The sequence below is a fragment of the Dactylosporangium sp. NPDC049742 genome, from assembly GCF_040674675.1.
Taxonomy (GTDB): Bacteria; Actinomycetota; Actinomycetes; order Mycobacteriales; family Micromonosporaceae; genus Dactylosporangium; species Dactylosporangium maewongense.
Genome location: NZ_JBFANF010000005.1, coordinates 1 through 57671, shown reverse-complemented (window position 1 = coordinate 57671; position 57671 = coordinate 1). Strand labels below are relative to the sequence as shown.

47 protein-coding genes, 2 tRNA genes and 2 pseudogenes (1 of these 51 running past the window's edge) are annotated in these 57671 nt (G+C 71.4%); 21 read left to right on the top strand and 30 right to left on the bottom strand.

Annotation, left to right across the window (positions count from 1 at the left end; all coding sequences use genetic code 11):
* Both AB0J72_RS08875 and AB0J72_RS08870 read right to left on the bottom strand, forming a co-directional pair.
* A protein-coding gene (locus tag AB0J72_RS08875) for an ATP-dependent DNA helicase (RefSeq protein ID WP_363396434.1) crosses the window boundary here: on the bottom strand, positions 1-23 show its 5' end (the start). 2140 nt of this gene lie to the left of the window's left edge; the window shows 23 of its 2163 coding nt (coding positions 1-23); its start codon is at positions 21-23; the stop codon falls past the left edge of the window.
* A gap of 90 nt (positions 24-113) precedes the next feature.
* Positions 114-764, bottom strand: coding sequence for a DedA family protein (locus tag AB0J72_RS08870; protein ID WP_363396431.1), 651 nt, complete (start codon positions 762-764; stop codon positions 114-116).
* Positions 765-882: 118 nt separating this feature from the next.
* Here AB0J72_RS08870 and AB0J72_RS08865 point away from each other — a divergent pair, with 118 nt between their 5' ends.
* Positions 883-1881, top strand: a complete 999-nt coding sequence (locus AB0J72_RS08865) for a saccharopine dehydrogenase NADP-binding domain-containing protein (protein ID WP_363397107.1) — start codon at positions 883-885, stop codon at positions 1879-1881.
* 493 nt (positions 1882-2374) lie between these two features.
* On the opposite strand, the gene AB0J72_RS08860 is transcribed toward AB0J72_RS08865, so the two are convergent.
* Positions 2375-4006 carry an alpha/beta fold hydrolase gene (locus AB0J72_RS08860; RefSeq protein WP_363396428.1) on the bottom strand — a complete coding sequence of 544 codons (1632 nt, stop codon included), beginning with the start codon at positions 4004-4006 and terminating at the stop codon, positions 2375-2377.
* Between the two features lie 138 nt (positions 4007-4144).
* Positions 4145-4474, bottom strand: a complete 330-nt coding sequence (locus tag AB0J72_RS08855) for a hypothetical protein (protein ID WP_363396425.1) — start codon at positions 4472-4474, stop codon at positions 4145-4147.
* Positions 4475-4793: 319 nt separating this feature from the next.
* On the opposite strand from AB0J72_RS08855, the gene AB0J72_RS08850 reads away from it, so the two are divergent.
* The 3 genes and pseudogenes from AB0J72_RS08850 to AB0J72_RS08840 form a co-directional block, all read left to right on the top strand.
* The gene (locus tag AB0J72_RS08850; protein WP_344506148.1) at positions 4794-5285 is read left to right on the top strand and encodes a DUF3145 domain-containing protein; all 492 of its coding nucleotides are present in this window, start codon (positions 4794-4796) and stop codon (positions 5283-5285) included.
* A gap of 231 nt (positions 5286-5516) precedes the next feature.
* Entirely contained in the window at positions 5517-7202 is a 1686-nt protein-coding gene (locus AB0J72_RS08845) for a glycoside hydrolase family 3 N-terminal domain-containing protein (protein WP_363397104.1), read from the top strand.
* A 136-nt stretch (positions 7203-7338) separates the two neighbouring features.
* Positions 7339-7805: pseudogene (locus AB0J72_RS08840) on the top strand (transposase); the annotation flags it as partial.
* 65 nt (positions 7806-7870) lie between these two features.
* Here the strand turns inward: AB0J72_RS08840 and fabF are convergent.
* From fabF to AB0J72_RS08810, 6 genes are all read right to left on the bottom strand, one after another.
* Entirely contained in the window at positions 7871-9088 is a 1218-nt protein-coding gene (fabF, locus tag AB0J72_RS08835) for a beta-ketoacyl-ACP synthase II (RefSeq protein WP_360558724.1), read from the bottom strand.
* 106 nt (positions 9089-9194) lie between these two features.
* The gene (locus AB0J72_RS08830) at positions 9195-9440 is read right to left on the bottom strand and encodes an acyl carrier protein (RefSeq protein ID WP_033362432.1); all 246 of its coding nucleotides are present in this window, start codon (positions 9438-9440) and stop codon (positions 9195-9197) included.
* A gap of 73 nt (positions 9441-9513) precedes the next feature.
* On the bottom strand, positions 9514-10467 hold the full coding sequence (locus tag AB0J72_RS08825; protein WP_363396420.1) for a beta-ketoacyl-ACP synthase III: 954 nt from the start codon (positions 10465-10467) through the stop codon (positions 9514-9516).
* Positions 10464-11624, bottom strand: coding sequence for an acyltransferase domain-containing protein (locus tag AB0J72_RS08820; RefSeq protein WP_363396417.1), 1161 nt, complete (start codon positions 11622-11624; stop codon positions 10464-10466). Before AB0J72_RS08820 ends, AB0J72_RS08825 begins: the two co-directional genes overlap by 4 nt.
* A gap of 215 nt (positions 11625-11839) precedes the next feature.
* Positions 11840-13066, bottom strand: coding sequence for a helix-turn-helix domain-containing protein (locus AB0J72_RS08815; RefSeq protein ID WP_363396415.1), 1227 nt, complete (start codon positions 13064-13066; stop codon positions 11840-11842).
* Between the two features lie 12 nt (positions 13067-13078).
* Positions 13079-14086 carry a cellulase family glycosylhydrolase gene (locus AB0J72_RS08810; RefSeq protein ID WP_363396412.1) on the bottom strand — a complete coding sequence of 336 codons (1008 nt, stop codon included), beginning with the start codon at positions 14084-14086 and terminating at the stop codon, positions 13079-13081.
* 112 nt (positions 14087-14198) lie between these two features.
* On the opposite strand from AB0J72_RS08810, the gene AB0J72_RS08805 reads away from it, so the two are divergent.
* On the top strand, positions 14199-16445 hold the full coding sequence (locus tag AB0J72_RS08805; RefSeq protein WP_363396409.1) for a UvrD-helicase domain-containing protein: 2247 nt from the start codon (positions 14199-14201) through the stop codon (positions 16443-16445).
* 40 nt (positions 16446-16485) lie between these two features.
* Here the strand turns inward: AB0J72_RS08805 and AB0J72_RS08800 are convergent, their stop codons facing one another.
* Both AB0J72_RS08800 and AB0J72_RS08795 read right to left on the bottom strand, forming a co-directional pair.
* Positions 16486-16881, bottom strand: coding sequence for a hypothetical protein (locus AB0J72_RS08800; protein ID WP_363396406.1), 396 nt, complete (start codon positions 16879-16881; stop codon positions 16486-16488).
* A 13-nt stretch (positions 16882-16894) separates the two neighbouring features.
* Positions 16895-17791: a ParA family protein gene (locus AB0J72_RS08795; RefSeq protein WP_363396403.1), complete on the bottom strand. Its 897-nt coding sequence runs from the start codon at positions 17789-17791 to the stop codon at positions 16895-16897.
* Between the two features lie 93 nt (positions 17792-17884).
* Between AB0J72_RS08795 and AB0J72_RS08790 the strand changes: the two genes are divergently transcribed.
* Both AB0J72_RS08790 and AB0J72_RS08785 read left to right on the top strand, forming a co-directional pair.
* On the top strand, positions 17885-18817 hold the full coding sequence (locus tag AB0J72_RS08790; protein ID WP_363396400.1) for a sulfotransferase: 933 nt from the start codon (positions 17885-17887) through the stop codon (positions 18815-18817).
* Between the two features lie 9 nt (positions 18818-18826).
* Positions 18827-19711: a hypothetical protein gene (locus tag AB0J72_RS08785; protein WP_363396397.1), complete on the top strand. Its 885-nt coding sequence runs from the start codon at positions 18827-18829 to the stop codon at positions 19709-19711.
* Here AB0J72_RS08785 and AB0J72_RS08780 read toward each other — a convergent pair.
* From AB0J72_RS08780 to AB0J72_RS08760, 5 genes are read right to left on the bottom strand one after another with little or no spacing between them, the layout of a single operon-like run.
* Positions 19704-22883 carry a DUF87 domain-containing protein gene (locus AB0J72_RS08780; protein WP_363396394.1) on the bottom strand — a complete coding sequence of 1060 codons (3180 nt, stop codon included), beginning with the start codon at positions 22881-22883 and terminating at the stop codon, positions 19704-19706. The genes AB0J72_RS08785 and AB0J72_RS08780 overlap by 8 nt on opposite strands.
* Positions 22880-23503, bottom strand: a complete 624-nt coding sequence (locus AB0J72_RS08775; protein ID WP_363396392.1) for a hypothetical protein — start codon at positions 23501-23503, stop codon at positions 22880-22882. Before AB0J72_RS08775 ends, AB0J72_RS08780 begins: the two co-directional genes overlap by 4 nt.
* Positions 23496-24518: a DUF559 domain-containing protein gene (locus tag AB0J72_RS08770; protein ID WP_363396389.1), complete on the bottom strand. Its 1023-nt coding sequence runs from the start codon at positions 24516-24518 to the stop codon at positions 23496-23498. The genes AB0J72_RS08775 and AB0J72_RS08770 overlap by 8 nt, the downstream gene beginning before the upstream one ends.
* A 2-nt stretch (positions 24519-24520) precedes the next feature.
* On the bottom strand, positions 24521-25249 hold the full coding sequence (locus AB0J72_RS08765; protein ID WP_363396386.1) for a hypothetical protein: 729 nt from the start codon (positions 25247-25249) through the stop codon (positions 24521-24523).
* Positions 25141-26685, bottom strand: coding sequence for a hypothetical protein (locus tag AB0J72_RS08760; protein WP_363396383.1), 1545 nt, complete (start codon positions 26683-26685; stop codon positions 25141-25143). Before AB0J72_RS08760 ends, AB0J72_RS08765 begins: the two co-directional genes overlap by 109 nt.
* A gap of 333 nt (positions 26686-27018) precedes the next feature.
* Between AB0J72_RS08760 and AB0J72_RS08755 the strand changes: the two genes are divergently transcribed.
* From AB0J72_RS08755 to AB0J72_RS08725, 7 genes are all read left to right on the top strand, one after another.
* Positions 27019-27150 carry a hypothetical protein gene (locus tag AB0J72_RS08755; protein WP_363396380.1) on the top strand — a complete coding sequence of 44 codons (132 nt, stop codon included), beginning with the start codon at positions 27019-27021 and terminating at the stop codon, positions 27148-27150.
* 269 nt (positions 27151-27419) lie between these two features.
* Entirely contained in the window at positions 27420-28670 is a 1251-nt protein-coding gene (locus AB0J72_RS08750) for a hypothetical protein (protein WP_363396377.1), read from the top strand.
* Positions 28671-28752: 82 nt separating this feature from the next.
* On the top strand, positions 28753-30093 hold the full coding sequence (locus AB0J72_RS08745) for a protein phosphatase 2C domain-containing protein (protein ID WP_363396374.1): 1341 nt from the start codon (positions 28753-28755) through the stop codon (positions 30091-30093).
* Positions 30090-31400: a hypothetical protein gene (locus AB0J72_RS08740; protein WP_363396371.1), complete on the top strand. Its 1311-nt coding sequence runs from the start codon at positions 30090-30092 to the stop codon at positions 31398-31400. Before AB0J72_RS08745 ends, AB0J72_RS08740 begins: the two co-directional genes overlap by 4 nt.
* Positions 31401-31483: 83 nt before the next feature.
* Positions 31484-32152, top strand: a complete 669-nt coding sequence (locus tag AB0J72_RS08735; protein ID WP_363396368.1) for a VWA domain-containing protein — start codon at positions 31484-31486, stop codon at positions 32150-32152.
* 64 nt (positions 32153-32216) lie between these two features.
* The gene (locus AB0J72_RS08730; protein WP_363396365.1) at positions 32217-33518 is read left to right on the top strand and encodes a TIGR04013 family B12-binding domain/radical SAM domain-containing protein; all 1302 of its coding nucleotides are present in this window, start codon (positions 32217-32219) and stop codon (positions 33516-33518) included.
* Positions 33515-34165, top strand: a complete 651-nt coding sequence (locus tag AB0J72_RS08725) for a hypothetical protein (RefSeq protein WP_363396362.1) — start codon at positions 33515-33517, stop codon at positions 34163-34165. Before AB0J72_RS08730 ends, AB0J72_RS08725 begins: the two co-directional genes overlap by 4 nt.
* Here AB0J72_RS08725 and AB0J72_RS08720 read toward each other — a convergent pair.
* The 4 genes from AB0J72_RS08720 to AB0J72_RS08705 all read right to left on the bottom strand — a co-directional run bounded on the left by AB0J72_RS08720 (position 34162) and on the right by AB0J72_RS08705 (position 39786).
* On the bottom strand, positions 34162-36132 hold the full coding sequence (locus AB0J72_RS08720) for a cutinase family protein (RefSeq protein ID WP_363396359.1): 1971 nt from the start codon (positions 36130-36132) through the stop codon (positions 34162-34164). The genes AB0J72_RS08725 and AB0J72_RS08720 overlap by 4 nt on opposite strands.
* A gap of 309 nt (positions 36133-36441) precedes the next feature.
* Positions 36442-37719 (bottom strand): cellulase family glycosylhydrolase, encoded by a 1278-nt coding sequence (locus AB0J72_RS08715; RefSeq protein ID WP_363396356.1) that lies wholly within the window; start codon positions 37717-37719, stop codon positions 36442-36444.
* A gap of 144 nt (positions 37720-37863) precedes the next feature.
* Positions 37864-39285, bottom strand: a complete 1422-nt coding sequence (gene gltX / locus AB0J72_RS08710) for a glutamate--tRNA ligase (protein ID WP_363396353.1) — start codon at positions 39283-39285, stop codon at positions 37864-37866.
* A 9-nt stretch (positions 39286-39294) separates the two neighbouring features.
* Positions 39295-39786, bottom strand: coding sequence for a MarR family transcriptional regulator (locus AB0J72_RS08705; protein ID WP_344506167.1), 492 nt, complete (start codon positions 39784-39786; stop codon positions 39295-39297).
* A gap of 98 nt (positions 39787-39884) precedes the next feature.
* Between AB0J72_RS08705 and AB0J72_RS08700 the strand changes: the two genes are divergently transcribed.
* Positions 39885-43076 carry an efflux RND transporter permease subunit gene (locus tag AB0J72_RS08700; RefSeq protein WP_363396349.1) on the top strand — a complete coding sequence of 1064 codons (3192 nt, stop codon included), beginning with the start codon at positions 39885-39887 and terminating at the stop codon, positions 43074-43076.
* A 148-nt stretch (positions 43077-43224) separates the two neighbouring features.
* Positions 43225-44193 (top strand): hypothetical protein, encoded by a 969-nt coding sequence (locus tag AB0J72_RS08695; RefSeq protein WP_363396346.1) that lies wholly within the window; start codon positions 43225-43227, stop codon positions 44191-44193.
* A gap of 14 nt (positions 44194-44207) precedes the next feature.
* Here AB0J72_RS08695 and AB0J72_RS08690 read toward each other — a convergent pair whose 3' ends face one another.
* Positions 44208-45803: a methyl-accepting chemotaxis protein gene (locus AB0J72_RS08690; protein ID WP_363396343.1), complete on the bottom strand. Its 1596-nt coding sequence runs from the start codon at positions 45801-45803 to the stop codon at positions 44208-44210.
* Positions 45804-46360: 557 nt separating this feature from the next.
* A complete protein-coding gene (locus tag AB0J72_RS08685; RefSeq protein WP_363396340.1) occupies positions 46361-47923 on the bottom strand; it encodes a methyl-accepting chemotaxis protein in 1563 nt (520 codons plus the stop codon).
* Positions 47924-48007: 84 nt separating this feature from the next.
* Between AB0J72_RS08685 and AB0J72_RS08680 the strand changes: the two genes are divergently transcribed.
* The gene (locus AB0J72_RS08680; RefSeq protein ID WP_363396337.1) at positions 48008-48463 is read left to right on the top strand and encodes a hypothetical protein; all 456 of its coding nucleotides are present in this window, start codon (positions 48008-48010) and stop codon (positions 48461-48463) included.
* A 15-nt stretch (positions 48464-48478) separates the two neighbouring features.
* Here the strand turns inward: AB0J72_RS08680 and AB0J72_RS08675 are convergent, their stop codons facing one another.
* Positions 48479-49252: an aldo/keto reductase gene (locus AB0J72_RS08675; protein WP_363396334.1), complete on the bottom strand. Its 774-nt coding sequence runs from the start codon at positions 49250-49252 to the stop codon at positions 48479-48481.
* 34 nt (positions 49253-49286) lie between these two features.
* Between AB0J72_RS08675 and AB0J72_RS08670 the strand changes: the two genes are divergently transcribed.
* Positions 49287-50645, top strand: a complete 1359-nt coding sequence (locus AB0J72_RS08670; RefSeq protein WP_363396331.1) for a GH1 family beta-glucosidase — start codon at positions 49287-49289, stop codon at positions 50643-50645.
* A 68-nt stretch (positions 50646-50713) separates the two neighbouring features.
* On the top strand, positions 50714-51109 hold the full coding sequence (locus tag AB0J72_RS08665) for a hypothetical protein (protein WP_363396328.1): 396 nt from the start codon (positions 50714-50716) through the stop codon (positions 51107-51109).
* Between the two features lie 3 nt (positions 51110-51112).
* Here the strand turns inward: AB0J72_RS08665 and AB0J72_RS08660 are convergent, their stop codons facing one another.
* The 4 genes and pseudogenes from AB0J72_RS08660 to AB0J72_RS08645 form a co-directional block, all read right to left on the bottom strand.
* Positions 51113-51604 (bottom strand): hypothetical protein, encoded by a 492-nt coding sequence (locus tag AB0J72_RS08660; protein WP_363396325.1) that lies wholly within the window; start codon positions 51602-51604, stop codon positions 51113-51115.
* A gap of 20 nt (positions 51605-51624) precedes the next feature.
* Positions 51625-51774 (bottom strand): annotated as a pseudogene (locus AB0J72_RS08655) (leucine-rich repeat domain-containing protein); the annotation flags it as partial.
* On the bottom strand, positions 51738-52370 hold the full coding sequence (locus tag AB0J72_RS08650; protein WP_363397101.1) for a hypothetical protein: 633 nt from the start codon (positions 52368-52370) through the stop codon (positions 51738-51740). The pseudogene AB0J72_RS08655 and the gene AB0J72_RS08650, both read right to left, overlap by 37 nt.
* A 40-nt stretch (positions 52371-52410) precedes the next feature.
* Positions 52411-52505: transfer RNA gene (locus AB0J72_RS08645), tRNA-OTHER, on the bottom strand.
* A gap of 217 nt (positions 52506-52722) precedes the next feature.
* On the opposite strand from AB0J72_RS08645, the gene AB0J72_RS08640 reads away from it, so the two are divergent.
* A complete protein-coding gene (locus tag AB0J72_RS08640) occupies positions 52723-55065 on the top strand; it encodes a hypothetical protein (protein WP_363396323.1) in 2343 nt (780 codons plus the stop codon).
* Positions 55066-55830: 765 nt separating this feature from the next.
* On the opposite strand, the gene AB0J72_RS08635 is transcribed toward AB0J72_RS08640, so the two are convergent.
* Together AB0J72_RS08635 and AB0J72_RS08630 are read right to left on the bottom strand one after the other, a co-directional pair.
* Positions 55831-55902 (bottom strand) — tRNA-Val (locus tag AB0J72_RS08635).
* A gap of 87 nt (positions 55903-55989) precedes the next feature.
* Positions 55990-56454: a peroxiredoxin gene (locus tag AB0J72_RS08630; RefSeq protein ID WP_363396320.1), complete on the bottom strand. Its 465-nt coding sequence runs from the start codon at positions 56452-56454 to the stop codon at positions 55990-55992.
* Positions 56455-56501: 47 nt separating this feature from the next.
* Here AB0J72_RS08630 and AB0J72_RS08625 point away from each other — a divergent pair.
* Positions 56502-57671: Hsp70 family protein (locus AB0J72_RS08625; protein ID WP_363396317.1), on the top strand; the 1170-nt coding region annotated here is incomplete at its 3' end.

Here is a 57671-nt window from a genome sequence, read left to right as displayed (position 1 = left end):
GACTCGCGAACCGCGTCGTTCAACGCCCCACCCCTATGCACCGGGTTAAAAACAACCCTACGAGCCTACTGCGCCGCTGCTCCTGCGACGTGGTTGCGGGGTCTTCCCGGGGCTTACGGGGTGGTGGCGGGGGTCTTCTCGGCTTCCGCGCGCAGGGCCCGGGCCTCCGCGGCTGCCTTGCGGCGCAGGTACCACGTCGTGGCGAGACCGGCGACGACCGCGACCGCGAGCGCGATCCAGGAGAAGTCCTTCAGCCACTTCTCCGCCACCCGGCCCACCGAGTAGATCGCGAACACCGTGCCGAACGACCAGGTCAGACCGCCCAGCGCATTGGCGACGAGAAACTTGCCATACGGCACCCGCAGCGCACCGGCCAGCGGACCGGCGAGGATGCGCAGCAGCGCGATGAACCGGCCGAAGAACACCGCCCACACGCCCCACCGCTGGAACGCCCGCTCAGCCTTCGCCAGGTGCGTGGGCCCGAAGTGCTTCGGGAACCGCCGGCCGACCCGCTCGAGCAGGTGCCGCCCGCCCCGCCGGCCGATGAAGTAGCCGATCGAGTCACCGATGATCGCCCCCGCCGACGCCGACGCGGCCACCATCCACGGGTCGATCTTCGTCGTGACGGACAGCAACGACGCCGTGACGAGCGTGATCTCGCCCGGCACCGGGATCCCCATGCTCTCGATCCCGATCACGCCGCCGACCAGCAGGTAGACCCAGATCGGCGACAGCGTCGCCATCCATGTCTCGATGTGATGCACAGTCGCCTCCCCGCGGTTCGCCCCGCTGGCTATTTTCGTGCCTTCGTGCTGTGCGTTCGCTGTGGCTCCACCTTTGCCGCGGCCTCCACCTTCTCATACCGTGGCGACCGTGACATGGATGGTGTACGGCGCCAACGGTTACAGTGGGTCACTTCTTGCCCGGCTCGCGGCCGCCCGCGGTGAGCGCCCCGTGCTCGCCGGCCGCTCCGCCGCCGTGGCCGGCATCGCGGACCCGCTCGGCCTGCCGCACCGGTCGTTCCCGCTCACCGCACCCGACCTGTCCGGCGTCAGCGCGGTCGTCAACTGCGCCGGCCCGTTCGCCGCCACCGCCCGCCCCCTCGTCGAGGCCTGCCTCGCCGCCGGTGTGCACTACCTCGACATCACCGGCGAGCTCGACGTCTTCGACTGGATGCTCGCCCAGTCACCCCGCGCCTCGGCCGCCGGCGTGGTCCTTCTCACCGGCGCCGGCTTCGACGTCGTCCCCACCGACTGCCTCGCCGCGATGCTCGCCGCCGCCATGCCCGGCGCCGTGCGGCTGGAGCTCGCCTTCGACGCCCCGGGCGGCCTCAGCCGCGGCACCGCCCGCACCAGCCTCGCCGAGGCCGCGTCCGGCGCCCGCCGCCGGGTGGCCGGCCGCCTCGTCGAGACCCCGTTCGGCACCCCCTCCCGCACCGTCCCCTTCCCGTCGGGCCCACGCCCCGTCGGCGCCACCCGCTGGGGCGACCTCGTGACCGCGTACCACTCGACCGGCGTGCCCGACATCACCGTGTACATGCGGCTGCCCCGCAACGCCGCGTCGCCGCTCGTGCGGCTGCTCCGGCTCGCTCCGCTGCGCGCGGTGGCCCGAGCCCTGATCCCCGCCGGCGGCCCCTCCGAGACCCGCCGCGCGGAAACCGGCTGCGAGGTCTGGGGCGAAGTGACGGACGCCTCCGGCGCCACCCTCACCGCGACCTTGACCGGCCCCAACGCCTACGCCCTGACCGCCGACGCCTCCCTCCGCGCCGTCCAGGCGGTCCTCGCCGGCGGCATCCCCCCAGGCACCCACACCCCGGCGACCGCACTGGGCCCCGCCTTCGTGCAAACCCTGGACGGCGTGACCGTCACCCCACCCCACTGACCGGCCCTGTGACGGCGTTGGTACTGTGGGTGCCACACCGACAAGAAATTTGTTCGGTTGTGCTACGGTCGGATGAGCCGGTCGCGCCGCCGGGGTCGAACTCTAGGCACTACTCGGAGCGGACCTCGCGTCAACGCCGGTCGCCGTCGACGTGGCCTTTGCCGCAGCGCGGCTCGCCCCCGCGCACGGACCCGCGGCACCGTGGCTTCGACGGACCCGCGGCGCCGCCGTTTCGGACGCGGCTTCGCGCGGGCCTGCGGCACTGCGGGCTTCGCACGGGCCTGCCTGCGTCGCCGTCGCGGTGTGCGAGTCGGCTGCGGCGGTGCATGGGGTCCGCGTCGCTTGCGACGGTGCATGGGGTCCGCGTCGCTTGCGGCGGTGGACGGGTCAGCGTCGCTGCGGCGGTGCGCGCGTTCGCGTAGCTGCTGCCGCGCCGTCGTTGTGCTCTGCCCGCGCCGTCGGGGCGTCGTCGCGCTGATCTCGGGGTCGGCCGTCAGGCCGCCGTCGCGCTGATCTCGGGGTCGTCGGTGCCGGTCTCGGTGGCCTCGGGAGGGGACGGCGGGAGTTCGGCGGCCGCGGAAGTGGATCGTGGAGGGCCGGCGGCCGTCTTCGCGGCGGGTGTGGTTGTGGTCGGCGCGGGGGTGGCCGACTCGGCGGTCGTGGGCTCGGTGGTCGTCGTCTCGGCGGTTGTGGTCGCGCCGCTCGTGACGTCGGCGGTTGCGGTAGGCGTGACCTTGACGGCCGTCAACGTTGGGAGTGTGGTAGCCGTCACCTCGACCGTCTTGCGGGCTGCGGGTGCAGTGGGCGTGACCTCGACGGTCTTGCGGGCTGTGGGTGCGGTGGGCGTGACCTCGACGGTCTTGCGGGCTGCGGGTGCAGTGGGTGGGACCTTGACGGGTCTGCGGGCTGAGGGTGCGGTGGGTGTGGTCGCGGCGGTCTTGCGGGCTGAGGGTGCGGTGGGCGTGACCTTGACGGTCTTGGGGGCAGGGGTTGGGGTGGGTGTGACGTTGACGGTCGTGCGGGCTGGGTTTGCGGTGGGTGTGACCTTGACGGATTTGCGGGCGGAAGTTGCGGTCGGCGTGACCTTGACGGTCGTGCGGGTGGGGTTTGCGGTGGGTGGGACCTTGACGGCCTTGGGGGGTGGGGTTGCGGCACGGGGGCGGTGGCGGGCCATGCGGATGGTGTTCGCGGCGCGGCGGATCACGCCGGCGATGGCGTCGGTGACGGCGTCGGGGCGTTCGATGGGCAGCATGTGGCCGGCATCGTCGCAGGTGATCAGCTCGGCGTCGGGGAGCTCGCCCGTGATCGTCGCGGCGCAGGCGGGGGGTGTCAGCCGGTCCAGGGTGCCGACCAGGACCGCGACCGGCAGGCCGCGCATCGCGGCCAGGGTCTCCACGCGGTGGTGGAGGTCGACCGAGGGGCGGAAGCCGCCGATCGCGCACAAGGGGGCGTTGCCGACCATCGAGGCGGTCAGGGCCACCCACGACGTGTCGACGCGGTCGCCGAAGACGAGCCAACGCACGCCGGGGGACAGCAGGGGCATCAGGCGGCGGTGGGGGCGCCAGGCGCCGGAGCGGGCGAGCAGGCCGGCGCCCTGGATCTCGAGGATCCGCATGACGCGGGCGAGGCGGGGGCTCAGGCCGTAGCTGGTGCGGGACGAGCCCTCCGCGGACGTCGAGATGAGGGCCACGCCGACGACGCGGGCGGCGAAGGCCGTGGCGTGGCGTTGGGCGTACTCCATGATCGCCATGCCGCCGAGGGAGTGGCCGACGAGGACGACGGGGCCTTCGGGCACCAGTTGGGTCACGACCTCGGCCAGGTCGTCGCCGAGCTGTTCGAGGGTCGCGTCGGTGCCGGAGGTCGCGGAGGAGCGGCCGTGGCCGCGCAGGTCGAAGGCGAGCAGCTGGACGGGCCTCGTCGTGAACGTGGCGAGCCGGGCCGGGAGATCGGCGATCTGCTGCCGCCAGAGGCGGTTGTCGAGCGTCCAGCCGTGCAGGAGGACCACCGTGATCGGGGTCCGTGCCGCACCGTGCGCCGCCGGGGCGGGGTCAGGCGTGTGCAGCACGCTGTACAGGCGGGCGCCGTCCGGGAGCCTCACACTGGGGGAGGAGACGACGGTACCCATGAACCATTGTTACCCGGAAGTACGTCGAACTACCCCGGCGATCTTCGGGAGCATTTCGGGAGTGACACGGCCGCCGCCCGGGACCCGGGCGGCGGCCGTGTGGAAGAGCTGTGCAGAAGAGCTGTGCGGAGGCGCCGGTCAGGCGGCTTCGAACACGCCCGCGTCGACGAGGCGCTGCTCGGTCGCGTCCCAGCCGTGGCCGGGGTGGGCCACGTTGAGGGCCTGCAGCTCGACGCGCACCTTGGTCGCGTGGCCGGCGCCGGCCAGCACGCGGATCTCCTCGACGAACGCGTCGGACGAGGTCGCCAGGCGGTTGGTCTTGCCGTTGGTCAGGTTGCGCACGTAGACGTGCTTGCCGCCGTTGAGCGGGATGAGGTACTTGAACTCACCCAGCACGCTCAGGGCGCCGGCTGCGGCCTGGCCTGCGCGGACTGAGGCCCGCGCGGTCTTTGAGGTGTTGGTCGCCACGGCGGGAACTCCTTGTCGAGGCTTTAACTACGGAAGGTCGTGCTGTACTGACGCAAGGGTCGCCAACCGCGAAGATCGCAGACTGCTGCCCCAGGAAAGACAGCAAAACTGTAACACCCGACGGGTTCGGCCCAAAAAAGTGAGTTACCTGGTGGAGCCTCCACCCGTTGGACATTTCGTAGGACCCGAGTTGCCGATTCTCTGGCGCACCGAGAGCATCATCGTCATCATGAGTCCCACAAGCACATAGCTACAGGGCAGACCGTGCCGGGTTCGAGGTCGTAGGGGAAGACGCACCTCGGTCTCCGGGAGGTTGTACGTGCCCACGCGTGGCGTCATATATGTCCACTCGTCACCGCTCGCCGTGTCATCGCACGTCGAGTGGGCGATCGCACGCGTCCTCGGAGCGCCGGTCAGACTCGAGTGGACGCCGCAGCCTGTCGAGCCGTCGGCTCGCCGGGCGCAGTGCTCTTGGTCCGGCATGTCCGGCACCGGGGGCGAGCTGGCGGCTGCCCTGCGGCAGTGGCCCATGATCCGTTTCGAGGTGACCGAGGAGCCGAGCAACGGCGTCGACGGCGAGCGGTTCATGCACGTGCCGGGGCGCGGCCTGTTCCACGGCTCCACGAGTGCCAACGGCGACATCGTCCTGTCCGAGGACCGCCTCCGCAGCCTGATCGCGACGTCTCGGGGGTACGAGACGCTCGCCCACGCCATGGAGAAGGCCCTCGGCGGCCCGTGGGACGCGGAGCTGGAGCCCTACCGGCACGCGGCCGACGGCGTCCCCATGACGCTGCTCACCCGCGTCGGCTGAGCGAGACCCGGCGACCCGAGCGAACCACGGCAAGCTGAGCGAACCACGGCAAGCTGAGCGGAATACGGCAAGCTGAGCGAACCACGGCGAGCTGAGCGACGCGGCGAGCTGAGAGCGGCACCGGCGAGACGAGACCCGGGTGATCTGAAGAACGACCCGGGTCGGGTGAAGATGCAGACAGCGTGAGTTGCACGTGCATGGTTGAGTGGCACGGTGCCGCGTCTGGAATCCATGTCCCGCCTGCTCGTGCCCATGACGGCGGTCGCCGTCCTCGTGAGCGGGTGCTCCGACGGGAAACCGGGCTCGCCGGCGCCGTCCGCCACGGCGCAGGACTCGGCGGTCAAGCCGGGCGGCGACCCGGCGAAGCAGGCCGCTGACCTGGTGGCCAAGCTGTCCGACGAGGAGCTGGTCGGGCAGCTGCTGATGCCGTACGCCTACGGCAACAACGCCGACAAGGTGTCGTCCGGCTCGGTGTCGGCCAACAAGGCGTACGCGGGCGCCGCGACCCCGGCTGAGATCGTCAAGAAGTACCACCTCGGCGGGATCATCCTGGTGTCCAGCAGCGCCGACGACCCGACCGCCGGCACCAACAAGACCACCAACGTCGAGTCGCCGGCGCAGGTCACGAAGCTCACCGCCGGCCTGCAGACCGCCGCGCTCAGCCTGCCCGCGAAGATCCCGCTGCTCATCGGCACGGATCAGGAGTACGGCCAGGTCACCCGCATCCGTGAGGGCATGGTGCAGCTGCCCAGCGCCCTCGCCCTCGGCGCGGGCGGCGACCCGGCGCTGACGGAGGCGGCGTGGAAGGCCGCGGGCACCGAGCTCGCCGCCATCGGGATCAACCTCGACTTCGCCCCCGACGCCGACGTGCTCGGCACGCAGCCGGGCGGGGTGATCGGGTCCAGGTCGTTCGGCAGCGACCCGAAGCTCGTCGCCGCCCACGTGTCCGCCGCGGTCAAGGGCCTGCAGGCGGCGGGTGTCGCCGCGACGGTGAAGCACTTCCCGGGGCACGGCCACACCACCGTCGACAGCCACAGCAGCCTGCCCGTCCTCGGCCAGAGCGCCGGGGCGCTGGAGTCCGGTGACCTGCCGCCGTTCGTGGCCGCGGCGCAGGCCGATGTCGGGCTCGTCATGTCGGGACACCTGGACGTCAAGTCGGTGGATCCGGGTGTACCGGCGTCCTTCTCCAGCAAGGTGCTCATCGACCTGCTGCGGACGAAGCTCGGCTACACCGGGGTCGTGGTCACCGATGCGCTGAACATGGAGCCCGCTGAGCAGTGGGGGCCGGGTGAGGCCGCGGTCCGGGCCTTCCTGGCCGGCAACGACATCCTGTTGATGCCGCCGAAGCTGACGGAGGCGTACAAGGGCCTCCTCGACGCGGTGCGCTCCGGCCGGATCACGAAGCAGCGCCTCACCGAGGCCGCGACCCGCATCCTGACGCTCAAGTTCCGGCTCGCCGCGGTGCCGCGCCCCGAGGCGTCCGTCGTCGACGGCGACGCCGGCAAGGCGGCCGCCCGGGCGAGCGCCGCCGCGGCCGTCACGGTCCTGCGCGGCCCCTGCACGGGTGCGCTCGTCACCGGCCCGGTCCGGGTCACCAGCGCCGGCAGCGAGACGGCCCGCGGCTGGCTGGAGGCGGCGCTGACCGCGGCGGGCGCGACGGTGGTGAAGCAGGGCGGCTCGGAGGTCCGGCTGCTCGGGTACGGCAAAGGCACCTCCGACCTGTCCTCGTCAGCGGCGGTGACGGTGGCGGTGGACACCCCGTACGTGCTGCGCTCGGCGAAGGGGACCCTGGTCGCGACCTACTCCTCGACGCAGGCGTCCATGCTGGCCCTCGCCGACGTCCTGGTCGGCAAGGCGAAGGCCCCGGGCCGCTCACCGGTGCCGGTGCAGGGCCTGCCGGCGAGCGCCTGCAGCTGACGCGGTGCCCGCTGCGCCGTGCCCGATCGGGCGCTCCCGACATACCCGAAATTTCGGATATATTCGCGCAGCGGACATATCCGGGGAGAGCCGTTGGTGCGCGTGATGCGGCACCTGTACGGGCGAAGCTGGCGAATTCGTTGCTCGGACCGGTGTGTCGTGGAACGAGTTGCCGACGGCGGCGTTCGGCGCGTCGGGTGCCACGTACTGGCGGCGGTTGAAGGAGTGGCACGAGGCCGGGGTCTGGCAAAGTCGCACGACCGAATCCTGGCCGAGCTGCGCGCTGCCGGCCGCCTGGATCTTTCCGCGGCGATCGTCGACTCGTCGCATCTGCGGGCACTCGAAGGGGGGACCTCGCCGGTCCCAGCCCGGTCGACCGGGGCAAGCTGGGCAGCAGACACCACCTGATCACCGACGCCGCCGGTATCCCCTTGGCGGTGATCCGGCCTCGGTACACACCGCTGGCCCGTCGAATGCACCACCGCCTGGCTGCGCGCGTTCAAGAAGCTCAGGCTGCGAACCGAACGCCGAGCTGACATCCACCAAGCATTCGTCAGCCTGGCCTGCTCAGTCATCTGCCTCCGCCGGCTCATTCCGAACTGACCCCTGAGCCGGGAGACGAGAAAGGACCGGAGGCCCGCAGGCCCCCGGTCCGATCAGGCGAAACCTCAGGCGCGGGCGAAGACCAGCGCCGCGTTGTGGCCGCCGAAGCCGAACGAGTTGTTCAGCGCCGCCGGGATGTCCAGGTGGCGGGCCTTGTGCGCGGCCACCTCCAGGTCGAGGCCCTCGTCGGGGTCGTCGAGGTTGATGGTCGGCGGGACCACCCCGTGGTAGATCGCGAGGATCGTCGCGATCGACTCGACCGCGCCGGCCGCGCCGAGCAGGTGCCCGGTCATCGACTTGGTGGACGTGAGCAGCGGGTGGTCGCCGAGCGCCCGGTGCAGCGCCTTGATCTCCGCCAGGTCGCCGACGGGCGTCGAGGTGGCGTGCGCGTTGACGTGGACGACGTCGGACTTGGCGATGCCGGCGTCGCGGAGCGCGAAGTCGATGGCGCGGACGGCGCCGTCGCCCTCCGGGTGCGGCTGGACGATGTCGTAGCCGTCGGAGGTGAGCCCCGAGCCGGCGAGCCGGGCGTAGATGCGGGCGCCGCGGGCGCGGGCGTGGTCGGCGCGCTCCAGGACGATGACGCCGGCGCCCTCGCCGAGCACGAACCCGTCGCGGCCCTTGTCCCACGGGCGGGACGCGCGCTCGGGCTCGTCGTTGCGGATCGACATGGCGCGCATCGAGGCGAACCCGGCCATCGGCAGCGGGTGGATCACTGCCTCGGTGCCGCCGGCGACCACGACGTCGGCGCGGCCGAGGCGGATCAGGTCCAGGCCGTGCGCGATGGCCTCGGCGCCGGTGGCGCAGGCGCTGGCGACGCAGTGCACGCCGGCCTGCGCGCCGAGCTCCAGGCCGACCCAGGCGGCGGGGCCGTTGGGCATGAGCATCGGGACGGTGTGCGGCGACACCTTGCGCGGCCCGCTGGCCTCCAGGATGTCGTCCTGGGCGAGCAGGGTCTGCGCGCCGCCGATGCCGGAGCCGACGCTGACGGCGAGCCGCAGCTTGTCGACCTCGGGGGCGCCGGCGTCGGCCCATGCCTCGCGGGCGGCGATGATCGCGGTCATCTCGGACCGGTCCAGGCGGCGGGCCTGCACCCGGTCGATGACCGTGCTGGGCTCCACGGCCAGCTGCGCGGCGATCCGCACGGTCAGCTGCGCGGCCCAGTCCTCGGTCAGCGCCGACACGCCCGACTTCCCGGCGAGCATGGCGTCCCAGGTGGATGCGACATCCCCGCCCAGGGGCGTGGTGGCCCCGAGTCCGGTGACGACGACCTCAACACTCACAGCACTACACCTCTCTGGCTGACCCACATGAGGGCTGACCTTCTTGACGCGGTCTCGGGCAGGTCCGGGGTGACCGTCCACGACCCGAGACCGCGGCAAACGGCTCTCAGGCCTGCGACTTCACGATGTACGACACGGCGTCACCGACGGTCTTGAGGTTCGGCACCTCGTCATCCGGGATCTTCACGCCGAACTTCTCCTCCGCCGCCACCACGACCTCGACCATCGACAGCGAGTCGACGTCCAGGTCGTCGGTGAACGACTTGTCCTCGGCGACGTCGTCGGGGTTGACCCCGGCGACCTCTTCGAGGATTTCGGCGAGACCGCCGGCGATCTCTTCACGGGTGGACATAGAGCTTTCCTTCCTTGGGTTGACGCAGCACCGACCTGAAGTCGAACGCTGGCGAAACAAAAGCTGGCGTGCCTCAGGGGCAGCGGACGACCTGGCCCGCGTACGTCAGGCCGCCGCCGAAGCCGAACAGCAGCACCGGCGCGCCGGAGGGTACCTCACGCCGCTCGATGGCTTTCGACAGCGCGAGGGGGATGCTCGCCGCCGACGTGTTGCCGGACTCGACGAGGTCCTTGATGATGATCGCGTTGGGCAGGTCGAGCCGCTTGACGATGCCGTCGATGATCCGGGTGTTGGCCTGGTGCGCGACGAACGCGGCGATGTCCTTGCCCTGCACGCCCGCCCGGTCGAGGGCGGCCTGCGCATACGGGGCGATGGCCGTGGTCGCCCACCGGAAGACCGACTGGCCCTCCTGCTTGATGTAGGGGCGCCAGCCCTCGATCTTCAGCACGTCGCCCTTCTCGGGCGCGGAGCCCCACACGACCGGTCCGACGCCCGTCGGCTCGTCGCCGTAGGTGGCGGTGACGACCGCGGCGCCGGCGCCGTCGCCGAAGAGCACGGCGGTCGTGCGGTCAGTCCAGTCGACGACGTCGGAGAGCTTCTCCGCGCCGATGACGAGGGTGTTGCGGCTGGCCCCGGCGCGGATCGCGTGGTCGGCGCCGGCGAGGCCGTAGCAGAAGCCCGAGCAGGCGGTGTTCAGGTCGTACGCGGCGGGCGCCAGGATGCCGAGCTTCGCCGCGACCCGGGTCGCCACGTTGGGGCAGCGGTCGACCGAGCTACAGGTCGCGACGATCACCTGGTCGATGTCGGCGGCGGTGAGCCCGGACGCGGCGAGGGCCTTCCCGGCGGCGGCGGTCGCCATGTCGGCGACGGTCTCCGCGCCGGCGACGCGGCGCTCGGCGATGCCGACCCGGTCGCGGATCCACGCGTCGTTGGTCTCGATCACCTTGGACAGGTCGTCGTTGGTGACCACCTGCGACGGCTGGTAGTGCCCGAACGCGAGGATCTTCGACCCGGTCGGCTGGTTCATAGCTGGTCTCCAATGCGAGCGAGCGGCTGGCCGGGCGCGACCGGGTCGTCGAGGGTGACGAGCCATTCGGCGAGCACACCGGCGCCGTGGGTGGTGACGTCGACCGGGCCCTGCGGGGTCTGCACCGTGCCGATGCGCTGCCCGTCGCCGACCTCGGCGCCCTCGGTCAGGTCCTCGGCGGGGGTGAACGTGCCTGCCGCCGTCGCCAGGACCACGTTGCCCTGCGGGTGCGGCTCGAGGACCGGCGCGCTGCCGTGGCGGGTGATCACGTCACGGGCGGCGGTCAGGTCGTCGGGCGTGTGGACGGTGACGATCTCGATGCCCTTGATGGTCCGTTTGACGAGCCCGGCGAGGGTGCCGGCGGGGGCCAGCTCGATCACGGCGGTGACGCCGAGGTCGGCGAGGGCGGTCATGCACAGGTCCCAGCGCACCGGCGCGGTCACCTGCTTGACGAGGCGCTGCAGCATGCTCGGGCCGTGCTCGACGACGGCACCGTCCCGGTTGGACAGCAGCAGCTTCGCCGGGGCGGCGGTGGGGACGCCGGCCGCGATCGCGGCGAGTGCCTCCTCGGCCGGTGCCATGTAGGGGGTGTGGAACGCGCCGGCGACCTGCAGCGTGATGATCCGCGTGCGGGCGGGTGGCGCGGCGGCGAGCTTCTCCAGGCCGGCGAGGGAACCGGCGGCGACGACCTGGCCGGCGCCGTTGCGGTTGGCCGGGTACAGGCCGGCGGCATCGATGGCGGCGATGACCTCGTCGGGGTCGCCGCCGAGGACCGCGCTCATGCCAGTCGGCTCCAGCGCGCACGCGGCGGCCATCTCCCGGCCGCGGACGGCGGCGAGGGTGACGGCGGTCTCGGGGCTGAGCACCCCGGCCAGTGCCGCGGCGGCGAGCTCGCCGACGCTGTGCCCGGCGACGATCGTGGTGTCGTACATCGGCAGCTGCTCCGCGGCGAGCAGTGCCGCGGCGACGAGCAGGGGCTGGGTCTTCGCGGTGTCCTTGATCTCGTCCGCGTCGGCCTCCGTGCCGAGGTGGACCAGGTCGACGCCCGCGAGGACGGACCACCAGCGCAGGCGGGCCTCGGCGCCGGGCAGCGCGAGCCACGGTGTCAGGAAGCCGGGTTTCTGGGAGCCTTGCCCTGGGGCGAGTACGGCGAGCACGTCTATGACTTTTCCGGATTTCCGTCAATCGCGCGGGTAGCGCGACACACCAAAGTGAACCAGGTCGTTTGTAGGAACCCTACAAGAGTTTGCGTGGTGTTGCCCCAACAGATCCACGCCGTCACCCACCGCAACGCTCTGTTCACCTGCCCTGCGACGTGCGTCACGTGGGGCTGCGACGTGCGTCACGCGACTGGGTCACAGCTGCCCGTGCATCACTGGGACGGCGGACTCGAGGGTGCGGGTGCGAACGGATCCAGTCTGCCGATCGTCAGCGCGATCCGCAGGGCGAACGCGTCACGTGGCACGAGCGGGACGAACCCGGTGACCTCGCCGATGCGGCGCAGCCGGTACCGGACCGTGTTCGGGTGCACGAACAGCCCGCGCGCGGCGCTTTCGAGGACGCCGCCGCCGGCGTAGAACGCGTCCAGGGTCTCCAGGAGCTCGCCGCCGGCCCGCACGAGCGCGCCGTAGATGTCCTGCCGCAGGATCCGCCGCGCCTCCGCGTCGCCGGCGAGGGCCCGCTCCGGCAGCAGGTCCGCGGCGGCGACGGGGCGGGGCGCGGCCGGCCACGCGGGCGCGGCCCGGAACCCCGCCAGGGCGGCCCTGGCCGACTCGGTCGCCTCGTCCAGCGACGGCACCGCCGGCCCCACCACGACCGGGCCTTCGCCGAACCCGACGAGGAGCCGCTCGGTCGCCGCGATCGGGTCGGGTGCGCCGCCGAGGACCACGACGAGGCGGTCGCCGTGCACGCCGCCGAGGATCTCGACCCCGATGCGGCGGGCCGCCCGGTAGACGGTGTGCAGCACCGCGGTCGCCTCCCCGCCCGGGGACCGGCCGACCGCGACCGCGACCGGCGGCGCGTCCGCCCAGCCCAGTGCCGCCGCCCGGCTGGCGAGGACGTCGGAGGAGTCGCCGCGCAGCAGCGCGTCGACGAGCAGCGCCTGCAGCCGCGCGTCCCAGGCGCCGCGGGTCTCCGCGGCCCGCGCGTACACCCGGGCGGCGCCGAACGCGACCTCCCGGCTGTAGTGCAGCACCGCCTCGCGGATCCCGGCCTCCTCACCCTCGGCGGCCAGGAGCGGCAGCTGCTCCTCGACGACCTCGATCGTGACCCGGATCAGCTGGACGGTCTGGCCGAGGTTGATCGAGCGGGCCAGGGCGCGCGGGGCCGCGTCGAAGAACTCGTCGGAGCTGTCGGGCGGCAGCGTCCCGCCCTCCTGCCGGTTGCGCAGCCAGTCGACCAGGGACCGGACGCCGGCCTGCGCGACCAGCATCACCCACGCCCGCTGGTCGGCGGGGAGGTCCCGGAACCAGGGCAGCGTCTCGTCCATCCGCGCCACGCTCGCGGTGGCGAGGGCGCCGGCGGCCCGCTCGATCGAGCGCACGCTCGCCTCGAGGCTTCGGCGGGTGTCACGCCCTGCCGGCGGCTCCTGGTTCGTCACCCGCACAGCTTTTCATCGTCTGGCCGCCAACCAGAAGCCGCCGTAGATCCCGGCCTCCCGGGAGGTCCGCCGCAGGCCGTCCGGTCCGTCGATGAGGCGCTTCCCCCAGGCGGTCCGGCGGGCCGGGCTGAACGCCTCGACCATGTCCAGATAGTGGTACTCGGCGCTGTTGCCGCTCCACGCCCAGCCGAGGTACCCGAGGTCGTGCAGCTGGCAGTACGCCATGATCGCGTCCTCGTCCGGGTCGCCGTACTGGTGCATCGAGGAGAACTCCCCGACGACGATCGGCAGCCGCTGCCGCACGAACGTGTCGAGGTAGCCGGAGACCTTGTCCGGGGTGTTGAACGGCCCGTACATGTGCACGTCGAAGACCGTGTTGTGCTCCGGGTCGGCGGCGAACACCTCCGCCGCGTGGTCGTACATGACGTGGAACGAGTCGTTGCCCCAGTTCGGCGCGTCGACCATGATCGCGTGCAGCAGGCCGGCGCCGCGCAGCCGCTGGATCGCCCGCTTCGTGTCGCCGATCCAGTCCATGTTCACCGCGTGGCCGGAGGGCTCGTTGGCGACGTTGATGATGACGTACGACTCCTGCCGCAGCAGCACCTTGCGCAGGGTCAGCCAGTAGTCGACGGCCTGGGCGATGGTCGCCGCGCCGGGCTCCGTGCCGTACCCCATCGTGTCGTGCACGTCGAGCACGCAGATCAGCCGGTTCGCCCGGCACTGCCCGATGATCCCGGCGACCTCGGCGGGGGTGGTCGCGGGGAACCCGGTGCCGCTGGACAGCGCGACCCGCACCGAGTTGGCCCCGGCCGCCTTGATGTCGGCGAACACCGACTTCGGACCCTTGCCGAAGTAGTACCCGTGGTTCACCCCGCGCAGCACGAGCCGTTCCCCGTTCGCCTCGACGAGATGCCCGCGTTCGGCCTTGATGCCGCTGGCGCCGTAGGCGGGCTCCACCGAGACGTATGCGGCCCCGAGCAACGACAGCAGCAGGGCGAGGAACGCCGCTCTGATCAGCACGGCCGGGCGCTACCCGCCGATCTGCCCACGAAACGGGGGATCGACCGAGGTCCTTGTCACCGGGTAATCTGGAGATCACGTAGCGTGGTCAAGATCGTGCGAGAGGCGGGCCGTGGAGTCCAAGCCGGCTGAGCTGGCCACCGAGATCGCCATGGAGCAGCAGCACTTCGACCTCGCCCGCAAGCACCGCGAACGCGCCCGGGCGGAGCTCGGCGAGGTCCTCGACGCGGCCGCCAACGCGGGCGCCGGCCGCCGGCTCGCGGTCTTCCGCCGCAGCCGCAAGGAGGCGATCGCCCCACCGGAGGAGCAGGTCGCGTTCGGCCGGATCGACTGCCTGCCCGCCGACCCGCCCGGCCGCTCGGGCGTCGACGACACGTTCTACATCGGCCGCGAGACCGTCTTCGACGACCAGCGGCAGGTGCTCGTCGTCAACTGGCAGACCCCGATCGGCGCCCTGTACTACGAGTCGACCCACGAGGACCCGCGCGGCCTGCGGCGCAAACGCACGTTCCACTGCGAGGGCAACCGGATCCGCGACTTCGACGACGTCGTCTTCGCCCAGCTCGCGACGGCCGTCGCCGCCCTCGCGGAGGCGGGGCCCGACGACGCGCTGCTGGCCGAGCTCGACCGGGGCCGCACCGGCACGATGACCGACATCGTCGCCACCATCCAGGGCGCCCAGTCGCGGCTGATCCGCTCACCCCTGGACCAGCTGCTCGTCATCGAGGGCGGCCCGGGCACCGGCAAGACCGCCGTCGCGCTGCACCGCGTGTCGTGGCTGCTGTACAACCACCGCGACCGCCTGCGCCCCCAGGACGTGCTCGTCGTCGGCCCGCACCCCGCCTTCACCCGCTACATCCGCACCGTCCTGCCGAGCCTCGGCGACGCCGACGTGGTGCAGCTCGACATCGACCAGCTGGCGCCGCCCGTACAACGTGGACGGCCGGAACCCGCGCAGACCCGGCGGATCAAGGGTGAGGCGAGGATGGCCCGGCTGCTCGCGCGGGCCCTGGAGAACCGGGTCGGCACCCCCGAGCCCGCGGAGCGGATGCTCTTCGACGGCACGTTCCTCACCCTCTCCGGCGTCGAGGTCGCCGCCGCGGTCGCGTCCGCCCGGCAGGCCGGCGGCCCGTACGCGCAACGCCGCCAGCGACTCCGGGCGCAGCTCGCCGACCTCGTCCGCGCCCGCGGCGGCCCCACCGACCCGGAGCGCCTCGGCCCGGTCGAGAACCTCCTCGAACGCCTCTGGCCCCTGCAGAGCGCCGCCGCGTTCCTGCGCACCCTCCTCGGCTCCCGCGCCAGGCTCGCGGGCGCCGCCGGCGACGAGTTCACCGCCGACGAGCTGGCGCTGCTGCACCGCCGCGGCGCCGACAAACTCTCCGAACAGATCTGGAGCAACGCCGACCTGCCGCTGCTCGACGAGCTGGAGGACCTCCTCAACGGCGTGCAGCGGCGGTACCGCCACGTCGTCGTCGACGAGGCGCAGGACCTCTCCCCGATGCAGCTGCGCGCCGTCGCCCGCCGCTGCCCGACCGGCTCCCTCACCGTCGTCGGCGACCTCGCCCAGTCCACCGGCGCCTGGGCCCGCGACCACTGGGAGGAGGTCACCGAGCACCTGCCGGCCGTCCTGCCCCAGGTCGTCGTCGGGCTCCGGTACGGCTACCGGGTCCCGCGCCAGGTCTACGAGCTCGCCGCCGAGCTGCTACCGGTCGCCGCCCCCGACGTCGAGCCGACCCGCGCCGTCCGCGAAGGCCCCGCCGACCCCGGCATCCACGTCGTCGAGCCCGCCGAACGCGCGGGCCGCGCCGCCCTCGTCGCCAAGGACCACGCCCTCGGCGGCCGCTTCGTCGGCATCGTCTGCCCCGCCGCCTGCCGGTCCGAGCTCGAGTTCGCCCTGCACGCCAACGACCTGCAGTGGGGCCGCGCCGACCAGGGCGAGCTGGACCACCCGATCAACCTCGTCAGCCCCCAGGAGGCCAAGGGCCTCGAGTTCGACGCCGTCATCGTCGTCGAACCGGAGGAGATCGTCGCCGAGGACGACCGCGGCCACCGGCTGCTGTTCGTCGCCCTCACCCGCACGATCCGCTACCTCGACATCGTCTGCTCCGGCGACCCCCTCCCCGTCGAGCCCGGCCCCGACGTCACCGCCCGCATCCCCCGCCAGCGCGCCGTCATCGAACCCGACCCCGACCCGACCGTCGACATGACCCAGCTGGACCGCCTCGCCGAGGACCTGGCCACCCTCATCACCGGCAACACCCCCACCTCCATGTGGGACGAGGTCCTCCACCGCACCGCCGCCCTCCTCGACACCCGCGCCGACCGCCCCCGCCCCACCGGCCGCCACCGCCGCGACTGACCGACTCACCCGGTCGGGGTGGCCGGCCCGGTGCGAATGGTCAGCGGCCGGCCAGGCGGTCGATGGCCGAGGCGTCCAGGCGCCGGCCGACGACCGAGTCCACGATTCTCGTGGTGATGTCGGACTTGGTGGACTTGCCGGGGAGGGCGACGCCGAGGACCTTGGCCAGTTCGCGGAGCTGGGCCACCGTGAGGCGTTCGTCGTTGAGGTACTGCACGGCCGCGGCGCGGGTGCCGATCTCCGACAGCATGGTCTCGATCTCGGCGACGGGGCGGGACAAGGGCCTCGACGCGGTGGTGGGAGCGCCGGCCTTCGACACCAGGGTGAGCTTCGCCGCGCCGGAGGCGAGGTCCGCCAGCTGCGCGGCCGGCAGCGACTTCACGAACGCCGCGACCTTGAGCAGGACGTCGTGGGCGAGGTCGGCGGGGTCGGTCATCGCGGAAGGCTCCTCAGATCCGGGTGCGCGCCAGGAACTCGCTCGTCAGCTGCTGGAACTCGTATCGTAGGGTCTCGATCGAGGCGGTGCCGGGCGGGGCGAGGACGACGGGGAGGCTGCGCTCGCCGGCGTCGGTGACGGCGGTCTTGTTGTCGCGGACGGTCTGGCGGAAGACGGGGATCTCGATGCGGGAGGTCTCGTTGACCGAGGTGCGCTGCGAGATGAGCGGGCCCGCGCCGGTGTACTGGACCATCGTGTAGACGACGCCGACGATCTCCGGGTTGATCGGGTGGGGCGCGGCGGCGTTGTACTCCTCGACCAGCCGGGACATGCGGGCCCGCAGGTAGTCGATGCCGCGGGTCGACAGGTAGTCGGGGCGGGCCGGGACCACGACGTGGTCGCTGGCGACCATGGCGGTGCGGGTGACCATGTTGAAGTTGGGTGCGCAGTCGATGAGGATCGAGTCGTACCCGTCGAACGCGTGGTCGGTGAGGGCGTCGGCGAGCAGCCGGTGCACCGGCAGGTAGCGGGGGCTGCCGGCCCGCAGGCGGGCACCGCCGAGCGCCGCGGCCAGGTCGAGGTCGACCTCGATGAGCCCGAGGTCACCGGCGAGCAGGTCCAGCCGGCCACCCAGGGGCTGCACCACGGCGTTGATCTCGCGGGGGCTCACCACGTACTTGTGCAGCGGCTCGGCGACGCGGGTGGCGAGGTAACCGGCGAACCACGGCAGGATCGTGGGCCGCGACTCGAACTCGGCGGGCCGGTAGAAGGAGAACGTGAGGCTCGCCTGCGGATCGAGGTCGATGAGCAGCACCGTGCGCCCGCGGGCGGCGAGCTCGGCGCCGATGTTGGCCGTCAGTGTGGTCTTGCCGACCCCGCCCTTGTAGTTGATGACAGAGACCACGCTCATCCCCGCAGCATGCCATCGGCGGACTCCGTTGTCGTCCCTCTCCCGTGGCAGCTAGGCTATCTTTCCTATCGACAAGATAGGTAGGAGACTGTGATGGCGTTGCCGGACTTCCTGGTCGCCGGGGTCCCGAAGGCGGGCACCTCGGCGTTGCACGCGGCACTCGTACGACACCCGCAGCTCTTCCTCCCAGAGGTCAAGGAGCCCAAGTTCTTCCTGTCCGACGGCCCGCCGCCCACGACCGGCGGACCCGGCGACCGGCAGACCTACCAGGAGCACGTGTGGCGCCGGGCGGACTACGAGGCGCTGTTCGACCCCGCACCGGCAGGGGCGCTGCGGGGCGAGGCGACGCCGTTCTACCTGTACGACCTGGCGGCGCACGAACGCATCGCGAAGCTCGTCCCGGACGCGAAGCTCGTCCTGGTGCTCCGCGACCCGGTCGACCGCGCCCACTCCAACTGGTCCCACCTGTGGGGCGCCGGCCTGGAGTCCGAGGCGGACTTCCTGCGGGCGGTCGAGCTGGAGGAGACCAGGAAGGCGGCCGGCTGGGCGGACTTCTGGCACTACACGGCGCTCGGCCGGTACGGCAGCCAGCTGCGCCACCTGCTGCGCTTCTTCCCTCGTGAGCGGCTCCTGCTGCTGCGCTACAAGGACCTCCGCGACGACCCCGCGGCCACCGTCGACCGGGTCTGCGCGTTCCTGGGCGTCAGCACCGGGCACGTGGCGGAGATCCCGCCGGAGAACGTGCGCCGGTACGTCGCCGACACGCGGGTCAACGCCGGTCTGCGCCTCCTGCTGCGCAACGGTGGGAGGATCGGGCATCGGTTCCCCGTGCCGGTGCGCCGGGCGTTCAGCACCCCGCTGCTCGCGCTCCTGCACCGCCAGCACGGCAGGCGGCCGAAGGTCACCGCCGAGCAGCGGGCCGCGCTGCTGCCCCGGTTCGTCGAGGAGATCGAGCTGCTGCAGGAGGTCTCCGGCGAGTCGTACGCCGACTGGCTGAGCCTCGAGCACGCCAGCAACTACCGCTAGGAGTCTTCGTTGCCCGCACTGCCCCGCCTGACAGGTTCCGACGTCGTCGTCGCCCCACCCGCCGGCGGGCCCGGCAACTGGGCCGGCGGGCCGAGCGCGATCATGCTCGGTTCGTCGGTGTTCCTGGCGTACCGGTTGCGCCGCCCGATCGGCTCGGGTCGCGGGTACGCGAACGTCGTGGCCCGCTCGACGGACGGCGTGCACTTCACCACGCTCGCCGAGGTCACCAGGGAACGCTTCGGCGGCGCCTCCCTGGAGCGCCCCGCCCTGGTCGTCACCCCCGAGGGCCGCTGGCGCCTGTACGTCAGCATCGCCACCCCCGGCACCAAGCACTGGCGGGTCGACCTCCTGGAGGCCGACGAGCCGGGCAAGCTCGGCGACGCCCCCGCCCTGACCGTCCTGCCCGGCTCCGCCGAGATCGGCGTCAAGGACCCCGTCCTGCACTTCGACGGCCTCCGCTGGCACCTCTGGGCCTCCGTCCACCCCCTGGAAACCCCCGAACACGCCGACCGCATGTCCACCTGGTACGCCACCAGCCCCGACGGCGTCGACTGGGCCTGGCAGGGCGTCGCCCTCGCCCCGCGCCCCGGCCACTGGGACGCCCGCGGCGTCCGCCTCTCCGCCGTCTCGGTCCGCGAGGGGACGCTGACCGCCACGTACGACGGCCGCGCCACCGCCGGGGAGAACTGGGAGGAGCGCACCGGCACCGCCACCGGCACCCTGGGCCCCGACGGCCTCTTCGGCCCGCTGACCGCCGCAACCGCCGCCCCCTGCGGCTCCCCCCACCCGCCACACGGCCTGCGTTACCTGACCACCGTCCCGGGCCGCCTGTACTACGAGGTCACCCGCCCCGACGGCGCCCACGAACTGCGCACCGAACCCGTCCTCAGCTGACGCCGCCGGCACCCGCCCGCCCCCGGGCACGGCCGAGCACCTCCTCGGCGGTGAGCGGGCTCTTCGGGTGGTGGCTGAGGCAGAGCGGCGTCCGGACCTTCTGGGGCGCCTCGCCCTCGGCCGCGACGTAGAACTCACCGGAGCGCAGCCGGGAGATGTCGGGGACGTCGCCACCCTTCGCCTTCGCCATCTCCCGCGCGGCGTCGATCTGGATCGGGGCGTTCAGCAGGCCGTAGAACTGGGTGGCGGCGTTGCCCGGGATGCGATTGTGCAGCCCCTTCGGCGACTGGGTGGCGAACACCAGCCCGAGGCCGTACTTGCGGGCCTGTGAGGCCAGCGCGAGCGTGCTCTGCGTGCACGCCGTCATGGTCCCCGACGGTGCGAGGGTCTGTGCCTCGTCCATCACGAAGAGGCCGAGCAGCGGCCGGTCGCCGGCAGGGTGCTTCTTGATGTACGCGAACAGCGCCATCTGGAGTTGGTTGACGAAGCTCTGGCGCATGTCGTCGGCGGGCAGCCCGACGAGACTGATCACCGAGATCCGCGCCCGCCTGCCGTCCGATGGTTGCAGCAGGACCGCCGGGTCCAGCGGTGTACTGTCGCCGCCGAACATCGGATCGTTGTCGATGGACGCGGTCAGCGTCTGGGCCAGCCCGCCGGCGATCTTGTCCGCGCCGTCGAGCTCGCTGACACCGTCGGGCAGATCCATGAGCGTGTCGATCAGACCGCGCAGGGTGCCGCCACCGCGGCGGCCGTAGTGGTCGACGGCACGCCGTAGGACGGCGAGGCCGAGGTGCGCCTTGGCCGCCCGGCTGTCCAGGCGCGCCCGCGGGATCAGTGCGGCGACCGCGGAGTCCACGGCCTCGTTGAACTCGTCCGGGTCGTCGAGCACGCTCCTGAAGTCCGGCAGCGGCTGGAAGCTCAACGGCCGTCCGGTCTCCCGGCGGGGGGTCCACACCAGGACCTCGGTGCCGGCGATGTAAGCCGCGGCCTTGTCCGCGTCACCGGCCCCCCACGCCTCGGGCTGCGCCGGCCAGGGATCGCCGAGCCGGGCCAGGTCGTTGTTCGGGTCCAGCACGATGGCGGAGACACCCTGCAACGCGCACTCCTCGACGAGGCGCCGGATCAGGACCGTCTTGCCCGACCCGGAGCCGGCGAAGATCGCGACGTGCTTACGCAACGACTCCACGGCCAGCCGAACCGGCGCGCCGGTGGAGAAGTCGTGGCCGACGGTCAGCATCGGTGCCGCGGACGGCGCGTCGCCGCCAGCCTGCCGGGGAACGGCCGGCGGCTCGCCGGCGAGGGGCCGCGCGTCGGGCTGCGCGGGCGTTTCCAGGTCCGCCATTGCCTGCCGGAAGACCTGCACCTCGCTGGCCGGTCGCCGGGCCATCAACCACGCCGGAAGGTCGGCATGGGACTCGTCGAGAAGGACCTTGAGCGCGGCGAGCGTGCGCAGATCGGGCTCGCCGAAGGCGAGCGTCGCCGTGTTCCTGCCCTTGAGCTCCTTGATGACGGCGAGTGTCTTGGCGCCGGACCAGGCGCCGTTGCGCAGGAAGAACAGCCGGCGCTTGGCCACCCTGCTGTCGACGCCCGCCGCGGTGACCGCCCGGTTGATGCGGTGCAGCGCGGCGACACCGTGATGCCTGGCGCTGATCGCCCGGAAGGACCAGTGCGCCTGGTCCTCGTTGTCCTCGTCGAGCGTGCGGCGCAGCCGCGCGTGGAGGATCGGCTTCGCGCCGGGTGGGCCGTCCTGGCTCAGGGTCTCCTCGGCCATCCCCTGCTCGATGATCCACGCCGTCAGCCCGGCGGACAGCAGGCCAGGAACGATCGCATCCTCACGGTCGGGGTCGAGCGGTGTCGAGACGTCGGCCTCATCCCGGAGCTCGGCGAATCGCGCGTCGAACCGCTCGCGCGCCTCATCCGCGAGTCTCGGCGGTGCCAGCGGCGGCGCGGGGCTCGGTCCGGTAGCCGGCGCCTCGCCGAGCCGCTCGAGCTCGCGGACCTCGTCGTGCAGCAGGCAGCTCCGGACGTGCTCGTCGATCTCGATGAGCAACTGCCGTGGCGTGTGCTTGGCCGCCGTCTCGAACGCCTCGGGACGCACCGGCCAGGTCGGATACGGCGGCGTGAACCCGATCTGACCGTAGCTGTGGGCGAACCGCTTCTCGATGATGCTCCGGGCCACGGCCGGCTGCTGGATCGTCAGCATCTCGGCGGGCTCGCGGAACCGGTCGCGCACGGTGTCGGTCGTCCGGCTCTTGATGAGCATCCATGACGGAGGGATGCACGCCACCAGGGTCAGGGTCCGGCGGGTGATCTCGCGGAGCGCCATCAGGCCGTGCGCGAGCTGCTCCAGCACCAGGAGCTGGGCCCAGTCGCCGGTGTCCGCCGGCTCGAACGGCTGGCCGTCCTGCGACGTGATCGACGACTGCGAGATCAGCGTGTCGATCTGGTCGACGGCCATCACCGTCGGACCGGTCAGCGCCAGCAGCCGCGACAGGTCACGCACGATCATCTGTGCGGGGCGGGGACGGCGTCGCATACGCCAGCGCGTGCGCTCCTCGTGGTCGGCGTCCGGCTCCGAGCTGAAGTAGTTCTCCGCGAGGTCACGGTGTGCGACGTCGTCGGAAGCGGACAGGGCGAGCGCACGGAGGGTGTCGTCGCACTCGCGTGCGACCTCCCGGTGATGCTCGGCCAGGCCGAGGAGGAACGCGTCCAGCGCGGCCGGGGTCAGCTCGGTCTCGCCCATGACGGCTCGGCGCGCCGTCCGGGGGGCGCCGACCACCGACGCGAGCCGCCGCAGGAACAGCCGCAGCTGGGTGTCGCTGTCCGGGACCGTACGGAAGAGGCCGTTGAGCATCGAGTCCAGGACGCTCGCCCAGAACCCCTCGGCATCCAGCACGCTGACCAGGAAGAAGTAGCCGCCCTGGTCCTGGATCTGCTGCCGGACCCAGCCCAGCAGGTGGGTCTTGCCCGAGCCGCGGCGGCCTTTCAGCACCAGGCCCAAGGGGCTGCCGTCGGCGCTCGCGTGCGCGTCCGCCAGGCCCGCCAGGACGTCGTTGATGACGCCCTGGTGCAGCCCTTCGACGTGGAACGGTGACGGGCGCCAGACGTCGTCGGGCACGGGCGCCCAGTCGAACCTGAGCGCCGCCAGTGCCTTGCGGTCGTCTTCGTTCATCGCGTGCCGATGGCCATGAGGTGCGTGTCCTGCCCCCCGACACGCACAGCGTTGCGGTGGTCCTCGGCGGACAGTGTCTTCTGGTTGGACTCCGGCATCATCTCGACGTCCTCGGCCCGGCTCAACAGGGAGAATGCCTCGTCCAACGCCGCCGCGGGCACGTCGCTGAGCTTTCCCCGCACGTCGGTGTGCTTCACCCACGCGCCGAGGTGTGGTGCCAGCGCGGTGTAGGTCTCCCGGATCCGCGCCTCGACGTCATCCCGAGGCTCCGGCGTGTGCGCGAACATCTCGCTGAACCGGTGGTAGGCGTGACGCCCCAGCACCCGCTCCCGGAGGTTGTCGTGCAGCGCGCTCAACGCCGCGCCCAACGCCCGGGCTCGTGGGCTGTCGAAGTTGAGCGCCTGGTGCATCCGCTCCCAGCCCTTGTCGTCGAGCTGGTGGACGAACGAGCGACCCACCTTGTCGCTCCTGACGTAGCCGGCCTTGTTGAGCTTCTCCCGGCTCTTGCCGGTGAGCGTGATCTGGTAACGGTCCTGCAGCTCGGGGTTGGAGATTTCCCGGGCCTCCGCCATCAACACGATGAGCAGCGCGCTCTCCGAGGGGGTGAGGTCGTCAGCCACCCTGCTGTCCTTTCGCCAAGTCGTGCCTTCGGGTCCGAATGAGGTGTTCGATCTGCGCCGCCACCGCCTGCACGTCGTGCCGCACCCGCGCGTTGGTGAACCTGAGCACGGCATAACCGTCCAGCTGGAGCTGGACGTCGCGGACCCGGTCGGCGTCGTACTGCGCGGGCCGGCAGTGCTCCGGCCCGTCCAGCTCCACCACCACGCGCTCAGCCGCCCACAGCAGATCCGGGCGGATCGCGCCGCGTAGCGGCGACGGCTGGTAGGTCGCGTTCCAGGCCCGGCCATACGCCCACCGCTCGTGCTGCTGCCGCAGCACGGACTCGAGGGCGGCCTCGACCGTGCTCCTGGGATGCGGCCTTCCGACGGCCGCCGCGACCCCCGTCACCGCCGGTGGTGGTGGCGTGAGGTGGACGGTGCAGCAGCGTTCGGGGCCGGGTGGCCCGGCCCCGGTGAGCCAAACGCCCAGCCGTCCGTGATCGGCGAGCCACTCCGCGCCCGCGACAGCGACGCGACCGACCGGCATGGACAACACCAACCGGTCACGCTGAAAGCCCGTCGCGACGACACGGGCAAGCCCTGCGACCCGTGTCCCCGGCCGCAACCGAACCCGCGGTGACGGCCGGCCGGTCAACGCACGCTCCGCGAGATCGGCCAGGAAGGCGCTCGGCAGCCCCGCGGCGCGGGCCCGCTCGATCGCGATCGCCCGGATCGCGGCCACAGCGGCCCCCTGCGGACCGTCGAGCTGCTCGGCCTCGGGCAGCCATCCGTGCAGGAGTTGTCGCGCCACCACGTCGAGGGCGTCGATCACCTCGGACACGAACACCGCGACGCTTCCGATGGCCGCCTTCGCGGGCGTCACCACGACCGATGCCGGGAGGTCGTCGAAGCGGGCCGTCGCCGCGACGATGTCAGCGGCGGGGACGCCGCCGAGGTGCACGACGCGGTCGACCGGAATCCCCGCCAGCTGCTTGTGCCAGGCCACCTCGCCGCGCAGCATCGTGATCGCGTCCATCGTCACGCCTCCCCGGGCACCCAGGGGGCGCCGTCCGCTTCGAGGCCGTGCGTGCGGAGACGGTCGACGAACGAACGGTCGACGTTCTCGTCGGCGTTGAGCAGCGCGACGAGCCGCTCGGCGGCCTGAAGTGTGCCGGCGTCGACCTCGCACCGCAGCTCGGCCTCGTTGCGAAGGTCGAACAGCAGAGTGGTCAGCTGCCGGGCCGCCGCATCGTCGCCGCCGATGATCCCGCGTCGCAGGTGAGCGATCTGCGCTTGCACCGCGGCACCGTCCGCCGCAGTGGTCGAGTCGCGGAGCTTCATCAGCTGCCGCGCGGCAGCCTGGTCTCCTCTTTCGGCCCGCTGTTGCAGCAGGTCTCTGCGGCCGTGCGAGGCCAGCAGCTCGGCGAGGGCGTCGGCGGCCGGCTGCTTGCCCGAGTCGGCTCGCGACCGCAGCTCGTCGACGGCGCCACGGTCGGCCAGCAACGCCGCGAGGTCCTCCTCGGCCAGGAGGCTACCGGCGTCCGCCCTGGCTCGCAGCGCATCGGCCACGCCGCCGTCAGCGCACAGCTCGGCGAGCCGCCAGCCGGCCTCGGCATCGCCGGCCTCCGCGGCGGCACGCAGTTCGCCGGCGCGCCGGGTCAGCGTGGCGATGTGGGCATGGCGGGCCGCCGCGACGCGGTCGTCCGGCGTCGTGTCCAGGTGCTGGCGCAGCAGGTCGAGTGCCTCCTGAACGCGCCCGCTGCGCACAGCACTCCGGCGAGCTCGACGACACCCTCTCCGTGGAGCTCCAGAAGTCGCCGCAGCGCCTGCTCCTCGTGGCGGTATCGCATGCGGGCGGTGGCCGCGAAGGCGAGGCGACGCAGGTCTTCCGCGTCTTCGACACCGGCGACGAGCGCCTCCCACGCGCTGGCCGGAGGGCATTCCGCACGCCGGACGTGCTGCGCCACGTAGTCCGCGACGACATAGCCGGTCAGCCGGCCTGTCCGGCCATCGTCCCTTGTCGCCAGCGCCGCCACCGCACCGTGCACCTCCTGCTGGCTGAACGCCAGAGCGTCGGCGAGCCACTGCGGCGGCCGGTTGACGCGCTGCGACGAGGTCAGGTAGCCGCCGATCGCCGACTCGAACGTGGCCTCGGTGATCGGCGACAGCACCCCCAGCCGCCGCGCGTCGGCGGCGAAGCTGATGACCGCCTTGGCGTAGGGGTCCGGCGCGTGCTCCCAGCGCCGCAGCAGGTCGGGCCCGGCCGCGAGCACCTGCGTGAGCCCGGCATCCTGGACGGCGAGCGCCAGCCGGATCCGGGGGTCGGTCCTGGCGGCCTGGACGGCCGCGGCGCGTTCCTCGCCGGACAGCTCCGCGGACACGCTCACGACCTCTGCGAGATCGAGGAGCCTGCGGTCGTTCTGGAGGTCTGCCGGGACGCCGGACCCACCGGGCGACCTCCGCATCAGGTAGTCGTCGGACCACAGCGTCGCGACCACCAGCGCGGGGAATTGCAGCAGCCGTATGACGTGTTCCTTGGTCAGCCGCGGATCGGCACCGAGAAAGCGCTGCATCTCGTCGAGCCAGACAATGATCCGCTGCCGCGTGCCGTGCAGGAGATCGATGATCTCTGCGGTTCCGGAGGGCTGCACAATCGGCCAATTCGGAGCGACGACCCGCACCGCCTCATACAGCGATCTCGTCTTGCCCGACGATGACCGGCCGACCAGCAACACAAAACGGCCTCGGTCGATCTGTTCTGAAAGGTGGCTGCGGAGATGATCGTCGAAGTCGCGCTGCACGTACACCGGCAGCTCCCCGCTGCTGTCGCCGGCCGCGATCGCCGCATGCACTCCGAGCTGCCGCGGCGACACCTCGTCGAAGCGCGGCAGGGATGTGGCCGACAGTGTCTCGGCGAGCCGCTGCCACGCCGACAGCCAGGCAGTTCGCTCCGCCGGCCGCACGTCGAAGACCTCGAGCAGGCACTCCAGCGACTCCTTCGCCGGCCGCCGCGTCCCCTTCATGATCGGATTCACCGTCGCCGGCGGGAGGCTCCGTTGCAGGCTCAGCGCCTCTGCCCGCTTCTGGATCTGGACGAATGACAGCCCGCGGTCGAGCTTCAACCGGCTGAGCAGCCGCCCGAAATCCGCCCAATCCCTGGCGGTCGAGAGATCGGCGGCACTGACGATTGTCAGATCGCTCAACCCCCTTGAGACCACCTTGATCGCGTTCGACTCGCGGCGCCGAACGTTCCGGAACAGCCTACGAACCGCCGATCCGGAAAGCCATACCCGGCGCCGGCGGCACGGTCGGCCGAATGGCCTATTCGAGGTCATCCGGAATTGTTCCGGAGCCTGGACCGATTGACGTCGGTCCAGCTCAATATGCCTAACCGCGAACAAAAAACAAGATCCGCGATCAACCAGGGGGTTCCCATGCACCACCGGCCTACGGCCGTCGGGGCGCTCGTCGCGCTCTGCAGGAGACGCCGACCGGCACGCCACGCGGCGCCGGCGCGCGTCACGATCGTCACGGGCATGCTGTGGCTCTTCCCCGCGGTCATCCGCGAGCTCGGCGCGCGCCACGACCACCGGAGGGTGCCGGCCGCCGTCGACGACCGGTACGACATCCAGGACCTCGTGCGCGGGATCTTCCGCGCCGTTCGATGAGACGAGGCCGCCCGTGACGTCCTGATGACCGCCGGGGTCGTGGCACCGCCTCGACCCCGGCGTCGGTCGCGGCCGGACCTGAGTCGGTCGTGCCCCGCCTGCGTCGCTGTCCGTCAGATGGGGGAGGACCGCGACAGGCGACCGACCGGAGGATGCCGATGGGCACCGTGTGCGTCACGCCGCGGCCGCCCGGTCCGCCGCGGTCGGCGGCATGACCGGAATCCTCCTGGCCGCCGTCAGCTGAAGGTTGGAGACCGGTGATGTACCCGATGCCTCGACAGGACCCTCGACAGGGCCACCCGGCGCAGCCCGGCTCGCTGATCCTGAGCGAGCAGCCGGTCGCCAGGGTGCAGCTGCTCGGCAGGCCGATCCTCCGGGCCGGCGTGACCGCGGTGTACTCGACCCAGGAGGGCAAGCTGGAGGACCTCGGCCGGCTGCTGACCTTCGGTGAGGCGATGTCCGGCCGGTACAAGACCATGTACGAGGTCGACATCTCCCACCACGAGTGCACCGTCTCCACCGGGCGGGACCCGCTGCCGGCGAAGAGCGACCGCTTCTTCTTCGCGGCGAGGGTCGACATCGGCTGGCAGGTCACCGACCCGGTCAAGGTCGTGCGCGAGGGGGTCCGCGACGGCGAGCAGGTCGTCGTCCGGCGCGTCATGGACGCCATGCGCAAGGTCGGCAGGAAGTACGAGATCACCGACTGCGACCAGGTCGAACTGGAGATCAACGAGCTCTACGACCCCCCGGTCCGCATCTTCGGCTACGGCCTGACGATCGACCACGTCTCCGCGCACGTCACGCGCGACGACGTGGCCCGCGACCACCTGCGGCAGCAGGCCCCGATCGAGCACCAGACGGATCCCGGCGCCCGCGGGCACGCCCTCGACGGCGCAACCCCCCAGCAGGAGCTGGAGCGCGAGCGCATGCGCGCGGTGGCCGCCGGGGTGCGGGGGGAGTTCGGGTTGCTCACCGCCCACCTGCGGCACCACCCCGACCAGACCCTCCAGGTGCTGCGGCTGATGCACGCCCGGCAGCAGGAGCTCGAGCAGCGGCAGGAAGCGGTGTTCCGCAGCTCCGACGAGATGTTCCGCACGATGATCGACGCCGGCCTGATCGAGAACGCGGACATCGAGGACATCCGCGACCGGCTGCTCCGCAACACCCCGAACATGGCGACGGGCGCGCCGCCCTCGAACGTGACCGCGGCGCCCGGTCCGCACCAGGCCGCCCCGCCGGTCGCCGCCCCGGCCGCGCCGCCCGTCTCGGACCTGACCGCCCCGCCGGCCGTTGTCCCGGCCGCGCCGCCCGTCTCGGACCTGACCGCCCCGCCGGCCGTTGTCCCGGCCGCGCCGCCCTCGAACGTGACCGCGGCGCCCGGTCCGCACCAGGCCGCCCCGCCGGCCGCCGCCCCGGCCGCGGCACTCGCCCCGGACCAGACCGCCGCGCCGGCCGATCCGACCGGTGTCGCCGGCTGGCGGAAGCGCAGGCCCGCCCAGTCCAGACCGACCAGCAACTGACCACCGTCGGGCCCCGGTGCTCGTGTTCACCCTCATCGCGGTGCCCATCGCGGTGGGAATCCTGGCGAACGAGAAGAGATCGATGTCCATGCAGATTTTGACGCTGCTGCGCCACGGCATCTCGAGCATGCTGCGCGGCCAGGAAACCGCCACCGGCGCCACCGGCGCCGCAGAACCGGACGACCGGGACACCGCGCGCCAGGACGGTGCGCGCCAGGACGGTGCGCGCCGGGACACGCACCAGGGCGAAGGCCGCCGGGGGTGGCGGGACCACGCCCGCCAGGTCCAGCGCGGCGGCGGCCGGGGCCGCGCCACCGGCCGCGTCGCGGGTCCGGACGGCGCCGACGACGGCCAGCCGGCGCCGGTCCCGCCGCCGATCGACCGGGAGTTCGAGCGCCGGTACCCGTCGCCGGGCCACGACCACAGGGACGGCCGGCCGCCCGCGGAGCGCGGCAGGAACGGCACCGACCAGGCGCCGCCCCCGCCGCGCCAGGGCCCGGCGCAGGATCCCCCCGCCGGCAGCCCCGCGCACAGCGACCTGGTGCCGGCGCACGCCGTGCCGCCCCGGTTCGCCCCCGTGTCCCGGGCCTCGCAGATGGCGTGGCTGCTGCCGCAGGAGCCGGCGTCGCCGCCCGGCGTCGCGGCCGACCAGGCGCGCCTGGGCGACCTGCGGCTCCGCGCGGCGTCCGTGGTCGGCGCGGGGCACCGGTGCGAACGCCCCGCGAAGCCGAGACAGGACGCCTACCGGGTCGCCCAGGACGCCGCCGGCGACCACCTCATCATCGCGGTCGCCGACGGCATGTCGGACAGCTCGCGCGCGGAGCTCGGGGCGTCGGTCGCGGTCGGCACCGCCGTCGGGCTGCTGCGCCGGGAGCTGGACCAGGGGGTGCCGCCCGACCGGCTGTCGGTCGAGCGGATCTTCGCCGAGGTCGCCGGCAACATCGCCGCGGCCGCCCGCGAGCGCGGCCTCGACCCCGCGCACGTCCGGACCACCCTCGCCCTGGCCGTGCTGCCGACGCGCTCCACCGGTGTGCGGCGCATCGCCTGGGCCGGGCAGCTGGCCGACACCCACCTGTGGATGCTGCGGCGGCAGCGCTGGCAGTGCCTGACCGGCGAGGCGAAGGAGCAGTTCGACGGCAGCGTGCTCAGCGCGTTCCTGCCGCACTACCCGCAGGCCGCCCGGGCGATCCTGTTCGACCTGAACGAGGCGGTGGCGGTCGCGCTGCTGTCCGACGGCGTCGCCGACGCGTTCAGCCAGGTGGACGGCGCCGAGCACTGGTTCGCCGACCGGTGGCGGGATCCGCCGCCGCTCGCGTCGTTCATGCTCGACGTCGACTTCCAGGCCAAGGGCCTGCTCGACGACCGCACCGCGGTGGTGGTCTGGCCGCACGCGGCCGGCGGCCCGGAATCGGCGCGGCCATGAGCGTGATGCACCTGCCGGCGGTCGTGCAGATCCCCGTGCTCGGCAGGTTCGACGGCCCGCCCCAGTTCCAGGGCGGCGGGCAGAGCGAGGGCGTCTGGCGCATCCCGGCGCGGCCGGGCCTGCTGTTCAAGCGGTACACCTGGGACGCGGCGGCGGCCCTGGACATCGCCGCCATGGACCGCCTGATCGCCCAGCCCGCGGCGCTGCCGGACGCCGCGGACCGCGCGCTCGTGGCGCAGGCGACCGCCTGGCCGGTCAGCCGGGTCACCGACGGCGACCGCACCGTCGGCGTCGTCATGCCGGAGGCCCCCGACGACCTGCTGGTCTCCTGGAAGTCGACGAACTCCAAGACGGCGTCGATCCGGCGCGAGCGGCTCCCGATCGACTGGCTCGCCAAGCCGAACGACTACCTCGTCAAGCGCGGGGTGCCGGAGCAGTCCGCGCCCGACCGGACCCGGTTCTGCGTCATGCTGGCCCAGCTCGCCGGGCTCTTCGAGCGCTGCGGCATCGTCTACGCGGACTGGTCCTACGCCAACGCGTTCTGGCACCCCACCAAGCGCACCGTGTACCTCATCGACATCGACGGCAGCTCCTACGGGCCGCGCCCGCACGTCAACACGGCCAACTTCGAGGACCCGCTCACGCCGATGCCGCAGCCCGTCGACACGTACGTCGACCGGTACCGGGTCGCGCTGCTGATCGCCCGGGTGCTCACCGGGACGCGCGAGCCGCCCGACGTCACGGCCGCGCTCGCCGGCCTGGGTGGCGACGTCCCGGACACCCTGCTGCAGATGCTGACGGCCCCGACCCGGCAGGGCCGGCCGAGCCTCCGGCAGCTCCTGCAGGCGTTCGGCATGGTCGACCCGTCCGGTGTCATCGACTGGCGGCCACGGCAGCGGACGGGCCCGCCCACCCGAACGGGTGTGCCGGTCACCCCCACCCAGACGGTCCGGCCGGGCCCGCCCAGCCGGCCCGGCCCGCCCACCCTGACCACCGGGCCCGTCACCGCCACCGGCCGGGCGGCGGTCACGGGCTCGATCCGGCCGATGCCCACACAGCCGCGGCGGACGCCCGCCGGCACCCAGGGCACCCGGGCCACCCCTTCGATCGTGCCCGGGCCGGCCGCAAGGAACCCGGCGCGCACCCCGCCGCCCCGCCGGCCGCCGCCGCGGGTCGGCTCCGCCAGGACGACGCGTTCGTCGTCCGCCGGCTCGAACCCGGTCCTGGGGTTCATCGCGATCGCCATCCTCATCGCCATCGCGGTGGCGCTGTTCTGCGGCGGTTACGCCCTGCTGTCGTCGTTCTGAGCGGGTGCGTGCCCAGCCGTCCGTCAGTACACGAGCGAGCCAGGTGACCGTGGTACGTCCGACAACCGAAGGGATCGAGCGCCGTGAACGCGCCAGCACTGAAGTCGAAGTGCCTGCCGACCTATCTGGTCATCGACACCTCGTTGTCGATGAAATCGCACGAGAGTCTGCTCAACGACACGGTCGACCACGTGTTCGACGTGGTCGGCAACAGCCCGCGCGTCGCCGAGTTCGCGCACGTCTCCATCATCACCTTCAACACGGACGCGCACGTCGTGCTGGAGCTGTCGGACATCGAGACGGTCGAGAACCTGCCCACCATCACGTGCCAGGGCACGACCAACTACGGCAAGATGTTCCAGCTGGTCAAGCAGCGCATCGACGCTGACATCAGCGGGCTGACGCACGACGGCCGCCGGGCCGTGCTCCGGCCGGCGGTGTTCATCCTCACCGACGGCGAGCCGATGGACAAGGACTGGGCCACCCAGTTCGGCGCGCTCACCGACGCCTCGTGGCGCCGCAGGCCGCACATCATCTCCTACGGTTTCGGCACCGCCAACGCGACGGTGCTCGGGAAGATCGCCACGAAGGCCGCCTACCTCGCCACCGACGTGGACAAGGAGAAGGAGGCGATCGTCTCGATGCTCACCAGCCTGCTGAACACCCTGGTGGCCTCGGCGAGCGCCCAGGAGTTCCGCATCCCGGACGACGTCCCCGGGTACACGCGCGTGCCGATCGAGTTCGTCGACTGACCAGAGCGCGCGGGCGGCACGGCACGCGGCGCCGCCCCGCCGCGGGCTGCCTACACTGCACCGTGTGAGCGACCTGGTCCTGATTCTGCGGTACCGCAAGGCGGTGACCTACGGGTTCCACACGCTGCTGGCGGCGCTCGAGGAGCACGTCACGCAGACGCGGTACGAGGTGGTGTTCGCGGAGTCGGCGCGGGCCACCATCGAGGCGATCAACGAACGGCCGGGGCGCAAGCTGGTGCTGTGGTCGTTCTACTCGCCGGACGCCGCCGCCCTCGCCGAGGAGCTGGCGACGATCAAGGAGCAGGCGCCCGGGGCGGTGCACGTCGCCGGTGGGGTGCACGCGACCGCGGAGCCCGTGCAGACGCTCGACGCGGGGTGGGACGTCGCGGCCGTGGGGGAGGGGGAGCGGACGTTCCTCGACCTCGTCGACAGCGGCGGCGAGCCGGAGGGCATCGCGGGGCTGGTCCACCGCGACGGCACCGGCGCAGTGCGGCGCAACGGCAAGGCGCACAAGGAGCCGCTGGGGACCTACCGGGCGTTTCCCCTGTCGTACAAGCGGATGAACCCGATCGAGATCACCAGGGGCTGCATCTACGCGTGCCGGTTCTGCCAGACGCCGTTCATGTTCTCGGCGCGGTTCCGGCACCGGAGCGTGGAGAACGTGCGGTGGCACGTGGACCGGATGCGGGAGCTCGGGAAGCGGGACGTGCGGTTCATCACGCCGACGTCGCTGTCCTACGGGACCGACGGGGAGGAGCCGGACCTCGCGGCGGTGGAGGAGCTCCTCGCGAGCTGCAAGGAAGGGATCGGCCCGGACGGGCGGGTGTTCTTCGGGTCGTTCCCGAGCGAGATCCGGCCCGAGCACATGACCGTCGAGGCGTTGCGGCTCGTCAAGCGGTACTGCGCCAACGACAACCTCATCGTCGGGGCGCAGTCGGGGTCGGAGCGCGTCCTGGCCGCCGCGAAACGGGGGCACGACGTCGAGTCGGTGCGGCGGGCGGTGCGGATCGGCATCGCCGAGGGGTTCCGGATCAACGTCGACATGATCTTCGGCATGCCGGGGGAGGACCCGGCGGACGCGGAGGCGTCGCTGCGGCTGGCGCAGGAGCTGGCGGGGCTCGGCGCCAGGATCCACTCGCACGTGTTCATGCCGCTGCCGGGCACGCCGTGGCGGGACGCGCCGCCCGGGGACGTCGACCCCGAGACGATCCGCGCCGTGTCACGGCTCGCGCAGCAGGGGGCGCTGTACGGGCACTGGCAGAAGCAGCGCGAGCACGCCACCCGGCTCGCCGCCGCGGCGGTCGAGTACCCGCGCCCCGGTCGCAGCCGCACCCTGCTCCCGCTCGCGGAGGAGCCGCGCGGGTGAGCCCGGCCAGGACCAGGGCGGCGGCGTGGATCGGCCTCGCGGCCGCGGTGTGCCTGGTCTACGGCGGGTACGCGGTCACCCTCGTCCAGGAGCTCAAGGGCCGCTACGGCGACGACGACCGGATCCTCATCCGGCAGGGGCACGCCGCCGCCGGCGTCCTCGTCGGCGTGGTGGTGGCCGGCTGGGCGCTGAACGTGCTGCGTGGCGGGCCGATGCCGGCGTGGCGGCCGAGGGACTGGTCGGGCTGGACGCGGGGCGTGGCCCTCGCCGTGCTCGTGGGGATGCTCGCGTTCGCCTACGACGGGGCGCGGACCCTGCAGGACGCGTACCTGGCCGTCGAGGGCCGCGGGGTGCACGGCCTGCTCACCGTCGACGAGTGCGAGGCCATGGAGCACGGCTTCGAGTGCATGGGCACGTTCCGCGCCGACGACGGCTCGTTCGAGGCGCCCCGCGTCTCCGTCCACCGGGACACCCGGGCGGAGACCGTGGACGGGTGGGTGAGCGGGCCGCGCCCCCTCGCCATGACCGACGGGACCGCGGGCGCCTGGCACGACGTCGTGCTCCAGCTGGGCATCCTGGCAGTGGTGTGGCTGACCGTCGCGGGGTTCCTGACCACCGCGACGGTCAGCCGGCGCGGGGACGGCTAGCGCAGGCGGCGGCGACGGATCGTCACCAGCAGCGCCGCGCCGGCCACGATCAGGCCGAAGCCGGCGTAGAGCAGGGGCATCAGGTTCGAGCCCGTGCGTCCGAGCTGGTCCTCGGCTTTCGGTGTCGTCGTCGGTACCGGTGAGGCCGGCGCACCGGAGGGCGTCGCCGGCGGGGTCGTCGCCGGCGCGGTCGGGGTGGCGCTCCCCGGCGGCTCGGACGGGCCGCCGAGCGGCACGGTCACCACGCCGGGAGCGGCCGTCACCGTCTGGGTGGCCGTGGCGACCGTCTCGTGGCCCTTGCCGTCCTTGACGCGCACGGTCACCTTGTAGGAGCCCGCCTTCGCGTACGTGTGCGTCAGCTGCCCGGTCGTGGTCGTCTCGTCGGCGGTGCCGTCGCCGTCGACGTCCCACTCGTAGGTGAGGCCGGCGGCGGCGTTCGCGTCGGTCGCGGTCATCGTCGTGGGGACCCCGGCGAACGCGGCCGGCACGCCCAGCGTGACGACGGGCGCGGACGTGGCGTCGGCGAGCGACTCGAGGATCTTCGCGGCGACGTCGGCCGGGTCGCCGATCGGGGCGACCTCGCCGCCGGTCTCCGCGGCGATCGCGCTCAGCTGGGCCTGCAGGGTGGTGTCGGCGGCCAGCCCGTACAGGCGGATCGGCCCGGTCGACGGCGGCGCCAGCTTGGCGGAGGCGAAGCTCCCCGTGGCGTTGAACGCCTTGACGACGTCGGCCTTCGTGTAGCCGGTGACCGCCTCCGGGTCGTGGGCGGGGGCGTCGCCGATGACGATGACGACCCGGCGCGCGGTGGGCCGCCACGCGACCCCCGCGGCGGTGATCATGCCGGAGTAGACGGCCTCGGGGGTGTCGCCGCCGCCTGCCGCCGTGAGCGTGTCCAGGCCCGACCGGAAGGCGGCGGCGTCGCCGGTGAGCGGCGTGACGACCCGCGCCACGAACTCGTCGCCGTGGTCGCGGTACTCGGCGAGCCCCACCTGGAAGCTGGAGGACGACGTGCGCAGCTTCTCCGCGATGCTCGCCGCGGAGCTGCGGGCGTTGGTGATGTACGGCGTCATCGAGCCGGTCGTGTCGATCGCGAACACCACGTCGAGGGCGACCTTCTCCGTCGCCGGCGGCGGGTTGTTCCGCGCCGTGCGGTACATGTCGACGATGACGGTGGCGAGGCTCCTGCGCTCCGCGTCGGCCACGCCGTAGTTGGTGTGCTCGCCGGAGTTCCACAGCAGCCGCGCGTCGCAGACCGGGTCGTGGACGTGGCAGAAGCTGTACGTGGCGAACTTCCGCCCGGCGAGCTGGTCGGGCAGCAGCGCGTCGACGTCGCCGCCCATGGTCCGGTACGCGGCGAGCAGCGAACCGCCGCCGCCGGTCGCGCCGGTGCCCTTCGCGTAGCCGGCGCCCGGGTGCAGCTCCGGGTCGCCGATGAGGAACGTGCCGGCGATCCACGAGTCGGGCGTGTACTTCAGCGCGATCCGGGCCGCGGTCGCGCCCTGGGAGTAGCCCAGCAGCACGAACCGGCGGCCGGGGCAGGCGCGGCGCGACTCGACCATGTGCTTCCAGGCGGCGGTGCCGCCCTTGCCGGCGGACTCGAGCATCTTCGCGGGCTCGGCCTTGAAGCTCAGCGGCGACAGGCTGAGGTACTCCTCGAGCGGGATCGCCGGGTAGTCGGCGAGCGGCACGCCCCAGACGGGTGCGTGGTTGAGGTTGACGCCGTCGGACGTGGTCATCGTCCGGGCCTCGTCGACGATGCTCTTGAGCCGCGGGCCCATCCACTCGTGGGCTTCGCCGTCCTTGGTGTTCTGGTCCTCGCCGGATCCGCGGAACGCGATCACCTCGACGAGGTCGTCGCAGACTGGGGCGTGCGCGGCGGCCGGCGCCGCGCCCACCGGGGCGACGGCAGGCAGGACGGCGGCGAGCGCCGCGCAGAGTAAGACGGCGGGTTTCAACGGTAAGTGCATCTGCGGGCACTCCTCTGACGGGTCGAGACCGGGTGCGCGTGACGTCGGCGCTACCTTCGGTGAACCCGGACGAGCCTATTGAGCGTGCCCGCTGCGGACATCGGTCGTCACGGTGCGTGCGCGCCTGTTCCGGCGCGGATCCGTCACCGGGTCGGGCAGACCTGGTGTCGTTCTCCCGATCGGCCCGTGTCGCCGGTACGGCGCGGCTCGTTGATGCACGGCAGTGGCCAGCGACTGGTCACCGCGGGTCGCGGTGGTCAGCGACTGGTCAACGCGCCGGTCGAGCGGCCTGCCGGCCCGGGTGGCCGGTCAGCTCGCCGGTGTGGTGACGGCGGCGACGAGTGCGGAGCGTGGCGAGCGGGCGCCGAGGAGGTCCCTGGAGTACACGGCGAACGTGTGCTCGGTCGAGCCGCGCAGCCCGCGCAGCGTCACCGTCGACCGGTTGGTCGTGAGGACGCGGGTCTCCGCGGCGCCGTCGACCGCCACCACCTGGTAGGTCGCGTAGCGCCGGGGCTTCCAGGACAGCACGACCTGCGAGCTGGTCACGTCCAGGACCCGCACCTGCTGCGGTGCCCGGGGCGGGGAGGCGGCGCCGCTGTTGCGGTAGACGGTGGCCTCGCGGGTGCCGGTGGTCAGCCCGTTGGGGCCGGAGATGAAGCGGCGGCCCCAGGCGGTGAGCTTCCCGGCGTCGAAGTCGTCGACCAGGTCGAGATAGCTGTACTGCTTGTCGTTGCCACTCCACGACCAGCCGAAGTAGCCGAGCTCGCGGGCCTCCGCGAAGGCCATGATCGCGTCCTCGTCGGGGTCGCCCCACTGGTGCTCACCGGAGAACTCGCCGATGAGGATCGGCAGGCGGCGGTCGGTGAACGAGCTCAGGTAGGAGTTGACCTTCCCGGCGGTGCCGAACTCGCCGTACATGTGGATGTCGAACAGCGTGTTGCCCTGCGGGTCGGCGTCGCGGACCTTCTCGGCGTTGTCGCGCATCACGAACGACTCGTCCTGGCCCCAGCCGGGCGCGTCGACCATGAGCGCGTTGCGGTAGCCGGCGGCGCGCAGCGCCCGGATCGCGTCGGAGGTCTGCTGCACCCAGGGCATCGTCGTGCCGTTGCCGAACGGCTCGTTGGCGATGTTGACGATGATGTGGTCCTCCGAGCCGGCGAGGGCCCCGCGGACGTCGAGCCAGAACTGGACGGCCTGCGCCATCGTCGCGGCCTTCCGGTCCTGGCCGAAACCGGTCGTGTCGTGCGCGTCGAGGATGCAGATGAGCCGGTTCGCCCTGCACAGCCCGACGACCTTCGCGATGTCCTCGGTGTCGCTGCGCCGCCACTGGTGCCCGATGCCGAGCGGGAGCCGGACCGCGTTGGCGCCGGCGGCCTTGATCGCGGCGAACGAGCTGTTGCGGTCCGGGTACCACATGAAGTCGTGGTTGACGCCGCGCAGCACGAGGTCGCTGCCGCTGGCCTCGACGAGCCGCCCGTCGCGCACGTGGATCCCGGCGCGCGGGGCGGCCTCGGCCTCGGCATGGGCGGCCCGGGCGGGTGTCAGCAGGGCGCCGGCGAGCACGGCGAGCACGACCAGGCTTCTCACGAGGCGAACCGCTACCCGGGCGGGTCCGGGTCACACCCGCGGGCGGGGTGACGCCGCCGGACGAACCCTGCCCGGGGTCGCGCGGTCAGAGCTTGTCGAGGGCGGGGTGACGCCGCCGGACGAACCCTGCCCGCGGTGGCGCGGTCAGAGCTTGTCGAGGGCCGCGCGGAGGCGGGCGAGGGTGCGGTCGCGGCCGAGGACCTCGAGGGACTCGAAGAGCGGCAGCCCCACCGACCGGCCGGTGACCGCGACCCGGATCGGGGCCTGGGCCTTGCCGAGCTTCAACCCCCGCTCGGCGCCGACCGCCTCCAGGGTCGACTTCAGCGACTCCGCGTCCCACGCCGCCGTCCCGAACGCCGCGATCGCCGCGCCGAGCAGGTCGGCCGCGCCGTCCTTCATCGCCTTCGCCCAGGCGGCCTCGTCGACGGCCGGCTCCGGCAGGAACGCGAAGTCGACATTCTGCACGATCTCGGCGAGCAGCGCGATGCGGGTCTGCGCGTGCGGGGCGAGCGCGTCGAAGACCTTCGGGTCGTAGTCGGCCGGGTCCCACGGGGGAGCGGCGACGGGGGTGCCGCCGGGCGCGACCGGCGTGCCGGTCAGCCACGGCCGGCAGGCGTCGGCGAACTCCTGCGGCGTCAGGGCGCGGATGTACTCCCCGTTGAACGCGCGGAGCTTCTTCTCGTCGAAGAACGCCGGCGACGGGTTGACCTCCTCCAGGCGGAACTCGTCCTCGATCACGGACCACGGCACGATCTCGCGGTCGTTGGACGGCGCCCAGCCGAGCAGCATCAGGTAGTTGCGCATCGCGTCGGCGAGGTAGCCCTCGTCGCGGTACTGCTCCAGGGCCACCTTGTCGCGGCGCTTCGACAGCTTCTGGCGCTTCTCGTTGACCACCACGGGCACGTGCGCCCACACCGGCGGGGTCTTGCCCAGCGCCGCCCACAGCAGCTGCTGCTTCGGCGTGTTGGGCAGGTGCTCCTCGGCGCGGATGACGTGGGTGATGCCCATGGTCATGTCGTCGACGACGTTGGCGAGCAGGAACACCGCGGAGCCGTCGCCGCGGGCGATGACGAAGTCCTCGATGAGCTTGTTTTCGAACGTGGGCTCGCCGCGGACCAGGTCGACCACGACGGTCGAGCCCTCGTCAGGGGTGCGGAAGCGCAGCGCGCGGCCCTCGCCGGGGCCGAGGGACCGGTCGCGGCAGAAGCCGTCGTAGCCGCGGAACTGCGGGCCGGACCGCTCCTGGATCTGCTCCCGGGTGCAGTCGCAGTAGTACGCCTTCCCGGCGGTGTAGAGCTCGTGCGCGGCGGCGGTGTGCTGCTCCGCGTAGGTCGACTGGAAGTACGGCCCCTCGTAGGTGTCGCGGGCGATGCCGATCCACGCGAGGGCGTTGAGGATGCCCTCGGTCCACTCCGGCCGGTTGCGGGCCGCGTCGGTGTCCTCGATCCGCAGCACGAACACCCCGCCCTGCTGCTTGGCGTAGATCCAGTTCTGCAGGGCCGAACGGGCACCGCCGACATGGAACATCCCGGTGGGGGAGGGGGCGAAACGCACGCGAACCGTCACACCCCCAGCCTAGTGGCTGGCATTTTCGAGGTCATCCGGGATTGCGATGCCCTGCTCCAGCGCGTCCTCGCGGGCCGCCTCCAGCAGCCGGGCCAGGACGGTCTCCAGCATGAGCAGCGTGTCGTCGTCGACGCGGCTCAGCAGCCGCTGCTGGGCGCGGGCGCCGCTGTCCATGATCTCGACCAGGAGCTCCTGCCCGGCGGCCGACAGGTGGAGCCGGCGGATCCGGCGGTCGTGCGGGTCCTCGGCCCTGGTGACGTAGCCGTGCGTGACGAGGCGGTCGACGATCCCGGACAGGGTGGCCAACGTCACGCCGAGGTGCCGGGTCAGCTCCTGCGAGGCGATCCCGTCGTGACGAGCGAGCAGAATAAGCACCTTGAGCTGCTGCATCGTGAGGTTTACTGAGAAAAGCCGGTTGGTCCGGTCGTACGCGAACAGGGTGCGCAGACGCTGCTCGGCCGTCATCACGCGCAGCAGCAGCGCTTCCCTGTGAGTCTTCACAGGGAAGTTGTACCCCCTGTAACCATTTTGCGCGAGGCGAACGGTTAGCATCACACGAACTAACGTCTGTCTTAGCCGATCGGAAGAAGACTCCAGACATGTCGTTCCTCGCCCGGCTCAGTTTGGCGAACCGGGGGCTGGTCGCGATCATCGCGATCGTCGTCCTGGGCTTCGGCGCCATTGCCATCCCGTCGTTGAAACAGCAGCTCATCCCGTCGATCGACTTCCCCGCCGCGTTCGTGCTGGCGCCCTATCCGGGCGTGTCGCCGGACATCGTGGAGGAGCAGGTCACCCAGCCCATCGAGAACGCGCTCCAGGGCGTGCCGGGGCTGACCGACATCACCTCCACCACGCGTGAGGGGGTCGCGACGGTCCAGGTGTCGTTCGAGTTCGGCTCGTCCATCGACGACATCACCAACAAGATCCAGACCGCGATCAACCGGATCAAGTCGACGCTGCCGTCGACCGTCGACCCGCAGGTCATCGCCGGCTCGACCGACGACCTGCCGGCCGTGGTGCTCGCCGCCAGCAAGTCCGGCGACCAGGTCGCGTTCGCGCAGCAGCTCGACGCGATCGTCGTGCCCGCGCTGCAGGGGATCGAGGGCGTGCGCGCCGTCGAGGTCACCGGCGCCGGGAAGCAGGACGTCGAGATCACGCTGGACCCGGCGAAGGCGTTCCCGGCCGGGGTCAACTCCCAGACGGTGACGGCCGCGCTGAAGTCCAACGGCGTGTCGTTCCCCGCCGGCACCCTCACCGAGGGCGACCGAAGCCTCTCCGTGCAGGTCGGCGGTACCCTGGCGACCCTCGACGACCTGAAGAACCTCAACGTCACGCCGACGGCGAAGCTCGGTGACGTCGCCAAGGTCGAGCTGAAGACCGCCGAGACGACGTCGATCACCCGCACCAACGGCAAGCCCAGCCTCGGCATCGCGGTCACCGCCTCGCCCGACGGCAACGCGGTGAAGATCAGCCACGAGGTGCAGGACAAGCTCGACGGCCTCAAGAAGGAGCTCGGCGGCGACGTGGCGATCACGTCCGTCTTCGACCAGGCGCCGTTCGTGGAGAAGTCCATCAAGAGCCTCAGCACGGAGGGCGCCCTCGGCCTGCTCTTCGCCGTGCTGGTGATCCTGGTCTTCCTGTTCTCGCTGCGCTCGACGCTCGTCACCGCGGTGTCGATCCCGCTGTCGGTCGTCGTCGCCCTGATCGGCCTGTGGACCGGCGACTACTCGCTCAACCTGCTCACCCTCGGCGCGCTCACCATCGCCGTCGGCCGGGTCGTCGACGACTCCATCGTCGTGCTGGAGAACATCAAACGACATCTGGAGTACGGCGAGGAGAAGCGCCACGCGATCCTCACCGGCGTCCGCGAGGTCACCAGCGCCGTCGTCGCCTCCACCCTGACCACGGTCGCGGTGTTCCTGCCGATCGGTCTCGTCGGCGGCTTCGCCGGCCAGCTGTTCCGCCCGTTCGCGATCACCATCACCGTGGCGCTGCTCGCGTCGCTGCTGGTCTCGCTGACCGTCGTGCCGGTCCTCGCGTACTGGTTCCTGCGCCCGCCGAAGCAGGTCGGCGCCCTGGAGCGGGAGGCGATCCTCGCCAAGGCCCTCGACAAGGAGGAGCGCAGCCGCCTCCAGCGGACCTACGTGCCGATCGTCAGCTGGGTCACCCGCAGCCGCGGCACCCGCTGGGCGACCGTCGGCTTCAGCCTCCTCGTGTTCGTCGCGACGCTGATCCTGGCGGGCCAGCTGAAGACCAACTTCATCGACCAGAGCGGCCAGACGGAGTTCTCCATCTCGCAGGAGCTGCCGGTCGGCTCCAGCCTCGCCGTCACCGACGCCGCCGCGAAGAAGGTCGAGGACCTGCTCGGGGCCCGCTCCGACATCGAGTCCTACCAGGTCACCATCGGCGCCTCGGCCGGCTTCGGCTTCGCCGGCGCGCAGTCGGGCAACACGTCCAACTTCTCGGTCACCGCGAAGGAGAACGCCGACGTCGACAAGGTCATCGAGGAGCTGCGCAAGCAGGTCACCGACCAGAAGGCGTTCGGCACCGTGAAGATCGCCGCCGGCGGCGGTGGCGGCGGCTCCACCGACCAGCTCGAGGTCGTGGTCAAGGCCAACAACACCACGGACCTGGCCACCGCGGCGAAGGCGGCGCAGGAGGCGATGACCGGCACCCCGGGCATCGCGGACGTGGAGAGCAACCTCGCGGCCAGCAACCCGCGCGTCGAGGTGCGGGTCAAGCGGGACGTCGCGGCGAAGTACGGGCTGTCCGACGCGGCCGTCGGCGGCATCGTCAGCGCCGCGTACCGCGGGCAGAACCTCGCCCAGCTCACCGTCGACGGCCAGGAGCGCGACCTGATCCTGCGCTCCGGCCCGGCACCGGCCACGCTCGACGCGCTCAAGGCGCTCGCGATCCCCGTCCAGGGCGGCAAGACGCCGTTCGTCCGGCTGGACGAGATCGCGGACGTCAAGGAGGGCGCCGGCCCGGTCGCCATCACCCGCATCGACGGCAACCGCAGCGCCTCCGTCACCGGCCGGGCCGAGGGCTCCGACCTGGGCACGGTCTCCGCGGACCTGCAGAAGAAGATCGACACGCTGACCCTGCCGGCCGGCGCGACCGTCACCCTCGGCGGCGTCACCCAGGATCAGCAGGAGGCGTTCGCGCAGCTCGGCCTGGCCATGCTCGCCGCGATCGCGATCGTCTTCATCATCATGGTGGCGACGTTCCGCAGCATCGCGCAGCCGTTCATCCTGCTGGTGTCGATCCCGTTCGCGGCGACCGGGGCGATCCTGCTCCTGCTCATCACGGACACCCCGCTGGGGCTGCCCTCGATGATCGGCGTCCTGATGCTCATCGGCATCGTCGTCACCAACGCGATCGTGCTGATGGACCTCATCAACCAGTACCGGGAAAGCGGCATGCCCGTCCGGCAGGCGGTCATCGAGGGCGGCCGGCACCGGCTCCGCCCGATCCTGATGACGGCCGTCGCGACGATCTGCGCCCTGCTGCCCATGGCGGTCGGCCTCACCGGCGAGGGCGGGTTCATCTCCCAGCCCCTCGCGATCGTGGTCATCGGCGGTCTGGTCAGCTCGACGCTGCTGACGCTGGTGCTCGTGCCCACGCTGTACACCATGGTCGAAGGCGTGAAGGAGCGCCGCCGCCTCAAGCGTGAGGGCCGGCACGCCGCCCCCACGTCCCCGTCGTCCGGGGTCGACGGGTCGGCCGGGGTGGACGCCGACGGCGAGGGCCGGCACCGCGTCGACCCGCTCGAGCCCGCACCGTCGCACTAGATCCGCACCGCACGACCGACCGGCCACCCGTCACCTCGACGGGTGGCCGGTCGCGTCTGTGCGCTCGACCGATCCGCGAGAGTTCGACGAACAGTAATGTCTGCCGTCGCGGCCCCAGCCGCGGCATTCCCGGCAGGCGAGGACCCTCATGGCACTGGCGCTCAACCTGCTCGACGGCACGGCGTTCAACGGCCTGACCATCGCGCTGACGGTCGCGAGCCTGGTCCTCGCCGTCATCTCGGCGCGCCTCGGGTATTCGGCGCTGCTACCGCCGAAGCGGCGGATCGCGGTCCGGTTCGGCACCCCGGCGGCGTTCCTGCGGGCCGGGTCGCTCACGGTCCAGCACGGCGGGACGCCGGTCGCCGACCCGTTCGTGGTGTGGGTCATGGTCCGCAACACGGGCCGGCACGACATCCCCCGGGAGCAGTTCAGCGCCGGCAGCCCGATCACGCTGGACCTGACGGCGCCGGTGGTCGAGGTGATGAACCTCGACCCGGCGGGCGCCGGGCTCGAAGCGACCGCCAGCGGCACGTCGGTGCGCCTCGCACCCGGGCTGCTGCGCCGGGGATCCGCGGTCCAGCTGCAGGTGCTGACGGCCGGCGAGCCCGCGCTCCACCGGCACAACCTCTCGTCGCCGCTGGTGGACACCGCGGTGGTCTGGGAAGCGGTCGAGGACATTCCGGAGCGCTCCGCCCGCTCCGCCCGCCAGGCCATGCTGGCGGCGCTGACGGCCTGCGTCGTGGGGGTCATCGCCGCGGTGTCGCTCATCGCCGTGACGAGACCGCTCCAGGAGCAGACCCGCGAGCTCGCCGCGACGACCGCCGAGCTGCGGCGGGAGCTCGACACGAAACCCGAGCTGCGACTCACGCCGGGCACCGTGGCGCGCAACGCGGACGTGCACGTCCACGTCTCGGGGCTGCGGCCCGGCGCGCACCTGCTCGTCCGGATCGGCGCGCAGACCCTGGAGCAGGGGCGCGCCGACGCGAACGGGGAGTTCGACGTGGTGGCCACGGTCAAGGACGGGCCGGCGGACCGTACCGTCGCCGTCGTCAACGTCGTCGCGCAGGAGTACGTGACGCACCGGGCCGCGATCGGGCCGCTCATCGTGGTCGGGTAGGGCGGCGCGCCGTCTCACACCCGGAAGCGGCCGACCGTCTCGTTGAGGTCCGCCGCCATGCGGGCGAGCGAGTCGGCGGTCGCCCGGGACTCCTCGACCGTCTGGCTCGTCGACTCGGCGGCGTCGGCCACGCCACCGATCGTGCGGGCGATCTCGTCGGCGCCGGCGGCGGCCTCCGAGACGCTCCGGCTGATCTCGCCGGTCGTGGCGGTCTGCTCCTCGACCGCCGAGGCGATCGTCGTCTGGTAGTCGCTGATCCGGTCGGTGATCTGCGAGATCCCCTCGATGGCGGCCACCGCCGCGGACGTCTCCGCCTGGATCGTCTGGATCCGGGCCGCGATGTCCTCGGTGGCGCGGGCGGTCTCCTGCGCGAGGTCCTTCACCTCGGAGGCGACGACCGCGAACCCCTTGCCCGCGTCGCCGGCCCGGGCCGCCTCGATCGTCGCGTTCAGGGCCAGCAGGTTCGTCTGCTCGGCGATCGAGGTGATCACCTTGACGATGTTGCCGATCTCCGACGACGACTCGCCCAGCCGGCCCACGATGCCCGTCGTCTCGCGCGCCGAGGCGACGGCCTCGCCCGCCACGGTCGCCGCGTCGCCGGCGCTCGAGGCGATCTCGCGGATCGCGGCGCCCATCTCCTCCGCGGCGGCCGCGAGGGTCTGCACGTGGTTCGACACCTCCTGGGCCGCGTGGCGCACCGCGCCGGCCCGCTGCGCGGTCTGCGCGGCGCCGCCGGCGAGGGTGTCGCCGAGGTCGGCCATGTTCCGCGACGACCCGCCGAGCGCGGCGGCGTTGCTGCTGATCGTCGTGACCGCGGTGAGCATGCTGCCGATCGCCCGGTTCAGCGCCGACGCCATCTTGCCGACCTCGTCGCGCCCGCCGACGTCGGTGGTGCGGGTCAGGTCACCGTCGGCCACCCCCTCCAGCACCCCCGTGACCCGGCGCAGCGGGCCGACGACCGCGCGGGTGACCAGCCACGCCACGCCGAGGCCGAGCAGCAGGCTGACCACCGCGCCACTGGCGAACAGCCAGTTGGTGCTGTCCCGCCGGTCGCGCAGCGCCTTCGCCTCCGCGGCGGCGGCGCCGGCCTGCCCGGCCACGAGGGTCTCGAACCGCTTGTTCATGTCGTCGGTGAGCTGCTCCGACTTGTTGTAGCCGTTCCAGAACCCGTCCAGGTCGTTCTTGTCGGCGGCCGGCAGCACCTCGGTGTCGCGGATCTGCACGTACGACGCCCAGTCCTTGCGCAGGCTGTCGAGGCTGGCCGGGTCGGCGGTCTCGCCGGCGTACCGCTCCATCGAGGCGGCGATGGAGGCGTCGAGGTTCTGCATCTGCTCCTTGTGCTTCGCCCGCCACTCGGCGTTGGAGATGAAGTACTTCACCGTCGTGTTCAGGTCCGCCAGCACGTCCGCGCGCAGCTGGGCGAGCGTCTGCGTGGGCCGGACCCCGTCGTCGTACACGGTCTGCCCACCCGCCGCCAGCCGATTCAGCCCCGCGATCCCCAACCCGACCACGACCGCGGAGGTCACCATGACGATCAGCACCACACCGAAGATCTTCACGCCGACCGGCACGTCCCCGATCCGCCCCCGCCCACCTGTGGTCGCGCTCATCCGAATGCCCTCCAAGGCGTTTACTCCACTTATCGAACGTTTCGCCCAGGATCTGAGCTTCCCCGCCCTCAGCGTTGCCCGACCTGGCCGAGGAAGCCCGGCGGGTGCGATCATCACGGGATGCCGCGTCCGCGAAAGGACCATGCCGCGTAGGCGGCCGAAAGACCTCCGTCCGCTGGTTCCTCACTGGACCGAGCGGCACGAGGACTGCTCCAGAATCTCCGGACTGTCGGGAAGCGCGCAGGGCGTCATCGCGCGACTGGAACGGTCCTGGTCCTGGCCTCGCGCGACGGCGTATGCGCTTCGTCGCTGGCCGAAGCTCGTCCACCGACCTGGACAGCCGCCGCGCGACGAGACACCACTGGGATGCGGTGTCCGGGCCTGCTGCCCGGAACCACCGGACGTGCGCGCGGTGCTCGAAGCCGTGCTGCGCGCGCTGCCGCGGAACGACGCCCGAAGACTCCGCCGGCGCATGGCCGTCCTCAGCAGGACGCAGAAGGTGATGTGGCCGGACTAGGGCACACGCACCGTAGGGCCACGCGCATACGGAAGGTACGTCAGTAGCGGAACGTCTGGACGATGGCGCGGAGGCTGCCGGAGAGTTCGGCCAGGCTGCCGGCGGCGCGGTCGGCTTCGGTGAGGCCGGAGGTGGTCAGGTGGACCGAGGTGGCCACCTCGCCGATGGTCGAGGCGACCTGGTTGCCGGTGGCCGCGGCCTGCTCGACGCTGCGGCTCATCTCCTCGGTGGTGGCGGACTGCTGCTCGACGGCGGAGGCGATCGTCGTCTGGTATTCGTTGATCTGGGCGATGATGGCGCTGATCTCCTCGATGGCGGAGACGGCGCCGGTGGTGTCGGACTGGATGGCGGCGACGCGGCGGCTGATGTCGTCGGTGGCGCGGGCGGTCTCCTGGGCGAGGTCCTTGACCTCGGAGGCGACGACCGCGAAGCCCTTGCCCGCGTCGCCGGCGCGGGCGGCCTCGATGGTGGCGTTGAGGGCCAGGAGGTTGGTCTGCTCGGCGATCGAGGTGATCACCTTGATGACGCTGCCGATCTCGGCGGAGGAGTCGCCGAGCTTGCTCATGACGGTGTTGGTGGTGCCGGCGACCTCGACGGCGCGGCCGGCGACGGTGACGGCCTGGGTGGCGCTCTGGGCGATCTCGCGGATCGAGGCGCCCATCTCGGTGGCGCCGGCGGCGACGGTGGAGATGGCGCCGGACATCTCGGTGGCGAGGGTCGCGACGGCGGCGGCCTGGCGGGCGCCGGTGGTGGCGCCCTCGGAGCTCGCGCGGCTGGTGGTGGCGAGCTCCTCGGAGGCGCTGGCGAGGACCGCCGAGTGCTCGGCGAGGGTCGCGACGGTGCGGCGCAGGTTGCCGGTCGCGGTCCGCAGGTCGGCGGCCATCCGGCCGACCTCGTCGCCCTGGTCGACGTCGGGGTCCTGGGTGAGGTCGCCGTCGGCGACGGCGCGCAGCACGTGGGAGACGCGGCCGAGCGGCTGCACGATGAGCCGGGCGATGTAGAGCGCGAGCGCGACGGCCAGGGCGAGCGCGACGACGAGCAGGGTGACGACGCTGCGGCGGACCGAGGAGACCGTGTCGCTGAAGTCCCGGCCGGCGACGAGGGCCTGGTCGGCGCGGGTGATCTCCTTGTCGAGGAGGGTCTCGTACGACTTGCGCAGGTCACGGTTCGGCCCGAAGGCGGCGGTCACGGCGGCCGCGCGGTCGGTCGTGAACAGCGTGAACTCGGCCTGGAGGGCGGCGAACCAGGCGTCGGTCGCGGCCTGGATCTCCTCGACGGCCTGACCGGACGGGGCGAGCCGGCGGGCGGTCGCGAGCTCGGCGTCGACGCCGGTCTTGCGACCGAGGGCCTCGTCGCGGAACTGCGTGTCACCGCCGAGCAGGTAGCCGCGCTCGTCGTTCGCGGCGGTCTTGGCGGTCAGCGCGGCGGAGTGCAGCGCCGCGATGTACGGCGCGGCCCGGCCGACCTCGTTGTTGCGCGTGTCGCTCAGACCGGAGATGCCGGCGAGGGCGACGATCCCGGTGGCGGCGGTCCCGGCGACCGCCACCGCGGCCACGAACAGGATCTTGGTGTACAGGCGGCGGGAGCCGAGCCAGCGGCGCATGACAGACGTCCTTTCGGATGTTCTGTCCGGCTGAACGACCGACGGCAGGGACACCTGAGGAAAACGGTGCGCGAAGATGTCGCCGTGAACAGTTGGGTCCCGTTCCGCCGCTCGGACCCCGCGCGGGTGGTCGACCTCGTGCGCGCCGTCGCGGCCGCCCGCGACCCCGGCGAGCACGGCCAGGGGGTCGAGGTCGTCGTCGAGGCGCCGAGGACCCGCTGGTGGCGGGCGCTGTTCAACCGCGACGACACCCTGGCGCAGGCGAGGATCGTGGTCACCAGGGAGGGTGGCGAGGTGCGGCACCCCTTCGACATCCAGCTCGTCACGGCGCACGGCGCGGCCGCCGCGCACCGCCTGGGCCGGCGGGCGGGGTGGGCCGTCAGCAACTCCGCCGGCCTGGCATTCCTCATCCAGAAGGGGCCGGAGCCCGACTACGACGAGCTGGTGACCGGCGCGGTCGAGGCCCTGGCCAAGCTGCGCCGCCAGCCCCGCGACGGAGGCTGGCGGGCGCGCGTTGACCGGGCCGTACAGAGGAACTAGGAAAAAACGGGTGGCCTAGAGCGAACCGACGGTCGCCAGCTCCTCGGCGGTCAGGGAGAAGGAGAGCACCGACAGGTTCTGCTCCATCCGGTCCCGGTGCGTCGACTTCGGGATGATGACGATGTCGTGGTGCAGCTGCCACCGGAGCACGACCTGCGGCACCGTCACCCCGTGCGCCTCGGCGATCGCGACCAGCCGCGGGTCGTCCAGCGGCGTGTTCTTCAGCGAGCTGTACCCCTCGACGACCACCCGCCGGTCGCGCATGTCGGCGAGGAAGCGCTCGTCGTGCTCGCCGGGGCTCCACGAGACCTGGTTGACGACCGGGGTCTCGCCGGTCTCCTTGACGAGCTCGTCGATGAGGGCCGCGTCGAAGTTGCTGACCCCGATGGTGCGGGTCAGGCCGGCGTCGCGCAGCTGCTGGAACGCCGCCCACACCGGCACGGACCTGCCCCGCGACGGCGGCCAGTGGATGAGCCACAGGTCGACGGCGTCGACGCCGAGCGCCTTGAGGCTCGCCTCGATCGTCTGCCGCTCGCGGCCCGCCTGCGACGGCGGGAGCTTCGTGGTGATGAAGACCTCGGAGCGGTCGACGCCGCTGTCGCGCAGCGCCCGGCCGATCTCCTCCTCGTTGCCGTACATGGTCGCGGTGTCGATGTGCCGGTAGCCGACGTCCAGCGCGGTGCGGGTCGACTCGTACGCGGACGCTCCGGTGATCTGCCAGGTGCCGAAGCCGATCGTGGGCAGCTGCACGCCCGGGGCGAGCTCGGCGGTCGGGATCTCGTGTGCCATGGCCCAATACTGCCGCAGCCGGTAGCGTGCGATCATGTCGGACTTTCCAAAGAACTTCCCCATGGGGTTCCAGTTCGGTGTGTCCACCGCCGCGTACCAGATCGAGGGCGCCGCGGAGGAGGACGGCCGCGGGCTGTCCATCTGGGACACGTTCAGCCGCACCCCCGGCACGACCCGCGGCGGTGCCACCGGCGACGTGGCCTGCGACCACTACCACCGGTGGGAGTCCGACCTCGACCTGATCCAGGAGCTGGGCGCGACCGCGTACCGGTTCTCGATCGCGTGGCCGCGCATCCAGCCGACCGGCGACGGCCCCGCCAACGCCGCCGGGATCGCGTTCTACGACCGGCTCGTCGACGGGATGCTCGCCCGCGGCATCGACCCGGTCGCGACCCTGTTCCACTGGGACCTGCCGCAGGCCCTGCAGGACCTCGGCGGGTGGGGCAACCGCGACACCGCGATGCGCTTCGGCGAATACGCGGAGCTCGTCGGCGAGGCCCTCGGCGACCGGGTGAAGTTGTGGGTGACGCTCAACGAGCCGTACATCCACCTCGTGCTCGGGCACGTCCTCGGCATCCACGCGCCCGGCCAGCAGCTCGGCATGGACCTGCTGCCGGTCATCCACCACCAGCTCCTCGGCCACGGCCTGGCCGTGTCGGCGCTGCGCCGGGTCTCGTCCTCGCCGATCACCCTCGCCAACAACTACTCGCCGGTGTGGCCGAAGAGCGAATCCGACGAGGACCAGGCCGCCGCCATGTTCTACGACCTGGTGCAGAACCGGCTCTTCACCGACCCGGTCCTGCTCGGCGAGTACCCGCCGATCGTCGAGGCCCTCACCACCGCCGACATCGACTCGATCGTCATGGACGGCGACCTGCGGGTCATCTCCCAGCCGATCGACGCGCTGGGCGTCAACTACTACAACCCGAGCCTCATCAGCGCCCCGGTCGAGGGTGAGGACCTCCCGTTCAGCCGCCTCGACATCACCGGCTACCCCACCACCGACTTCGGGTGGCCCGTCGTGCCCTCCGCGCTGAAGGATCTCCTGGTGCAGTTGCGGCAGGTGTACGGCGACCGCCTCCCGCCGATCTGGATCACCGAGAGCGGCTGCTCGTACGCGCCGGTCGACGACCAGTTCCGCATCGACTACCACGCCGGGCACCTCGCCGCCGTCCGCGAGGCCGTCGAGGCGGGCGTCGACGTCCGCGGCTACTGCGCGTGGTCCCTGCTGGACAACTTCGAGTGGGCCGCGGGGTACGACCAGCGCTTCGGCCTCGTCCACGTCGACTTCGAGACGCAGGAGCGGACGCGGCGGGCGTCGTTCGCCTGGTTCCGGGAGGTTTGCACCTCAGCTGCACCCCGCCCGGACTTGCAGGGCGAACCGACCGGATGACATCGTCGATGCGGGGCAATCCGTAGCGTTGCGCAGGTCAGCAGTGCGCAGCGTTGGGAGTCGTCGTCGTGACCGAGCAATACGCCGGAGCCCTCCTCTACCTGGTCCCGGTCGTCGTGGCGGCGATCGTCGCGTTCGTGGTCACCAGGCCGGAGAAGGACGAGCCGGCCGCCACGGACGCGGTCCCGGCGGCGCCCCGCATCCCGGCGCAGCGGGTGCACACGCCCGCGCCGGCGGTTTCGACGTACACCGGCAGCAACCGCCGCATGCAGCAGATGCCGCAGCAGTCGCCGACGCTCCTGCACGCCGCGCTCTCCTCGCACCTGGCCGCCGTGTCCCGCACCGCGACCTCCACCTCCGCGCCGCACGCCGCTCCGTCGATCCGCCCGGCCCGGCTCGTCTCGATCCGCCGCCCGGCCCGCATCCCGCGGCGCCCGCTGCACCAGTGCCCGCACAAGCTGTAGCTCCTACAGGTGCTGCATGCCGGTCTCGACGTCGATGTGGCTCTGCGGTGACAGCCGCAGCTGCGGCCGCTTGCGCGCGCCGACGGCCTGCTTCCGCCGCCCGACCGTCAGGTGGAAGTTGACGAGGTACGCCCCGTCCTCCCGCCGCAGCGTGCTCAGCCCGAAGTGCTCCCGCATCCCGCACAGCCGCGGACTGTGGCAGTCGACCCACAGGTGCAGCCCGTTCTCCCCGTGCACGACCGGCGCGACCCGGACCGCGACGGCCTCCCCGACGAACGCCGTCCCCCAGTCGCCCGCGTTCCGGCACGGCGCCTCGCCCTTCATGACCGAGACGTGCGGCCGCGCCGCCGGCTTGAGCTCCACGCCGTCCTCGACCAGCGCCAGCAGCTCCGCGTGGGCCTCGTCCGGCACGCTCAGCAGGTACCAGCCGGGCTCGTAGGCGACCGTGCCGACGAACTGCGGGCCGTCGAGGTAGTCCTCCAGCCGTGCGGACATCGCCGCGCCCTCCCTGCTTGTCAGTTGGCGGGTGTTTTCGTGTCGACCCCGGTCTCGGACAGGTCCAGGTGGGTGAGGTCGGGGAGCCAGGCGGGGACCGCGGTGATCGGGTTGCCGGCGAGGTAGAGGCCGGTCAGGGCCGGGAGGCCGCGGACGCACCCGGGCACCTCGGTGAGCGCGTTGTCGTCGAGCCAGAGCGTGGTGAGTGCGGTGAGGCGTTCAGTTGTTCCGGCAGGGCCGTGAGCCGGTTCCGGTCCAGGGCGAGCCGGACCAGCGCGGTCAGGTCACCGACCCACTCCGGCACGGCCGTGAGGCGGTTGTCCGACAACCAGAGGCCGGTGAGCCCGCGCAGCCGGCGCACGGCCGGTGGCACCTCGGTGAACGCGTTCTCGAACAGGTGCAGGTTCCGCAGCGCCGCCAGGTCGCCGAAGGACTCCGGCAGCGCGGTCAGGCCGTTGCCGAACAGGTGCACGTCGGTGAGCGCGGTGAGCTCCCCGAACCAGTCCGGCAGCCGCCCGAGCCGGTTGTGCCCCAGCTGGAGCCCGGTCAGCCCGGTGAGCCGCCGCAGCGACCCCGGCAGCTCGGTGAGCCGGTTGCACGACACGCTCAGCGTGGTCAGCGCGGGCAGGTCCCCGATCCAGTCCGGCAGCCCGGCGAGCGCGTTGCCGTCGAGGTGGAGCTCGGTGACCCCGGACAGATCCCCGGCCGGGACGGGCAGCTCGGTCAGCCCGCGCGACGTCAGGTCCAGCGTGGTGGGGCTCGGCACCGTCAAGGCCTTCTCGACCGCGTTGATGTCAGATGTGTACTGGTGGGCACGGTTGGGTTCGAACCAACGACCCCCCGCTTGTAAGGCGGGTCTTCTGTCGCAGGTCAGCGCCCATAATCCGCAACGGGCGTGCCCTCCGCGTGCCCTAACACAACTGCCCGCCCCTTGAACGCGCCCAGGAGCGAAGCAAAGATCCAGACTTGCGTCGGCCGAGAGCGCAGCGAGCTGTCCACCGACACGGCACAACCGGAGAATCGATCCGGCGGGACAGGACTGCTGAAATATCATGGCCCGCGGATGGCCCGGAAGGCACCAGACAGGGCAACTAATGATCTTCGACAGGGAGGGTCAAATGTCCGACAAAGCCCTAGCGGCAGCGACAGGTTCACCCTACTTCGCTCTGCACACGCTGGGATGGCGGGCGTTCCAAGATCTATGTGCAGCCGTGTTGCGCCACGTGTGGGGCCAGTCCGTCCAAGCCTTCGCCGACTCCAACGATGCTGGCCGCGATGGCGCATTCTATGGCGACTGGTCACCCGCCTTAGGAGGCGCCGTCGATTCAATCCCACATGGCCCTTTCGTTCTACAGTGCAAACACAGTAAAAACCCCGACTCAACCCTGTCGGAGTCGATGCTACAAGACGAGTTCAAGAAAACTGAGATCCTGGTTCGACAGGGGCTCTGCTCATCTTACATATTGCTCACCAATTCTAGAGTCACTGGCGCCGCCGAGGGTAAAATTCGAAAAAGACTTCTCGAAGCCGGTGTGAAGCACCCGCTGGTGCTAGACGGTCAATGGATCAGTGACATAATTGCGACGCATCGCGGTCTTAGAATGTTCGTCCCCCGTGTGTATGGCCTCGGGGACCTTTCGCAAATACTTGACGAGCGCGCATATCAACAGGCATCAACCATCCTTGCGGCAGAGCAAATCTCATCGTTCGTTCCAACCGCCGCCTACAAGCAGGCAGTGACCGCGCTTAGCGATCACGGGTTCGTTCTACTACTTGGCGAGCCGGGCGTAGGAAAATCTGCTATCGCCCTTATGCTCGCGATCGGCGCAGCCGATCGCTGGAACGGCTTGGTAGTGAAGGCGCGCGATTCGCGCCAGCTCATCCAGCAATGGAATCCTAACGAAAAAGACCAGCTATTTTGGGTTGATGACGCATTTGGGACGGTTCGCCACGAGGAGCGACTAAGTGAAGAATGGTCGCGAGATATGCCTCATGTCATGGGCGCAATACGAAACGGTGCACGAGTCATTCTGACTTCACGGAGCTATATCTACAGAGAAGCCCGACCCCTGCTGAAGACTTATGCTTATCCACTACTGCGTGAGCAGCAAGTAACCGTCGATGTAGCCGATATCACTCCAGCAGAGCGCCAGCAAATGCTGTACAACCATCTCGCACGCGGGGACCAACCCTCTACTGTGCGAGCGCAGATGAAGCCTCATCTGAAAGCAGCCGCGGCGGTGAATCCGTTCCTCCCCGAAGCGGCCCGTCGGCTTGGCCTACAGGCATTCACACGTAACCTCAATTTGAACAGGTCAAGCATCACCACCTTCATCGCCCGTCCTCATGAGTACCTGCAAGACGTCTACGATCAACTAACCGCGTCGTCGTTGGCGGCATTGGCTCTCGTTTACAGCGCCGGGTCACACGGAGTCTCCAGCACATTGTCCCTGAAGCGTCGACAACGGCGTGTTATAGAGTCCGTCGGAGCAACGGTTGGAGAAATCGGACTTGCATTTACATTCCTGAATGAATCATTCCTTAGATTGTCTCAGGACCGATTCGGTAATAGTGTCTGGAATTTCAGGCATCCGACATTGCAAGAAGGTTTCGCCACTTGGCTGTCACGACAGCATCACTTGGTACCCGTCGTGCTAGAAGCCATGGATGACAACTCCTTACTTGACAGCACTGACGCCATGATCGCAGATGCAACACCTGTTCGCGGAACGGTGCTGCGACTCCCTCCGACTCTATACGCCACAGCATCGAGGCGAATGCTTCGTCTTTTCGAGGAGTGGCCAGATGGATCTTGTTGGACGGGGAGCGCATTGCGATACCTTGCCCACCGCAGTAGCGATGAGATGTTAAGAACGTATATCGCTGTTGATCCCCTATTTGCCGGGAGACTTCTCGAATTCGACGCTTTCGCTTCGTTCGTCCAAGAGCCTTTATTGCTAAGCCGCCTTCACTCGATGGGCCTACTATCAGACGATGATCGGCGAGCCGCCTGCAATCGGATGGCGTACCTCGCAATTAACTATTTGGACGCCGCCTGGCTTGAAGATGAGCCATGGAAGATCCTTCTGGCGCCTCACGAACGCGAGCGACTTCTTGCATACGTTCGAGCGAAGATTCTCCCAGTTATCGACAGAATGATCGATGAAGACTGGCCGGCTCGTGCATTTTGGAGGAGCCACGATGAGGACGGCGATTCCCCAGTGGCAGACCCTGTAGAACGCGCATTGAATTTATACCTAGGCGCGTTCCGTCAGGAAGGGGATGCTGAGGCTGTCGATGCTTTCTCGCGTGCTAGCCAGAAGTATCAACAGATTCGGCGAACCTCCGAAGCGGACGCATGGGACAGCATTCAAGAGCCTCCAATTAGTCCGGCCGATGCCCAACCTGGAGACGGCGGCAACAATGCAGGGGAACGCAGCGTATTCTCGGACCTCGACTAGACACCTAAGCGATGTGAGCCATCGCTTATCACCCGATCTGCATTGGATCATGTTCCGATGATGGTCTTGGGGAGCTTCGCAGACGAGCCGTGCGCGGAGGCGATTTCCGCATCCCGCCCGTCGACGGCGTGCATGTACCGGTACGCCGCCACCGTCAAGGCGCCGCGCTTCGCGCGCCGCAGAGGCCGTGCGTGGCGAGCACGCGTACGGCAGTTGGAACTCCGGCGTTGAGTGGCGTTGATTTGGGCTCCGCGATGTCCGCCGTGGCGCGGACCGTAGCTCCCGCGGCGTTGCCCTCCGCGTGTAGTTGCACTCTCGCCTCCCGGCGGGGGCCTCTGGCTCCGGGGTGGTCGCTCCGCTCCCGCACCGTCGTCCAGGTCGAGCCGAGCAGACCGGGGCCGGTCACGCCAGGCCAAGCCGCTTCGCGGTCGCCTTCGGCGAGCCTGGCGCAACCGACCCCGCCCCGCTCCCTGGTAGGTGGACGACGGCATACGGGAGGCTCCGCAGCGAGTCGGGGGAGTGGCAGGAGGGCTCGTGATGTCCTCAGGAACGCCGCCCGCACTCGGCCTGCTGGCGGCGCAAGCGCCGGCATCGGCCGGCGCGGCGGCTACATAGGACTAAGGAACAGCAGCATCCCGCCGTGCCCCCGGCGTGCCCCAGCCCCGGCGAACCACGGTCAAGCGAATAGTCTGCCGGGCAAGGTCGACCGGATGACACTGGAACGGAAAACGGCCCCCACCTGGGCGGGAGCCGTTCCTGGTCCGGTGGGCACGGTTGGGTTCGAACCAACGACCCCCCGCTTGTAAGGCGGGTGCTCTTCCACTGAGCTACGCGCCCCGAACTGCTGTCACGGCGACGCGAACCCGGGTACCCCAGGATGCTACCTGCCGCGCCTCATCCGCCCCAGTCGGTATCAGGTCTGTATCAGCTCTGCAACGATGCGATCGCTGTGCGCCACCGGTCCTGGTCGCGGGCCTGACCTGGGCCATTGACCTCGGTGAACCTGATGACGCCGGTCGAATCGATGAGAAACGTGCCACGGTTGGCGAAGCCGGCCTTGTCGTTGAAGACGCCGTACGCCTGGGCGACCGCGCCGTGCGGCCAGAAGTCCGACAGGAGAGGGAAGTCATATCCTTCGCGGTCCGCCCACACCTTGTGGCTGTACGGCGAGTCGACGCTCACCGTGAGCACCTGGACGGCCGGGGACTGGAAGTCGGCGATCTCGTCCCGGACGGAGGCGAGTTCGCCCTGGCAGGTGCCGGTGAAGGCCAGCGGGTAGAAGACCAGGAGCACCGCCTTCTGCCCGCGGAAATCCGACAGGCGGACCTCTTGATTGTTCTGGTCCTTGAGCGCGAAGTCCGGCGCTTCGGCACCGACGTCCAGGGTCATGGCACGAGCATGCCACTTTGTCGTACCGGGGGCCTACACTCGCCCGCATGACTGCCGGTCCACGTCTGGGCATCGACTTCGGGACCTCCCATACCGTTGCGCTGCTTGCGTGGCCGGATGGGCGGGTCCGCCCTCTGCTGTTCGACGGTTCGCCGTTGCTGCCGTCCTGCGTCTATGCGCAGCCAGACGGGCAGGTCCTGGTGGGCCGCGACGCGGTGCACGCCGCGCGGGTCGACCCGGCGCGGTTCGAGGCGAGCCCGAAGCGCCGCATCGACGACGGCATGGTGCTGCTCGGCGACCGCGAGTTCACGGTGCCGGCGCTGATCGGGGCGGTCCTGTCGCACGTCGCGGCGGAGGCCAAGCGGGTCGCCGGCGGGCAGATCGGCGCGGTGACGATGACGCACCCGGCGGCGTGGGGCGTGTCGCGGCGGCTCGCGCTGGTGGAGGGCGCGACGATCGCGGGGCTGCCGCAGCCGGCGCTCATGCCCGAGCCCGTCGCCGCCGCGCACTACTTCGCGGGTGTCTTGCAGCGGCCGCTCACCGCTGAGCAGGGCCTGCTCGTGTACGACTTCGGCGGCGGCACCTTCGACGCGAGCGTCGTGACCCGGGCGGGCGACGGGTTCGATGTCCGGGCCGTCGACGGCATCGACGACCTGGGCGGCATCGACCTCGACGCGCTGATCGTGGACCACGCGAAGCGCAAGCTGGAGGACCCGCCGGTGTGGGCGCGGCTGGAGAGCCCGCAGACCACAGAGGACCGGCGGCACCGGCGGCTGCTGTGGGACGACGCCCGGGTGGCGAAGGAGATGCTGTCCCGGACCCCGGCGACCGGGCTGCACGTGCCGATCGCGGCGGCGGACGTCGAGATCACCCGCGAGGCGTTCGAGGACCTGGCCCGGCCGATGCTGGAGCAGACGGTCCGCACGACGGCGGCCGTCGTGCGCTGGGCGGGCCTGGACAACAGCAAGCTCGCCGGGCTGTTCCTCGTCGGCGGGTCCAGCCGCATCCCGCTCGTGGCGACGCTGCTGCAGAAGGAGCTCGGCGTCGCGCCGACGATCATCGAGCAGCCCGAGATGGTGGTCGCCGAGGGCAGCCTCCGCGCCTGGGTCAACGTCGGCGTGCAGCCCGGCATGGCGCCGCCGCAGTCCGGGCCTCCGGCCGGGTCCGGCGGGCCTGTGCCCGGCGGGGGACCGGCGGGTCAGGTGCCCGGTGTCGCG

What these genes read in the sequence shown, in the direction of transcription:
- AB0J72_RS08860 (WP_363396428.1), bottom strand. Translation starts at nt 4,006, where the DNA reads ATGGGTACCGTCGTCTCCTCCCCCAGTGTGAGGCTCCCGGACGGCGCC.
- AB0J72_RS08755 (WP_363396380.1), top strand. Translation starts at nt 27,019, where the DNA reads ATGCTGTGGCTCTTCCCCGCGGTCATCCGCGAGCTCGGCGCGCGCCAC.
- AB0J72_RS08740 (WP_363396371.1), top strand. Translation starts at nt 30,090, where the DNA reads ATGAGCGTGATGCACCTGCCGGCGGTCGTGCAGATCCCCGTGCTCGGC.
- AB0J72_RS08745 (WP_363396374.1), top strand. Translation starts at nt 28,753, where the DNA reads ATGTCCATGCAGATTTTGACGCTGCTGCGCCACGGCATCTCGAGCATG.
- AB0J72_RS08660 (WP_363396325.1), bottom strand. Translation starts at nt 51,604, where the DNA reads ATGTCCGCACGGCTGGAGGACTACCTCGACGGCCCGCAGTTCGTCGGC.
- AB0J72_RS08700 (WP_363396349.1), top strand. Translation starts at nt 39,885, where the DNA reads ATGTCGTTCCTCGCCCGGCTCAGTTTGGCGAACCGGGGGCTGGTCGCG.
- AB0J72_RS08830 (WP_033362432.1), bottom strand. Translation starts at nt 9,440, where the DNA reads ATGTCCACCCGTGAAGAGATCGCCGGCGGTCTCGCCGAAATCCTCGAA.
- AB0J72_RS08800 (WP_363396406.1), bottom strand. Translation starts at nt 16,881, where the DNA reads ATGACCGACCCCGCCGACCTCGCCCACGACGTCCTGCTCAAGGTCGCG.
- AB0J72_RS08720 (WP_363396359.1), bottom strand. Translation starts at nt 36,132, where the DNA reads ATGCACTTACCGTTGAAACCCGCCGTCTTACTCTGCGCGGCGCTCGCC.
- AB0J72_RS08690 (WP_363396343.1), bottom strand. Translation starts at nt 45,803, where the DNA reads ATGAGCGCGACCACAGGTGGGCGGGGGCGGATCGGGGACGTGCCGGTC.
- AB0J72_RS08695 (WP_363396346.1), top strand. Translation starts at nt 43,225, where the DNA reads ATGGCACTGGCGCTCAACCTGCTCGACGGCACGGCGTTCAACGGCCTG.
- AB0J72_RS08685 (WP_363396340.1), bottom strand. Translation starts at nt 47,923, where the DNA reads ATGCGCCGCTGGCTCGGCTCCCGCCGCCTGTACACCAAGATCCTGTTC.
- AB0J72_RS08770 (WP_363396389.1), bottom strand. Translation starts at nt 24,518, where the DNA reads ATGGACGCGATCACGATGCTGCGCGGCGAGGTGGCCTGGCACAAGCAG.
- AB0J72_RS08670 (WP_363396331.1), top strand. Translation starts at nt 49,287, where the DNA reads ATGTCGGACTTTCCAAAGAACTTCCCCATGGGGTTCCAGTTCGGTGTG.
- AB0J72_RS08845 (WP_363397104.1), top strand. Translation starts at nt 5,517, where the DNA reads ATGTCCCGCCTGCTCGTGCCCATGACGGCGGTCGCCGTCCTCGTGAGC.
- AB0J72_RS08795 (WP_363396403.1), bottom strand. Translation starts at nt 17,791, where the DNA reads ATGAGCGTGGTCTCTGTCATCAACTACAAGGGCGGGGTCGGCAAGACC.
- AB0J72_RS08790 (WP_363396400.1), top strand. Translation starts at nt 17,885, where the DNA reads ATGGCGTTGCCGGACTTCCTGGTCGCCGGGGTCCCGAAGGCGGGCACC.
- AB0J72_RS08750 (WP_363396377.1), top strand. Translation starts at nt 27,420, where the DNA reads ATGCCTCGACAGGACCCTCGACAGGGCCACCCGGCGCAGCCCGGCTCG.
- AB0J72_RS08780 (WP_363396394.1), bottom strand. Translation starts at nt 22,883, where the DNA reads ATGAACGAAGACGACCGCAAGGCACTGGCGGCGCTCAGGTTCGACTGG.
- AB0J72_RS08630 (WP_363396320.1), bottom strand. Translation starts at nt 56,454, where the DNA reads ATGACCCTGGACGTCGGTGCCGAAGCGCCGGACTTCGCGCTCAAGGAC.
- AB0J72_RS08825 (WP_363396420.1), bottom strand. Translation starts at nt 10,467, where the DNA reads ATGAACCAGCCGACCGGGTCGAAGATCCTCGCGTTCGGGCACTACCAG.
- AB0J72_RS08640 (WP_363396323.1), top strand. Translation starts at nt 52,723, where the DNA reads ATGTCCGACAAAGCCCTAGCGGCAGCGACAGGTTCACCCTACTTCGCT.
- AB0J72_RS08675 (WP_363396334.1), bottom strand. Translation starts at nt 49,252, where the DNA reads ATGGCACACGAGATCCCGACCGCCGAGCTCGCCCCGGGCGTGCAGCTG.
- AB0J72_RS08865 (WP_363397107.1), top strand. Translation starts at nt 883, where the DNA reads ATGGTGTACGGCGCCAACGGTTACAGTGGGTCACTTCTTGCCCGGCTC.